Source organism: Chryseobacterium sp. GM_Chr_2 (assembly GCF_026540445.1).
Classification (GTDB): domain Bacteria; phylum Bacteroidota; class Bacteroidia; order Flavobacteriales; family Weeksellaceae; genus Chryseobacterium.
The window spans coordinates 1-57671 of record NZ_JALNUD010000009.1 but is presented as its reverse complement, the minus strand read 5'-3'; the positions used below and the strand labels follow the sequence as shown (position 1 = coordinate 57671).

At 36.7% G+C, this 57671-nt stretch carries 40 protein-coding genes (1 of these 40 running past the window's edge); 19 read left to right on the top strand and 21 right to left on the bottom strand.

Annotated elements, in window-relative coordinates; genetic code table 11:
* The 7 genes from argG to argH form a co-directional block, all read left to right on the top strand.
* Window positions 1-380: the end of an argininosuccinate synthase gene (argG, locus tag OXQ85_RS14220; RefSeq protein WP_267405342.1), read on the top strand. Its footprint begins 814 nt before the window's first position; the window shows 380 of its 1194 coding nt (coding positions 815-1194); its start codon lies off the left edge, out of view; the stop codon is at window positions 378-380.
* Between the two features lie 60 nt (window positions 381-440).
* Window positions 441-1415 carry an N-acetyl-gamma-glutamyl-phosphate reductase gene (argC, locus tag OXQ85_RS14215; protein ID WP_267405341.1) on the top strand — a complete coding sequence of 325 codons (975 nt, stop codon included), beginning with the start codon at window positions 441-443 and terminating at the stop codon, window positions 1413-1415.
* A gap of 310 nt (window positions 1416-1725) precedes the next feature.
* Window positions 1726-2865, top strand: a complete 1140-nt coding sequence (locus OXQ85_RS14210) for an aspartate aminotransferase family protein (RefSeq protein WP_267405340.1) — start codon at window positions 1726-1728, stop codon at window positions 2863-2865.
* Window positions 2866-2877: 12 nt separating this feature from the next.
* Window positions 2878-3834, top strand: coding sequence for an N-acetylornithine carbamoyltransferase (locus OXQ85_RS14205; RefSeq protein ID WP_267405339.1), 957 nt, complete (start codon window positions 2878-2880; stop codon window positions 3832-3834).
* Window positions 3835-3896: 62 nt separating this feature from the next.
* Window positions 3897-4691 carry an acetylglutamate kinase gene (gene argB / locus OXQ85_RS14200; protein ID WP_267405338.1) on the top strand — a complete coding sequence of 265 codons (795 nt, stop codon included), beginning with the start codon at window positions 3897-3899 and terminating at the stop codon, window positions 4689-4691.
* On the top strand, window positions 4666-5748 hold the full coding sequence (locus OXQ85_RS14195) for a M20 family metallo-hydrolase (protein WP_267405337.1): 1083 nt from the start codon (window positions 4666-4668) through the stop codon (window positions 5746-5748). Before argB ends, OXQ85_RS14195 begins: the two co-directional genes overlap by 26 nt.
* Before the next feature lie 638 nt (window positions 5749-6386).
* Window positions 6387-7691 (top strand): argininosuccinate lyase, encoded by a 1305-nt coding sequence (argH, locus tag OXQ85_RS14190; RefSeq protein ID WP_267405336.1) that lies wholly within the window; start codon window positions 6387-6389, stop codon window positions 7689-7691.
* A gap of 169 nt (window positions 7692-7860) precedes the next feature.
* Here the strand turns inward: argH and OXQ85_RS14185 are convergent, their stop codons facing one another.
* A complete protein-coding gene (locus OXQ85_RS14185) occupies window positions 7861-8322 on the bottom strand; it encodes an Lrp/AsnC family transcriptional regulator (RefSeq protein WP_267405335.1) in 462 nt (153 codons plus the stop codon).
* Between the two features lie 244 nt (window positions 8323-8566).
* On the opposite strand from OXQ85_RS14185, the gene OXQ85_RS14180 reads away from it, so the two are divergent.
* The 3 genes from OXQ85_RS14180 to carB all read left to right on the top strand — a co-directional run bounded on the left by OXQ85_RS14180 (window position 8567) and on the right by carB (window position 14235).
* Window positions 8567-9457 carry an aspartate carbamoyltransferase catalytic subunit gene (locus OXQ85_RS14180; RefSeq protein ID WP_267405334.1) on the top strand — a complete coding sequence of 297 codons (891 nt, stop codon included), beginning with the start codon at window positions 8567-8569 and terminating at the stop codon, window positions 9455-9457.
* 164 nt (window positions 9458-9621) lie between these two features.
* Entirely contained in the window at window positions 9622-10695 is a 1074-nt protein-coding gene (locus OXQ85_RS14175) for a carbamoyl phosphate synthase small subunit (RefSeq protein WP_267405333.1), read from the top strand.
* Window positions 10696-11055: 360 nt separating this feature from the next.
* Window positions 11056-14235: a carbamoyl-phosphate synthase large subunit gene (carB, locus tag OXQ85_RS14170; RefSeq protein ID WP_267405332.1), complete on the top strand. Its 3180-nt coding sequence runs from the start codon at window positions 11056-11058 to the stop codon at window positions 14233-14235.
* 252 nt (window positions 14236-14487) lie between these two features.
* Here the strand turns inward: carB and OXQ85_RS14165 are convergent, their stop codons facing one another.
* From OXQ85_RS14165 to OXQ85_RS14120, 10 genes are all read right to left on the bottom strand, one after another.
* The gene (locus OXQ85_RS14165; RefSeq protein WP_267405331.1) at window positions 14488-14781 is read right to left on the bottom strand and encodes a type II toxin-antitoxin system RelE/ParE family toxin; all 294 of its coding nucleotides are present in this window, start codon (window positions 14779-14781) and stop codon (window positions 14488-14490) included.
* Entirely contained in the window at window positions 14771-15001 is a 231-nt protein-coding gene (locus tag OXQ85_RS14160; protein ID WP_267405330.1) for a hypothetical protein, read from the bottom strand. The genes OXQ85_RS14165 and OXQ85_RS14160 overlap by 11 nt, the downstream gene beginning before the upstream one ends.
* Before the next feature lie 60 nt (window positions 15002-15061).
* Window positions 15062-15844: an SDR family oxidoreductase gene (locus OXQ85_RS14155; RefSeq protein ID WP_267405329.1), complete on the bottom strand. Its 783-nt coding sequence runs from the start codon at window positions 15842-15844 to the stop codon at window positions 15062-15064.
* Between the two features lie 203 nt (window positions 15845-16047).
* A complete protein-coding gene (locus OXQ85_RS14150; protein WP_267405328.1) occupies window positions 16048-16872 on the bottom strand; it encodes an amidohydrolase family protein in 825 nt (274 codons plus the stop codon).
* A 27-nt stretch (window positions 16873-16899) separates the two neighbouring features.
* On the bottom strand, window positions 16900-17229 hold the full coding sequence (locus OXQ85_RS14145) for an L-rhamnose mutarotase (RefSeq protein WP_267405327.1): 330 nt from the start codon (window positions 17227-17229) through the stop codon (window positions 16900-16902).
* Window positions 17226-18077, bottom strand: coding sequence for a fumarylacetoacetate hydrolase family protein (locus OXQ85_RS14140; protein ID WP_267405326.1), 852 nt, complete (start codon window positions 18075-18077; stop codon window positions 17226-17228). Before OXQ85_RS14140 ends, OXQ85_RS14145 begins: the two co-directional genes overlap by 4 nt.
* A 269-nt stretch (window positions 18078-18346) precedes the next feature.
* On the bottom strand, window positions 18347-19111 hold the full coding sequence (locus tag OXQ85_RS14135; protein WP_267405325.1) for an SDR family oxidoreductase: 765 nt from the start codon (window positions 19109-19111) through the stop codon (window positions 18347-18349).
* 207 nt (window positions 19112-19318) lie between these two features.
* The gene (locus tag OXQ85_RS14130) at window positions 19319-20959 is read right to left on the bottom strand and encodes an altronate dehydratase family protein (RefSeq protein ID WP_267405324.1); all 1641 of its coding nucleotides are present in this window, start codon (window positions 20957-20959) and stop codon (window positions 19319-19321) included.
* Window positions 20960-21098: 139 nt separating this feature from the next.
* Window positions 21099-22379 (bottom strand): L-fucose:H+ symporter permease, encoded by a 1281-nt coding sequence (fucP, locus tag OXQ85_RS14125; RefSeq protein ID WP_267405323.1) that lies wholly within the window; start codon window positions 22377-22379, stop codon window positions 21099-21101.
* 353 nt (window positions 22380-22732) lie between these two features.
* The gene (locus OXQ85_RS14120; RefSeq protein WP_267405322.1) at window positions 22733-23467 is read right to left on the bottom strand and encodes a hypothetical protein; all 735 of its coding nucleotides are present in this window, start codon (window positions 23465-23467) and stop codon (window positions 22733-22735) included.
* A 243-nt stretch (window positions 23468-23710) separates the two neighbouring features.
* On the opposite strand from OXQ85_RS14120, the gene OXQ85_RS14115 reads away from it, so the two are divergent.
* The 6 genes from OXQ85_RS14115 to OXQ85_RS14090 all read left to right on the top strand — a co-directional run bounded on the left by OXQ85_RS14115 (window position 23711) and on the right by OXQ85_RS14090 (window position 28103).
* Window positions 23711-24487, top strand: coding sequence for an isocitrate lyase/phosphoenolpyruvate mutase family protein (locus OXQ85_RS14115; RefSeq protein WP_267405321.1), 777 nt, complete (start codon window positions 23711-23713; stop codon window positions 24485-24487).
* Entirely contained in the window at window positions 24487-25530 is a 1044-nt protein-coding gene (locus OXQ85_RS14110; RefSeq protein ID WP_267405320.1) for a methylated-DNA--[protein]-cysteine S-methyltransferase, read from the top strand. Before OXQ85_RS14115 ends, OXQ85_RS14110 begins: the two co-directional genes overlap by 1 nt.
* A 28-nt stretch (window positions 25531-25558) precedes the next feature.
* Window positions 25559-26164: a DUF2911 domain-containing protein gene (locus OXQ85_RS14105; protein ID WP_267405319.1), complete on the top strand. Its 606-nt coding sequence runs from the start codon at window positions 25559-25561 to the stop codon at window positions 26162-26164.
* Between the two features lie 3 nt (window positions 26165-26167).
* Entirely contained in the window at window positions 26168-26695 is a 528-nt protein-coding gene (locus OXQ85_RS14100) for a GNAT family N-acetyltransferase (RefSeq protein ID WP_267405318.1), read from the top strand.
* 296 nt (window positions 26696-26991) lie between these two features.
* Window positions 26992-27354 (top strand): cupin domain-containing protein, encoded by a 363-nt coding sequence (locus OXQ85_RS14095; protein WP_267405317.1) that lies wholly within the window; start codon window positions 26992-26994, stop codon window positions 27352-27354.
* A 353-nt stretch (window positions 27355-27707) separates the two neighbouring features.
* On the top strand, window positions 27708-28103 hold the full coding sequence (locus OXQ85_RS14090) for a PEGA domain-containing protein (protein ID WP_267405316.1): 396 nt from the start codon (window positions 27708-27710) through the stop codon (window positions 28101-28103).
* Window positions 28104-28175: 72 nt separating this feature from the next.
* On the opposite strand, the gene OXQ85_RS14085 is transcribed toward OXQ85_RS14090, so the two are convergent.
* The 9 genes from OXQ85_RS14085 to OXQ85_RS14045 form a co-directional block, all read right to left on the bottom strand.
* Window positions 28176-28610 carry a hypothetical protein gene (locus OXQ85_RS14085; RefSeq protein WP_267405315.1) on the bottom strand — a complete coding sequence of 145 codons (435 nt, stop codon included), beginning with the start codon at window positions 28608-28610 and terminating at the stop codon, window positions 28176-28178.
* A gap of 95 nt (window positions 28611-28705) precedes the next feature.
* Window positions 28706-29932 carry a condensation domain-containing protein gene (locus OXQ85_RS14080; RefSeq protein WP_267405314.1) on the bottom strand — a complete coding sequence of 409 codons (1227 nt, stop codon included), beginning with the start codon at window positions 29930-29932 and terminating at the stop codon, window positions 28706-28708.
* Window positions 29933-29946: 14 nt separating this feature from the next.
* A complete protein-coding gene (locus tag OXQ85_RS14075) occupies window positions 29947-31215 on the bottom strand; it encodes a condensation domain-containing protein (protein WP_267405313.1) in 1269 nt (422 codons plus the stop codon).
* A gap of 4 nt (window positions 31216-31219) precedes the next feature.
* A complete protein-coding gene (locus OXQ85_RS14070; protein WP_267405312.1) occupies window positions 31220-33616 on the bottom strand; it encodes a nucleotide disphospho-sugar-binding domain-containing protein in 2397 nt (798 codons plus the stop codon).
* A complete protein-coding gene (locus OXQ85_RS14065; RefSeq protein ID WP_267405311.1) occupies window positions 33609-34400 on the bottom strand; it encodes an alpha/beta hydrolase in 792 nt (263 codons plus the stop codon). The genes OXQ85_RS14070 and OXQ85_RS14065 overlap by 8 nt, the downstream gene beginning before the upstream one ends.
* Window positions 34391-34690 (bottom strand): phosphopantetheine-binding protein, encoded by a 300-nt coding sequence (locus tag OXQ85_RS14060; RefSeq protein ID WP_123984212.1) that lies wholly within the window; start codon window positions 34688-34690, stop codon window positions 34391-34393. Before OXQ85_RS14060 ends, OXQ85_RS14065 begins: the two co-directional genes overlap by 10 nt.
* Window positions 34678-38913 carry a beta-ketoacyl synthase N-terminal-like domain-containing protein gene (locus OXQ85_RS14055; RefSeq protein WP_267405310.1) on the bottom strand — a complete coding sequence of 1412 codons (4236 nt, stop codon included), beginning with the start codon at window positions 38911-38913 and terminating at the stop codon, window positions 34678-34680. The genes OXQ85_RS14060 and OXQ85_RS14055 overlap by 13 nt, the downstream gene beginning before the upstream one ends.
* A gap of 21 nt (window positions 38914-38934) precedes the next feature.
* Entirely contained in the window at window positions 38935-45933 is a 6999-nt protein-coding gene (locus OXQ85_RS14050; RefSeq protein ID WP_267405309.1) for a type I polyketide synthase, read from the bottom strand.
* A 554-nt stretch (window positions 45934-46487) separates the two neighbouring features.
* A complete protein-coding gene (locus tag OXQ85_RS14045; RefSeq protein WP_267405308.1) occupies window positions 46488-47873 on the bottom strand; it encodes a response regulator transcription factor in 1386 nt (461 codons plus the stop codon).
* A gap of 792 nt (window positions 47874-48665) precedes the next feature.
* Here OXQ85_RS14045 and OXQ85_RS14040 point away from each other — a divergent pair.
* The 3 genes from OXQ85_RS14040 (at window position 48666) to OXQ85_RS14030 (ending at window position 56678) form a co-directional block, all read left to right on the top strand.
* Window positions 48666-49253 carry a hypothetical protein gene (locus OXQ85_RS14040; protein ID WP_267405307.1) on the top strand — a complete coding sequence of 196 codons (588 nt, stop codon included), beginning with the start codon at window positions 48666-48668 and terminating at the stop codon, window positions 49251-49253.
* Window positions 49254-49340: 87 nt separating this feature from the next.
* Complete coding sequence (locus OXQ85_RS14035; RefSeq protein WP_267405306.1) at window positions 49341-56090, top strand: hypothetical protein; 6750 nt, start codon at window positions 49341-49343, stop codon at window positions 56088-56090.
* 66 nt (window positions 56091-56156) lie between these two features.
* Window positions 56157-56678: a hypothetical protein gene (locus OXQ85_RS14030; RefSeq protein WP_267405305.1), complete on the top strand. Its 522-nt coding sequence runs from the start codon at window positions 56157-56159 to the stop codon at window positions 56676-56678.
* A gap of 446 nt (window positions 56679-57124) precedes the next feature.
* Here OXQ85_RS14030 and OXQ85_RS14025 read toward each other — a convergent pair.
* A partial coding sequence (locus tag OXQ85_RS14025; RefSeq protein WP_267405304.1) for an alpha/beta hydrolase occupies window positions 57125-57671 on the bottom strand: 547 nt, incomplete at its 5' end.

Below are 57671 nucleotides of genomic sequence, written 5' to 3'. Positions count from 1 at the left end.
CTGCGGCATCTGTGATTATCAAAGCGCACCATTTATTGGAAAAACATACACTTTCAAAATATCAGCAGATGATGAAGTCCCAATTATCCGACTGGTACGGAAACTGGCTTCACGAAGCACTTTTCTTAGATCCTGTGATGAGAAACATCGAGTCTTTCCTGGTTGATTCTCAAAAAACAGTCAGCGGAAAAGTTTTTGTAACGCTTCATCCTTATCGGTTTATTTTGAATGGAATTGAATCTCAACATGATTTGATGTCCGATAAATTCGGAAGCTATGGTGAAGCGAACAGAGCGTGGACAGGTGATGATGTAAAAGGATATACAAAAATTGTCAGCAATTCTTTAAATATCTATCATCAGATTAATTCAGCGTTTTAACCCAGAACCCGAAGGGTTCAACAATAATAGCCGTAGGTAAAACCTATGGTAAAAATAAAAATGATTGAAATTAACAAAACAGCAGGAATTATCGGAGCCAACGGTTACACGGGAAGCGAACTGGTTCGTCTGCTGGCTTTTCATCCTCATGTGTCTTTGAGTTTTTTATATAGTCGTTCGAATTCGGGTGCAAAAATTTCAGATTTGTACCCGGATTTAGCGACAGTTTGTGAGATGGTTTTAACTGATCAGCCTGAAGAAGTTGATATTTTATTTTTATGTCTTCCTCACAAAGAAAGTCAGAATTGGCTGACTCAAAATCCTGTAAAAGATTCAACGTTGGTGATCGATTTAGGAAATGATTTTCGTTTGGATGGTAATTTAGGAGAAAGAAATTTCATCTACGGATTACCTGAAATCAACAAAAAACAACTTTCAGGAGCAAAAAGTATTGCCAATCCGGGATGTTTTGCAACTGCAATTCAGCTGGCTTTGCTTCCTTTGGCTCAAAAAGGTTTGTTGAATGAAGTATATACAACGGGAATTACGGGATCAACAGGTGCGGGACAGTCTTTACAGGCGACGACACATTTTACCTGGAGGAATGATAATATTTCGGCGTATAAAACTTTGACACATCAACATGTTGATGAGATTTTACAGCAATTAACTGCTTTTAATTCAAATGAAATTAATCTGAATTTTGTTCCATGGAGAGGGGATTTTGCGAGAGGAATTTTTACAAGTTCCACGGTGAAAACAGATGTAGAACTTACAGATATTGAACAATTGTTTAAGGATTTTTATGCAGATGAACCTTTTGTAAAGGTAAGCGAAAAAGCAATTGATCTAAAACAGGTTGTCAATACAAATCGCTGTGTGATACAGATTGAAAAATGTGGGAATGTTGCGGTCATTCACTCAGCGATTGACAATTTGTTGAAAGGAGCTTCTGGGCAAGCAGTTCAAAATATGAATATTGCCATGGGTTGGGAAGAAAATTTAGGATTGAACTTAAAGCCGATTGCTTTTTAATGTCAATTGTCAATATGTCAATTGTGAATTTTTAAAGCTCAATCAAAACCGACTTAGGAAACGGAGGCGTTAAGAAATTTTGAAAAATTTCCGTTAAAAAATTTCTCCTGTTTGAGTGGCGGGTCAAAAAAATCTTTAAGAAACGAACTTTTGCTTTCCGCCCGAGTTTAGAAATTTTAGGAAATTATTTAAAATTTTAGCCGCAGTTTCCAGTCTTGAACTTTTGTTTCTTTTGTTTCAAGACAAAAGAAAAATAATAAAGATAGTTATTAGAAAACCAACAACTATCAACCAAAAACAATCAACTAAGATGAATTTATTCAACGTATATCCATTATTCAACATAAATCCGGTAAAAGCTCAGGGATCATTTCTTTGGGATGATAAAGGAGAAAAATATCTTGATTTTTACGGAGGCCATGCTGTGATTTCTATCGGGCACAACCATCCGCATTATCAAACTCAATTAAAAAAACAGTTAGATAAAATATCTTTCTATTCAAATTCGGTTCAGAATGAATTGCAAACTGAATTGGCTGAAAAATTAGGAAAACTTTCAGGTTTGGAAGATTATAATTTATTTCTGTGTAATTCAGGAGCTGAAGCGAATGAAAATGCTTTAAAACTGGCATCTTTCCATAACGGAAAAAGCAAAGTGCTGTATTTTTCAGGTTCATTCCACGGAAGAACTTCGGCAGCGGTTTCGGTGACGGATAATCCCAAAATTGTTGCTCCGGTAAATTATGATGAAAGATTTATAAAATCTGAATGGAATAATATCGAACAACTTGAAGAGGTTTTCGAAAAACAAGGAAGTGAAATATCATCCGTTATTATTGAAGGGATTCAGGGCGTTGGCGGAATTATGATTCCAACGGTTGAATTTTTAACTAAAATCAAAGAATTGTGCGAAAAACATGATGCTGTTTTGATTTTGGATGAAGTTCAGTCAGGATACGGAAGAAGCGGCTATTTCTTTGCACATCAGGAATTCGGAATTGAAGCTGATATTATCACAACCGCAAAAGGAATGGGTAATGGTTTCCCGATTGGTGGCGTTTTGATTCATCCAAAATTTCAGGCAAGCAACGGTTTGCTGGGAACAACTTTCGGAGGAAATCACTTGGCTTGTGTTGCGGCGATTGCGGTGTTGGATGTGATGAGAGATGAAAATCTCATCGAAAATGCTCAGGAAATGGGCGCGTATATTGAAAACGAAATTAAAGATTTTCCACATATTAAAACCATCCGAAGGAAAGGGTTGATGATTGGGATTGAACTCGACAGGGATTGCTCAGAAGTGAGGAACAGCCTGTTGCACAATCATCATATTTTCACGGGAAATTCTAATGATAAGGCTGTGTTGAGGATCCTTCCGGCGCTTAACATTAAAAAAGAAGAAACTGATTTGTTCATCAGTGCTTTAAAAACTGTTTTAGAAAATCTTTAAAATCAATTCAAAATGAAAAAATTCACCTCTGTAAGTGATGTTGAAAACTTACAGGATATTATAAAAAAAGCTTTACAAATTAAAGAAAATCCTCTTTCGGAAACCGAGAAAGGAAAAGGAAAAACCATCGGACTTGTATTTTTAAATTCAAGCTTGAGAACTCGTTTAAGCAGTCAAATTGCGGCGCAAAATTTAGGCTTAAATGTTTTAACATTAAATGCCGCTCAGGAAGCATGGAACTTAGAATTTGCGGACGGGGCGGTGATGAACGGCGACACCGTTGAGCATATCAAAGATGCGATTGAAGTCTTAAATCAATATTGTGACATCATTGCAGTTCGTTGTTTTGCAGGAATGAAAAGCAAGGAAGATGACGTTAACGAAAGTATTTTAAGCCAGTTTGAGCAACACGCAAAAGTTCCGGTTATTTCTTTGGAATCTGCGACTCGTCACCCTTTACAAAGTTTGGCAGATTGCATTACAATTACCGAAAACTGGAAAGAAGAGCGTAAACCTAAAGTGGTTTTAACTTGGGCACCTCACATCAAACCGATTGCTCATGCCGTAGGAAATTCTTTTGCAGAATGGATGCAGGAAATGGATGTTGAGTTGGTAATCGCCAATCCTGAAGGTTATGATTTGGATAAAAACTTCACCAAAGATGTGAAAGTGATTCACAACCAAGACGAAGCATTAAAAGATGCCGATTTTATCTATGTTAAAAACTGGTCGTGTTTTGATGACTATGCGGCAATGCCAGAAGTGAAAGAAAGTTGGATGTTGACAAATGAAAAACTGGAGAATACCAATCAGGCAAAGGTAATGCACTGTCTTCCGGTTCGTCGAAATGTCGAGTTAAGTGATGAGGTGATGGATGGTGAAAATTCTATCATTTATCAGCAGGCAAAAAATCGAATTTTTTCGGCTCAGGCAGTTTTCTCGGAAATCTTGGATGAGTTGAATTCTTAATAATAACTGAACCTCATAGGTTTCAAAAACCTATGAGGTTTGACAATCAAAATGTATAAAAAATGAAAGAAAAATTATACATCATAAAAATTGGCGGGGCATTAATCGATAATGAGGAATTATTGGAACAATTTCTAGAGCAGTTTTCTGAAATTCAGGAAAAGAAAATTTTGGTACACGGCGGTGGAAAATTGGCAACAACTTTAGCTGATAAATTAGGAATTGAGCAGAAGCTGGTGAATGGACGAAGAATCACGGATAAAGATACTTTGGATATTGTGGCGATGGTGTATGCGGGAGGGATCAATAAAAATATTGTCGCAAAACTTCAGCATAAAAAATGCAAAGCCATTGGATTTTCAGGAGCAGATGCGAATCTGATTAAAGCAAAAAAAAGAGAAAACGAAGAAATAGATTTCGGATTTGTAGGCGATATTACCGAAAAAAGTATCAATAAAAAATTAATTTCAAAATTGCTTAAACTGGAATTGGTTCCTGTGTTTTCAGCAATTACTCACGATAAAAAAGGTCATCTTTTCAACACCAATGCAGATACGATTGCTTCGGTTATTGCTCAGTCTTTATCGGTAAAATATGATGTTGAATTGTTGTATTGTTTCGATAAAGAAGGCGTTTTGGAAGATGTAAACAATCCTGAATCCGTTATAAAAAATATTTCTGAAGAAGAATTTTCAACCTTAAAAGAGGAAGGAAAACTTCACAAAGGAATTTTACCCAAGTTGGAAAACGCTTTGGGAGCTGTAAAAAATAATGTAAATAAGGTATTCTTAATTAAAGAAACCGAACTAAAAAACCATATAGAACATCATCATGCAGGAACTGAAATCTGTTTATAGTAAAGAAGAATTACTGAATAATGCAGTAGAATTGTTGAAAAAACTGATTGAAATTCCGTCATTCAGCAAAGACGAATTTAATACGTCTGTGGAAATTGAAAATTTTTTCAAAAAACATCAGATTCCGACAAAACGTTTTAAAAATAACATCTGGGCAGTGAATAAAAATTTTGATGTTTTCAAGCCGTCAATTTTGCTGAATACGCATCACGATACCGTAAAACCGAATAAAGCATACACGCTGGATCCGTTTTTCCCAATTGAAAAAGACGGAAAATTATTCGGATTGGGAAGCAACGATGCAGGCGCTTCTTTGGTTTCGATGGCGCAGGTTTTTTTACATTTTTTTGATAAAGAAGATTTAAAATATAATTTAGTTATTGCTTTGACGGCCGAGGAGGAGATTTCAGGGTTTGATGGGATCGAAGCTTTATTTCCGCAGCTTCCGAATGTGGAGCTCGCCATTGTAGGAGAGCCAACGCAGATGAATCTGGCGATTGCGGAAAAAGGACTTTTGGTTATTGATGGGGAAATGAAAGGTACTCCTTCTCACGCCGCTCATCCGAATAACGATAACTCGATTGTGAAATGTATGGAAGATTTGCAACAAATTCTGAGCTTCAAATTTCCAAAAGTTTCGGATTATTTGGGTGAGGTAAAGGTAACGTTATCAGGAATTCATGCCGGAGTTCAGCATAATGTCGTTCCGGAATCTTGTGCTTTTACTTTAGATGTGAGAGTTACGGATGAATATTCTAATAAAGAAGCATTTGAAATCATCCAATCACAGATGAAATCAACTTTAACGGCAAGATCCTTTAGATTAAATTCTTCAAAAATTGAAATGGAGCATCCGTTTGTTCAAGCCGGTTTGGAAATTGGAAGGACAACTTACGGTTCGCCAACTTCATCCGATCAGGCGATTATTCCTTGTACATCTGTAAAGCTGGGGCCTGGCGACAGTAGGCGCTCTCATACTGCCGATGAATTTATTTTCGTCGAAGAAATTGCAGAGGGAATTGAAATTTATATCAAGATTTTGGAGAAGGTTTTATAAGCTGGAAGCAGAAAACCTGATGATGGAGGTTTATGAACTCTGCAAAAAATGACTTAGGAAGCGGAGGCGTTAAGAAAATTGAAATTTAATCCGTTAAAAAATTCCCACTGTTTGAGCACGGGAGAAATTTTGAACCGAAGAACAAATATTCAATTCGCACGAGTTTTGGGATTTTTAGAGAATAAAAATATTTTTTAGCGGAAGTTTCCAAGTCTTGAAATAACATTCGCCGACTTTACGGAGGCAATTTTTGTTTCTTTTGTTTGACTACGTCGAATCTTCGATTTCAAGACAAAAGAAAAATATAATAAAAAAATAGTTTTTTCATTTAAGTGGATTGAAGAATTTTTTTTGATAATATTAAATGGATTTCTCGTTCGTCGGAATGAGAAGATGAATAAAATAAAGAATGAAGATAAAGCGGTTGGTAGTCAACTTCCAGCATCAGGCTTCTAACTCAAATATGTTTTGACCTTACTCAGCAGGCGATGAAGTTTGAATATTTTTAATAAAGATTTATGCAAAAATTAAAATTAAAAATGAAGGCTTTACCATGTGGAAATGTTTATTGCTTGTACAAAATAATAAGGGCGTCCTGCTGAGTTTTCAAAACAGACTAAATTTTTAAAGAAAAAAATATGAAAAAGATATGGCAGAAGGATGACCTTGCCACCAATATATTAGTTAATAAATTTACAGTCGGGAAGGATCTTGACTTTGATGAGCGTTTGGCAAAATATGATGTTAAAGGTTCGATGGCGCACTGTAAAATGTTGGCAGAAGTTGGAATTATTTCCAACGAAGAATCGAAGCAGATGTTGTCTGTTTTAGCAGAAATTTTAGAAGATATTGAAAACGGAACTTTTGAAATTGATAAAAGTGCGGAAGATATTCACTCTCAGGTCGAATCTATTTTAATTGAAAAACTAGGTGATACCGGAAAGAAAATTCACACGGCGCGTTCAAGAAACGACCAGGTTTTATTAGATATTAAACTGTATTTGGTTGATGAAATCCGTGAAATTACTGCTTTAACGGACGAATTCTTTCAAATATTAATCAAATTGGCAGACCAACATAAAAACGTGTTGCTTCCGGGATATACGCATTTGCAGATTGCTATGCCTTCATCATTTGGATTATGGTTCGGAGCGTATGCAGAAGCGTTGTTGGATGATGTTGAAATGCTTTTTTCGGTAAAAAATATCATCAATAAAAATCCATTGGGCTCGGCGGCGGGTTATGGCTCGTCTTTCCCGATTGATCGTGAGAGTACGACGTATAATTTAGGCTTTCAGTCGATGAACTATAATTCCGTTTACGCTCAAATGACGCGTGGAAAATCTGAAAAAATGTTGTCGATGGCAATGGCAACTTTGGCGGGAACTTTAGGCAAGTTTTCTTACGATGTTTGCCTTTATTTAAGTCAGAATTTTGATTTTATAAGCTTTCCTAAAGAGTTTACAACGGGAAGCAGCATTATGCCTCACAAGAAAAATCCGGATATTTTCGAGTTGGTTCGTGCACGTTGCAACAGAATTCAGTCGTTGCCGAATGAGTTCATTTTGTTGACGAATAATCTTCCTTCAGGTTATCATAGAGATATGCAGTTGACGAAGGAAATTCTTTTCCCGGCAATTGATTCATTAAAAGAATGTCTAGAAATTTTAAATTATACGTTACCAAACATTCAGGTAAAAGACGGAATTCTTGAAGACGAAAAGTATAAATATCTTTTCAGCGTTGAGAAAATAAATGAAGAAGTGAAAAACGGGAGTTCATTTCGCGATGCGTATGTAAAAGTAGGACAGGAGATTGAAAATAATGAGTTTGATTTTGAAATCGGAAATCTTAATCACACCCATCAGGGAAGTATAGGAAATCTTTGTCTGGATAAAATAGAATATCAGTTTAATAAACTGAAAAATAAATTATTGGGTTGATTTTAAACAAAAGAATGTTTAAGATTGATGATGAGATGCTTCGACAAGCTCAGCATGACAACGCTACAAATGAATCGCTAATAAAAAACGTTAGTATTAGAGATGTTATGCTGAGCGAAGTCGAAGCATCTTTAATTTATTAAGAAAAAGATTAGGTTTAAATAAAATTTTAATCCAAATCAATTTTAAACTTAGTCGATTTTTTAACCTCGTGAAGTACGATTGAGCTGTGATACTGTCCGATATTGGGAATATTTGAAATGATATTGACGGCAAATTCATTATAAGAGTTAATATCCTTTGCAATGATTTTTAGCATATAATCATATTCGCCGGACAGGCTAATGATTTCCTGAACTTCATCGTGTTTGCCAATGTTTTTTTCGAATGTTTCCAAAACTTTCTGAGATTGCTCTTTCAGACGAACATTACAGTACACCACGATATTCAAGCCCAGTTTTTCACGATTCAAAAGACCCACATATTTCTCTATAATTCCGTTTTTCTCCAGTTGTTTGATTCTTTCATAGGTTGGAGTAAAGGTAAGACCAATCTTTTCGGAGATTTCTTTCACTGATAAAGTAGAGTCTTCCTGAATTATGCTGAGAATCATTCTGTCTTTTAAATCCATATAATAAGGTTGAGTTGTAACAAAAATAATATATATAAATGAAAATAACGAGAGATTAAGATTTTTTAATCTAAATCAAAATTAGATTTTGTCGGTTTGTAAAATTTTTGTATCTTTGCACCTAATGAATAACACAGTATTTATATCATTAGAATTACCGGGCGCAGACGCCCTTTACGATATTTATTTATATTAAGCGAAGATATTTTCTTCGCTTTTTTTTTTGTAAAAAATTTAAGATATTATGTTTACAATTACAGAACTAAGCACCGAGAGAATCAACAGTATAGTAACAGAAGCGCTGGCTTTTGCGAACGGAAAAACAGCTAAAATAGAAGGCGAAGTTTTTTGTTCCAATCTTTTCTTTGAAGACAGTACGAGAACGAAAACAAGTTTTGATATTGCCGAAAGAAAATTAGGCTTACAGGTGGTTCCCTTTGATGCCTCTCACAGTTCGGTAAATAAAGGCGAAAGTTTATATGATACGGTAAAAACCATTGAAAGTGTCGGGGTAAATCTTGTCGTGATCAGAGATAAAAAAGACAGATATTTTGAAGAATTAAAAAACATAAAAATTCCTGTCATCAATGGAGGTGACGGAACGGGAAACCACCCATCTCAATGTATGCTGGATTTAATGACAATTTATCAGGAATTTGGAAAATTTGAAGGTTTAAAAATAGGAATCGTTGGAGATGTAAAACATAGCCGCGTTGCCAATTCAAACGCTGAGGCATTAAGAAGATTAGGTGCAAAAGTATACTTCTCAGGACCTGAACAATGGTTTGATGAAGGTGCTTTAATCAACGGAACGTATTTAAATGTTGATGAATTAATTGCTGAGGTTGATGTTTTAATGTTATTAAGAATCCAACATGAAAGGCACGATTCACAAATGAGTTTCTCTGCTTCAGATTACCACAGAAAATATGGTTTGACGAAAGAAAGAGAAAAAGCAATGAAAAAGGAAGCCATCATCATGCACCCAGCTCCGATCAACAGAGGAGTAGAAATTGATACAGATTTGGTAGAATGTGAACGTTCAAGAGTTTTCAAACAAATGCAGAACGGCGTTTTCGCAAGAATGGCCATTTTAAAAGAAGCTTTGGAGCAACAAGGGTTTACTTTTAAGTAAGAGCCAAGTAAAAAGATAAAAGTAAAAAGTTGGCGAGCCCTGAAAGGGCGACCTGTTAATAGATACGGGTGAAACCCGTGGTAAAGAATAAAGATAGAAAGAGCTCCGTAGGAGCGATCTATTAATTAAGATAATAAATAAATAATAAGAGATAAAAGTTTAAAATGAAGAAAAAGTTAATACTGGAGTCCGGTGAAGTGTTTCATGGAGAAGGTTTCGGAGCAGAATTGGAAACTGCAGGAGAAGTAGTTTTCAATACCGGAATGACAGGGTATCAGGAACTGATCTCTGACCCGTCTTATTGCGGTCAGATTGTGTGTATGACCTATCCATTAATCGGAAACTATGGGATTAATAGAGATGATTATGAGAGTATAGAGCCGGCTATCAAAGGGCTTATCGTAAAAGAGCTTTGTGATTTGCCGTCGAATTTCCGTACTCAGATTACTTTAGATGAATTATTTAAAAAGAAAAAGCTTTCAGGAATTTCAGGCATCGACACCAGAAGGCTGACAAGAATTCTTCGTAACTACGGAGTGGTGAAAGGAAAAATCGTAAACGCTGATGCAGACGAAAGCACAGTCGTTTCAGAATTGAAATCAACAAATTTCTCAACCAATCAGGTGGAGCAGGTTTCTACAAAAACACCTTACGCAAACCCAGGAAGAGGTTTGAAAGTTGTGTTGGTAGATTTTGGTTCTAAATTAGGAATTATCAGAGAGTTATCTCAAAGGAATTGCGACATTACGGTAGTTTCTCAAGATGTAACAGCAGAAGAAATTTTGTTGATGAATCCTGACGGAGTAATGTTGTCAAACGGTCCTGGAGATCCTGAAGATAACCAACAGGCTCTTGAAATGATTAACGGGATTCTAGGAAAAGTTCCAATTTTTGGAATCTGCTTAGGACACCAATTGATCGGCTTGGCTTGTGGAGCAAAAACTTTCAAATTAAAATTCGGACATAGAGGAGGAAATCACCCTGTGTTAGATTTAGAGAAAAATACAGTTGCGATCACTTCTCAAAACCACGGTTATGCAGTGAATCAGGAAAGTTTGAAAAATACAGACTTAATTGAAACACATATCGCATTGAACGACAGAACAAACGAAGGTTTGAAGCACAAAATTCACCCTTGTTTCTCAGTTCAGTATCATCCGGAAGCAAGTCCAGGTCCAGAAGATGCGAACTATTTATTTGATGAATTTATCCAGTTAATGGAAGATTTTAAAAAGTAGAATATAAATTTGGGCAGCTTAATCCGCCCGTAGTTTATCCTGAGCGAAGTCGAAGGGCTGCCAATCTTTTTGCAGAACTTTTCAGCTAAAATAGAAAAATCAGGATGGCAAAAAAGGATTTCCGCTCAAGTCGGGCTGCGTGCATTCGCCGCTGAAATTAAATATCAGAATTCAACGAATCCGAAGGATTCAATATGAATAGCCGTAGGTGCAACCTATGAAGAACGGTGAAACAACCAAGAACAGAACCATGAAATGGTTCAACAACAGTAGCCGTGGGTGAAACCTATGGAATACGGTTGAAACAAACATCATCAGAACCCGAAAGGGTTCAACATTAACAAAAAGGATAAATTTAAAATGAAAAGAAACGACATAAAAACAATTTTAGTAATCGGTTCAGGTCCAATCATCATCGGTCAGGCGGCGGAATTTGATTACGCAGGAACGCAGGCTTGTCTGTCTTTGAAGGAAGAAGGCTACAAGGTAATTTTGATTAACTCAAACCCTGCAACGATTATGACAGATGTTGAAATCGCAGATAAAGTATACATCGAGCCGATTTCACTTCAGTTTGTAAGTCATATTATCAGAAAAGAGCGTCCAGACGCGCTTTTACCTACTTTGGGAGGACAAACTGGTCTGAACATGGCGGTAGAGTTAGAAAAATCAGGGATTCTTGAAGAATGCAAAGTTGAAGTGTTGGGAACTAAACTATCAGCCATCAACAGAGCGGAAGATAGAGATTTGTTCCGTGAACTGATGAGAGAATTAAACGAACCAGTTCCAGAATCTGACATCGTAAACACGGTAGAAGGAGCTTTGAATTTCGCGGACAATATCGGTTATCCTGTCATTGTTCGTCCTGCCTTTACAATGGGTGGAACAGGAGGAGGTATCGCTTCCAACGAGGTTGAATTAAAAGAAATTGCTGAATTAGGATTAAAACACAGTCCGGTAACGCAGTGTTTGATTGAAAAATCAATCGCAGGTTTCAAAGAAATTGAATACGAAGTAATGCGTGATGCAAACGACAACGCGATTGTGGTTTGTAACATGGAAAATATCGATCCGGTTGGGGTTCACACAGGAGATTCAATCGTTGTGGCGCCTTCTCAGACGCTCTCAGACAGAGAATATCAGTTGTTGAGAAATGCTTCCCTGAAAATCATCAGAGCATTAGGAATCGAAGGGGGATGTAACGTACAGTTGGCGTTAGACCCGCATTCATTTGATTATTATATCATCGAAGTAAACCCGAGAGTTTCACGTTCATCAGCGTTAGCATCAAAAGCAACAGGTTATCCGATTGCTAAAATCGCTGCTAAAATCGCTGTAGGATTAACTTTAGATGAAATCATGAATCCGGTTACAGGAAAGACTTACGCATGTTTCGAACCAGCTTTAGATTATGTTGTAACTAAATTCCCAAGATTCCCGTTCGATAAATTCGAAACGGCGGACAGAAGATTATCAACCCAGATGAAAGCGACAGGTGAAGTAATGGCCATCGGAAGAAATTTCGAAGAGTCTTTACAGAAAGCCATCCGTTCTTTGGAAACCGGAATTAGACATATTGGTTTAAAAACTAAGCAAGCAGCAGCTTTAACGGCTGAAGAAATCGAAAGAAGAATCAGAGTTTGTGATGACGAGAGATTGTTCATCATCGGTGATGCCTTAAGAAGAGGTTATGACTGGGAACAAATCGTAGAATGGAGTAAAATCGATAAATTCTTCATCTGGAAAATTAAGAAATTAATTGATTTCGAAAAGACAATTGCTGAAAATAAATTCAATAAAGAAATTGTATTAGAAGCTAAAAAATTAGGTTTCGCAGATGTAAACATTGCGGTTCTTTGGAACGTAACGGAGCGTGAAGTTTTCAATTTCAGAAAAGAAAACGGAGTAATGCCGGTTTACAAAATGGTAGACACTTGTGCGGCAGAATTCGAATCTGAAACCCCATATTTCTACGGAACTTACGAAGAAGAAAACGAAAGTGTTGCTTCTGATAAAGAAAAAATCGTCGTTCTGGGTTCAGGACCTATCAGAATCGGACAAGGTGTTGAGTTTGATTACGCGACAGTTCACTCAGTTTGGGCAATCAAAGAGATGGGTTACGAAGCGATCATCATCAACAATAACCCTGAAACGGTTTCTACAGACTTCTCGATTTCAGATAAATTATACTTCGAGCCTTTAACGGAAGAAGATGTAATGAACATCATCGATCTTGAAAAACCAAAAGGAGTTGTGGTTCAGTTTGGTGGACAAACGGCGATTAACTTAGCAGATAAACTGGCTTCTCATGGAGTTCAGATTTTAGGAACTTCTCTGGAAGATTTAGACAGAGCTGAAAACAGAGATAAGTTCGAAAAAGCTCTTCAGGAAATGGGAATTCCACAACCTTTAGGAAAAACATCAACATCGAAAGAAGAAGCGATAAAAATTGCCAACGAAATCGGTTATCCGGTTCTGGTTCGTCCGAGCTACGTTTTGGGAGGTAGAGCGATGGAAATTGTGTATACCGAAGCAGAATTGGCTCATTACATGGAGTTTGCGGTAGACGCAAGCCCGGAACACCCTGTTTTGGTCGACCGATACATGGTTGGAAAAGAAATCGAAGTAGATGCCATTTGCGACGGTGAAACAGTGGTAATTCCTGGAATTATGGAGCACATCGAAAGAGCGGGAGTTCACTCCGGAGACTCGATTGCCGTGTATCCACCACAAAATATTTCACAAAGTGAGGTTGATACTTTGGTAGATTATACTAAAAGATTAGCAAAAGGACTAAAAGTAATAGGATTAATGAACATCCAGTACGTTCTTTTTGATGGAAATGTGTATGTGATCGAGGTAAACCCACGTTCATCGAGAACGGTTCCATTTTTATCTAAAATTACAGATGTTCCGATGGCAAACCTGGCTACAAAAGCTATTTTAGGTCAGAAACTGAAAGATTTAGGCTACGAAAGCGGCTTGGTTCCGAACAAAGAAGGTGTTTTTGTAAAAGTTCCTGTGTTCTCTTTCTCAAAACTGACGAAAGTTGACATCTCTTTAGGTCCAGAAATGAAGTCTACAGGAGAGGTTATGGGGAAAGATACAACGCTGGAAAAAGCGCTTTACAAAGGTTTGGTTGCTGCAGGAATGAAACTTCCTACTCACGGTTCGATCTTGTTCACAGTTGCAGATAAGCACAAGCAGGAAGCGGCAGATTTGGCGGCAAGATTTCATGAAGTTGGTTTCAGAATCTGGGCAACGGAAGGAACGGCAAAATTCTTCGAAGAAAAAGGAATTCCTTGCAAAATCGGATATAAAATAGATGAAGATAATGTAAATCTGATCGATCTGATCCAGAAAGGTAAGGTTCAGTACGTAGTAAACACGACTACGAAAGGGAAGCAAGCTGAAAGAGACGGTTTCCAGATCAGAAGAATGAGTGTTGAAAACGGTGTACCTTGTTTAACATCAATGGATACGGTTGAAGCCATCTTAAAAGTTCTTGAAAGTATGAGTTTCAAAATGGAAACGATGTAGTTTTCGGATTAAGATATTTTTAAAACGCATCTCTTTTGAGGTGCGTTTTTTTGTTTTTACGACATAGGAAAATGAAGCGTTAAGAAAATTAAAAATTAAAATTCCCACTGTTCAAAGCGCGAGGCAAATGTTCAATCAAAAGACAAATGTTTGATTCGCGCAAGTTTTAAGAATTTTATGATTGAATTTTAATTTTTAGTGGAAGTTTCCAAGTCTTGAACTTTTGGTTCTTTGTTTCAAAACAAAAGAATTTTAGGGATACTTTTCAGGATTTTGCGAGGTATGAAAAACTCTTGCAACCACAATGATTTTAGCATCTTTATCAATTGTGTAAAATATCAGAAAAGGATATTTTTTCATTAATTTTCCATGAAAATCCTCAAACCAAATTTTAAAATAAGGATTTTTAGAAATAGTATTTAAACTAGATTTAAAATCTCTGAAAAAATTATCGGCTATTTTTTTAGTGGCTTTAGTTTTATAGTAAAGATAGGAGTGTTCAATATCTGCTTTTGCTTCATCAGAAATGATAATCTTAAATGCCATATTTTGAATTCATTTCATTAAGAAAAGTATCAATTTCTGTGTGTTGTTCGTAGGATCTTTTTTTTATTTCACGAAGACTTTCTTTTTGTTCTTCAGACAGTTTAAAATCAGTATTTTCTTCTTCTAAAATTCCTTCAATATACCCTAAGATTCTCTCCAAAATATTTTCTGGAGCATCTTTAAGAATTTTGTTGATGTTTTTTAATGTAGCAGATTCCATCTTTTTTGTTTTAAACAAATTTATAAATTTCTTTTAATTTAAATAAAACTAAAGTCATTTTTATCCCAAACTCCTATCCAAATGCACATATCCACCATCTACATGAATCAATTGTCCCGTTGTATGCGAAGATTTTTCAGATAACAAAAACGCAACCATATTCGCAATTTCTTCTGAAGTTGTCATTCTGTTTTCTAAAGGAATTTTGGAAGTAATCGTTTTCAGTTTTTCTTCCGGATTTTCAAAAGTAGAAATCCAAGATTGGTAAAGCGGAGTCCATGCTTCTGCAACAATCACAGCATTCACACGAATATTGTAAGGTAAAAGTTCTACCGCCCATTCTCTTGTCAACGCATTTCTTGCCCCATTCGCAGCTGCATAACCAGAAGTTCCGCCTTGTCCGGTTTCTGCTGTTTTACTTCCAATATTTACAATCGAACCTTTACTTTCCTTCAAATAGGGAAGAGCATGATGCACCAAAAGATAATAGTGTACCACATTTTTGTGATAGGACGACATAAATCCTTCATACGAACCGTTTTCCAAACCAACACCGTCATTGACTCCAGCGTTATTGACGATTCCATCAATTTTCCCATATTTTTTTACCACTTCATCAATCGCTTTTTTACATTCTTCGGGTTGAGAAAGTTCAGCAGTTACAAAATCTGCTTTTCCTTCATTATTAATAATTTCCTGAACAGCTTTTTTGTTATCTTCTTCATTTCTTCCGATGATGATTGGGAAAGCTTTTTCTTCGGCCAAGATTTTAGCAATTCCGTTTCCGATGCCTTTTGCACCGCCACTTATGATAATTATTTTATTATCTAGATTTAAATTCATGTTTTTGTTTTTAAACGCAAAGTACGCAAAGATTTTTTTTAACTACTACCCATTTTTAAGTTCGCAAAGGCGTTTCACTTAGCAAAGATCTCAAAGGTTTTTAATGCTTTAAATTTTCAAAATAAAAATCTTGATTTTTTAACTTATGTGCTCTAAATATTTTCAAAATTTTAACTTAAATCTAATGTGACTTATGTGGTTAATTATAAATTGTAAAATTTCACAGCATTTCCAAAGAAAAAAAGTTCCTGTTCTTCCTGAGAAAATTGAGTTAGATATTTTGAAATCAATTCCAACCACAATGTATAATTTCCGCCCAATAACATTACAGGCCAATCACTTCCGAAAACCAATCTCCTAATTCCGAACTCAAAAAACACAAAATCTAAAGTTTCAAAAATTAATTTTTCATCAATCAAATTCCAATTTCCTTGCGTTAAAAGTCCTGAAATTTTACAATACATATTCGGGTTTTTCGCTAATTCTGATATATTCGATTTCCAGTCTTTTAGATCATTCGTTTTCAAATCTGGTTTTCCGCAATGATCTAAAATGAAAGGTTGATTAGGTAATTTTTCCGTAAGCTTTACAGCATCCAAAAGTTGATGTTGCCTTAACAAAATATCAAAAGTGTAATTAAATTGATGAAGCATTTTGATTCCATTAAGGACATTTTCTTGCAATAAAAATCCCATTTCTTCACCTTCTGCAATATGCCTGAAACCTTTAATTAATTTTTCAAACTGATACTTTTGAAGCGATTCTTCCAATTTTTCGGAAGTCAAATCAATCCAACCGACAATTCCTTTGATAAAAGGATTTTCTTTCGCTAAATTCAACAAAAAAGAAGTCTCCTCATCACTTTGATCTGCCTGAACTGCAATACAACCTTCAACCTGATTTTCATTTAAACAAAACGAAAAATCCTGTGGCAAAAAATCTCTCCGAATTGCAGTCATTTCATTCGTAATCCAGGGATCTCGAATCGGATCAAACTTCCAAAAATGTACGTGAGAATCGATAATCATAATCTATTATTTTTACTAAAATCAAATTTACAGTGAAAATATTTGAGTCATCACTTTCCATTTCTCTCCAGGCTTAGAATTGGGCAACTGTTGCTGAAATTTCCACATCAGTTCTTCCCATTCCTGAACTTTATAATTATTTTTATCCGCTTCATTTTTAGCTTCAAAAGAAAAATTTTCATCCACCTCAATCATCATCATTAACCGATTCTGAACACGATAAATTTCCATGTTCGTAATCCCCGAATCTAAAATACTTTGCCTGATTTCTGGCCAAACATTTTGATGGTATTTTTCGTATTCTGCGATTAATTCAGAATTATCAATAAGGTCTAAAGCAAGACAATATTTTTTCATTCGTCGTATGCTTTTACTTTTTGAGTGCTGCTTCCCAAACCGTCAATTCCTAATTCAACAACATCCCCAGCTTTTAGATACCAAGGTTCAGGTTTTTGTCCCAAACCAACACCAGCAGGCGTTCCTGTCGTGATCACATCGCCTGGAAGCAATGTCATAAACTGACTGATATAGCTCACCACAAAAGGGATATTGAAAATCAAGTTTGAAGTATTTCCATCCTGCAAAATTTGTCCATTAACTTTTAACCAAAGACGTAAATTATGAACATCTTCAATTTCGTCCGGAGTCGCAATGAAAGGTCCAATCGGTGCAAACGTATCGCAGCTTTTTCCTTTTACCCATTGTCCGTTTCGCTCGATTTGAAAGGCTCTTTCACTATAATCATTGTGCAAAACATATCCTGCAACATGCTCAAGTGCATTTTCTTCGGAAATATAACTTGCTTTTTTTCCAATAACAACTGCCAATTCAACTTCCCAATCAGTTTTTGTACTGTTTTTAGGGATAATCAAATCATCATTCGGACCAACAATCGCTGAAGTCGCCTTAAAAAACAAGATAGGTTCCTGTGGAATCGGAGCATTGGTTTCTGCCGCGTGATCTTTATAGTTCAAGCCCACACAAATAATTTTAGAAGGCCTTGCCAAAGGGGCTCCCAATCTTTCTTCTGAAGAAATTTCGGGTAAATTATGCGTGTGTATTTCAGATTTTAATCTTTCAATGGCATCACCGGAAAAGAAGTTTTCATCGTAATCTTTTATCAGATGAGAAACGTCATATCTTTTTTCACCGATAATGACTCCTGGTTTTTCCTGTCCCTGTTTTCCGAATTTTATTAATTTCATTTTTAAATTTTATTAATTTTATTTTTGCCTAATTTTTTTTAACACAAAGAGCGCTAAGTTTTTTTATATTGTTATATATATATCATTCGCAAAGGCGTTTCACTCAGCAAATGATAACTGATTTTTACAATTACTTGTTGAAAACTTAAAGTAAGAAATATTGCTATCATTTGCTGAACGAAGTGCCCTTGCGAACGAAATTTTTTTATCAGTTTTATTTGTAATCTTTGCGAACATTGCGTTAAAGAAAGTAATTCGTAGGTTATTTTTTAATTATTCAAAGTAGTAAAACCACCATCAATAGGATAATCTATACCTGTAATGAAAGAGGCTTCATCACTGCATAAATACAACGCCAAAGAAGCAACTTCCTCTGGTTGTGCCATTCTTCCGATTGGCTGGGTTTTAGATAATTTCTCAAACATTTCGTCGATATTATCAGAATAATTTTTCTGTAAAAATCCATCCACGAAAGGAGTATGAACTCGTGCCGGAGAAATAGAATTACAACGAATATTTTCATTGATGTAATCTTTGGCAACACTCATTGTCATTGCTTTTACCGCACCTTTTGCCGTACTGTAAGCAAATCGGTCAGGAATTCCGACCAATGCTGCAATAGAAGCCATATTGATAATCACACCGCCGTTAGATTTTCTAATTTGTGAAATTCCGGCAAACAGACAATTATAAACTCCTTTAATATTGACATTATAAATTCTGTCGAAATCTTCTTCCGATGTCGTATCTGCTTTTCCGATGTGTGCAATTCCGGCATTATTAATTAAAATATTAATCGCTCCGATTTGGTCGAAAGCGGATAATACATCCTTCTGTTTTGAAACATCACAAGCGTAAACTTTTGCAATTCCTCCTGCAGATTGTATTTTTTCCAACGTTTCCTGTCCGTTTTGTTCTGTGATTTCGAGAATATGAACTTCGGCGCCATTGGCTGCAAGTTGAACGGCAATGGCTTGTCCGATTCCGCTTCCTCCGCCTGTTATTACTGCTTTTTTATTTTTTAATGAAAACATTTTTATCTTAATTATTTATTTGTTTTTAACGCAAAGTGCGCAAAGATTTTTTTAATATTGTTCTGCATATTTTTCGTTCGCAAAGGCGTTTCACTCAGCTAAGGCTTACTGCTGATTTTGAAAATAATACCATCTTTATTTTACTTTTCATTCTTAATGCGACTTACTCCAACCTTGATTCTTTTTACTTTTAACTTGGCTCTTCCATCAAAGACTCACCCCTCTTTTCCAAGGAATAAAATCATCCTGATTCAATGCAACAGCTTTAGGAATAATATTTCCACTGGCGACTTCAATGCAGAAATCTAAAATATCTTCTCCCATTTCCTGAATCGTTTTTTCACCACGAACAACCGCACCTGTATCAATATCAATTATATCCGACATTTTTGTTGCTAAAGCTGTATTGGTAGCAACCTTAATGACTGGACAAACCGGATTTCCTGTCGGAGTTCCAAGACCTGTTGTGAACAAAATTAAAGTTGCTCCGGAAGCTGCTTTTCCTATGGTTGCTTCTACATCATTTCCCGGTGTACAAACTAAGCTCAATCCCGGTTTGGTGGCGGATTCTGTGTAATCCAAAACATCGACAACCGGCGATGAACCTCCTTTTTTAGCTGCTCCTGCAGATTTTATGGCATCGGTAATCAATCCGTCTTTGATATTTCCCGGAGATGGGTTCATATAAAATCCTGAACCGACTGCATGAGCGAGTTCATCGTATTCCGTCATTAATTTGATGAATTTTTCGGCGGTTTCTTTGTCTACGGAACGGTCGATTAATTCCTGTTCAACACCACATAATTCTGGGAATTCTGCGAGTAAAACTTTTGCCCCCAAAACGGAAAGCATATCTGCCAAATAACCAACCGCAGGATTGGCTGAAATCCCACTGAAACCATCGCTTCCGCCGCATTTTACACCCACACATAGTTTGCTGATGGGTGCATCTTCACGTTCAATTTTATTAATTTCAAGAAGCCCTTTTAATGTTCCGAAAATTGCATTTTTAAGCATGGTTTCTTCGCTTTCGGCTTTTTGTTGTTCAAAAACGAGTAAAGGTTTATCAAAATCAGGATTTCTGTTGTATAAGTCTCTTTTAAAATTATCAATTTGAAGATGTTGACAACCCAAACTTAGTAACGTAACCCCTGCAACATTGGGATGGTCTGCATAAGAAGCCAACAATTTGCTGAGTGTATCTGCATCCTGTCTTGTACCGCCACAACCGCCTGTGTGATTGAGAAATTTGATTCCGTCAACGTTTTTAAAAATCCTTTCTTTTGCGAGAATATTGGATGGCGAAAAATCAAGATCATCCAAATTTTCTCCTTTTGAAATGGCTTCTACCAATTGATGCGTGTAGCTTTTGTATTTTGCATCTACAGCATATCCGAGTTCGTTATATAGGGATTCTTTAATGATATCCAGATTGCGGTTTTCACAAAAAACAGTCGGAATAAAAAGCCAGTAATTTGCTGTTCCGACATCGCCATTTGAACGGTGATATCCTTTAAAAGTTTTATATAAAAATCTACTGACATCAGGTTTTGTCCAGTGATAATCGACTTCACGGTAATAATAAGGTTCGGCTGCGTGTTTGGTATTGTCTGTCGTCATTCGGGTTCCTGCTCCCAAATCGTACTGAACTTTACCAACCAAAACGCCATACATAAAGATTTCGTCGCCCTGTCTCATGTCATTCATGAAGAATTTATGTTTGGCAGGAATGGCTTCTAAAGTCTTATATGTTACACCTTCGAAAATAATTTCGGTTTCTGCAGGAATATCCTGCAATGCGACCAAAACATTGTCTTTTTGATTTATTTTTAAAATTAAATTGCTCATTTTTAATTTAAATTGAATGTCTTTTGTGTTGTTTTTTGAACACAAAGTTCTCTAAGTTTTTTTTGACTACTAATCGTTTTTTTAGTTTCACAAAGGCGTTTCACTTAACTAAGATCACAGAGGTTTTTATTTCTATTAATTATGATGATAAATTTTTATTTCTGAATCTTAATGAAAACAGAAAAACGATGATAAAACAGATGACAGGAACAACATAAGATAAATGAATATTTCCTGAAATATCTGTGATTTTACTTGCTATTGGCGGAATGATCGCGCCTCCGACAATCGACATAATTAATAAACTCGATGCAGATTTAGTTTCCGAAGCTGCTCCTTCAATTCCTAAAGCAAAAATCGTTGGAAACATGATTGACATGAAAAACGTCAGTAAAACAAGTGCATATAAGGTTGAAATTCCCGATCCAATCACAATCCAAATACTTAGGACGATACTGATTACACTGTAAATCCCCAATAATTTTTGTGGCGAAATATATTTCATGAAAAATGTTCCTGCGAAACGTCCGATCATAAATAAAAGTCCGGCAACACCTGCATAATATTTGGCTTCCTGACCTTTCATTTGGATGGCATCTTCCGCAAAAACCAACAGAAAACTAAAGACATAAATTTGTGCTCCGATATAAAAAAACTGAGCTAAAACTCCCCAACCGACATTTTTTACACCTAAAACCTGTAAGAAATTTTTCGTTGATTTTTCTTTATTTTCCGATACTTCCGGAAGTTTTATGAATAGAAATAAAATCATAACTAATAAAAGAATTAGTCCTAAAATCAGGTAAGGCCCTTTTACCAAAGATGTTTCCGCCTGAATGTAGGCTAATTTTGCAGTTTTAGAAAGTGTGGAGAGTTCTTCCTGAGATTTTGGTTCTTCGCCCAAAATAAAAATTCCGCCAATGATAGGAGCTACAGAGGCTGCTAAACCATTGAAAGACTGAGCGAAATTTAATCTTTGTGCAGCTTTTTCAGGTTCGCCTAAAATGGTGATGTAAGGATTTGCCGCAGTTTCCAAAATTGCTAAACCACACGATAGCACAAATAAAGCTCCAAGAAAAAACGGATAACTGATCGTATTCGCGGCGGGAATGAATAAAAAACAACCCGCTGCAAAAAAGAATAATCCGGTTAAAATTCCTGTTTTGTAACCATATTTTTGAATGATGATTCCAGCTGGAATAGCGAGTAAAAAGTACGCTGCGAAAACGGCAGAATCTACTAATGAAGCCTGAAAGTGACTCAACTGAAAAGCACTACGTAAATGTTTAATTAAAATAGGATCCAGATTATGGATGAACCCCCAAAAAAAGAACAGACTTGTGATAAGTATGAGGGGCAGTCCATAATTTTTTTTTCGGGAGATAGAAGAAAGCGAACTTCCGGTTTGGGCATTATTCATCGATCTGGTTTGTTTTATACATTAATATCTGTTTTTATGTGTATGCTGAAAGTGATAATCATCTTTAATAAGAATATTTTGAATCGAACGAGCTTATTGTTTGGATTCAAAATTTCGACACTTTCTGATTTTTTAAATGTATAAAAAAATTATAGAATAAAAACCGATAGGGCAGGATAGTACAAGATAGTTTAATTATAATGTGGTTTTTGTGAGAATTTATTATTATATTTTCTTTTTTAAGTAGTGATTATAAATGAGCTTTGCCAATGTTAGAAAAATAATTCACTTTAGAATCTATTAAAAAAGACTTCCCAATCGGAAAGTCTTCTATTGTATAATATTGTTTTAAATTATATGATCTTGTAATAGGGAGCGTTGAAATATTTACTTTTTTGAATATACACCCTATTTCGGTCGGCATCGAAAATCCAGTTGAATCTTCTCAATAGATCGGCTCCGAAATAATTCACTTTTTGGGTTTTGATATCACCAGCAAAAAATCCTGCTGAAACGTCTTTCAGAACGATATTATCTAATTTTAGAAAAGGTAAAATTCCCTGTTTGGTAATCACACTTTGTCCGGCCGAATTTTTTAATATTTTTTCTCCAGAGACTTTTAATTTTTGGTCTAATTGTTTTCCGTCTGCAAATTCGTTGCTGTAAAGAATTCCGCCAGAATATCCTGATTGTAGTAAAAAATAAACTTCCTGTTGTTGATTATCAATGATATTATCTGCAGGGATAAAAAACTGTCCGTCATTGAAAAATAAAGGGGTTGAGCTATAACCTTCTAAATCCGGCATTATATCATAAACAATAAACTGATGATTGTCGTAATCGATTTTAAAAGCTTTTCCTTTAAAAATTCCTGTTCCGATCTTTCCGTCGGCTTCATGACCTGTGAGTTCATTATCAAAAAAACGAATGTTTTTATATTCTTTACTTCCGATTTTTACCGTATTCCCGTTACTAATTTCATTTTTGAACAAAATATGATCTGCTTTTTTCGTTCGGTCAGGAGAAAGAGAAGCGTCTTCCATCGCAATTTGAAACATCAAATCAAGAGAATCTTTACCGTTAACCAAAGTTTTGACAATGATATTATTGTGTTTAGTAAGACGAAAAGGGATTTTCTCTTGAGATTTAAAAAAGGAAAATGATATAAGTATGGTAATTATTAAGATTGATTTTTTTAACATTATGTAAGAGATTATCAGTTTAAAATTATAAAGGTTAAATTACTTTTTATTTTTGAGAGACAAAAATACTTGTCCATTTTTCGGTTGTCCGTAGATTTCTGAAGCCATAGTTTTGTCAAAAAAAGAAATATGACGAATATTCAGACCTTTAAAGAACTGCATAAAACTGATGAACCCTTATTATTAGGAAATGTTTGGAATCCTCAAAGTGCTAAATTGTATGAAAATTTAGGATATAAAGCGGTGGCAACATCAAGTTCGGCGGTTGCTCACAGTTTAGGATATGAAGACGGTGAAAACATGACTTTTGGCGAATATCTTTACATTGTTGAGAGAATTTTAAAATCAATATCAATTCCGTTAACGGTTGATTTGGAAGGCGGTTATGGAAAAAATGCGGACGAAATCGTTGCAAATATTTCAAAATTAGCTGAGATCGGAGTTGTCGGAATTAATATTGAAGACAGCTATATGATTGATGGCATCAGAAAGATCGAAGAGAAAACAGTTTTTGCTGAAAAATTAAAATCGATTATTTTAAAATTAAAGGAAATTCATATTGACATTTTCATCAATCTGAGAACAGATCCCTTTTTATTAGGACTGGAAAATCCCGTAGAAGAAACTTTAGAAAGAATAAAACTGTTTGAAGAAACCGGAATTGACGGAATTTTTGTCCCTTGCATTACTGATGAAAAAGATATTGAAACCATCGTGAATTCCACAAAACTTCCGGTGAATGTTATGGCGATGCCTGAGCTTCCTGATTTTGATATATTGAAAAAATTAGGGGTAAAAAGAATTTCATCGGGTAATTTTGCTAACGGATATATTTATCAGAAATTATCAGAAAAAGGCGAGGAAATTATCAATGTTAAAAGTTTTTCCCCGATTTTTGTATCCTAATGAAACTGACAGAGGAAAGAATGTATCAGGCGTCTTTGGATAAAGATTCTTCATTTGAAGGCATCTACTGGATGGCGGTAAAAACGACAGGAATATTTTGTCGTCCCGTTTGTACTGCCCGAAAACCGAAGCGGGAAAATGTAGAATTTTTCTTAACGACAGAAAAAGCCATCGAAAAAGGATATCGAGCATGTAAAGTATGTCAGCCTCTGAAAAAATTAAATGAAACACCTCCATATATTCAGGAATTATTAACTGAATTGGCTCAAAATGTATCATTAAAAATAAAAGATGCAGACCTTTTAAAAAGAAATATAGAACCCGTAACGCTTCGCCGCTGGTTTTTAAAAAATCACGGAATGACTTTCCATGCTTTTCAGAGAGAATTTCGGATGAATGCAGCATTTAAGAAGATAAAAAATGGGGAAAGTATTATCGAAACAGCGTTAGATTCAGGATATGAAAGTTTAAGCGGTTTTAATGAAAGCTTTAAAAATATTCTCGGAACTTCGCCTAAAAATAGTAAGAAACAAATGGTTATTGATCTTAAAAGAATTGAAACTCCGCTGGGAACCATGTATGCATGTGCCACCGATGAAGGTATTTGCCTGCTTGAATTCACCGATCGGAAAAATATAGAAAAGCAATTCACGTCATTATCTAAAGCGTTACATGCTGAAATTGTACAGGGAGAAAATAAGCACTTTCCACAACTTGAAACAGAGTTAAAAGAATATTTTGAAGGAAAGAGAATAGGTTTTGAGGTTCCTTTACAAATCATCGGAACCTATTTTCAGCAAAAAGTCTGGCAATTGTTAAGAGAAATCCCAATGGGAGAGGTGAGAACCTATAAACAACAATCGGAATTATTAGGAAATTTAAAAGCAATCCGCGCGGTCGGAACGGCCAACGGAATTAATAAAATAGCGATTGTAATTCCCTGTCATCGCGTGATTGGCTCAAATGGCGACTTAGTTGGCTATGCTGGAGGAATTTGGCGTAAACAAAAATTATTGGAATTGGAGAAGGCTATTTTGTTTTGATTTCGTAATTTTAGACAAAAATTTACACGTGAAAAAGTTACTATTTGCAGTTTGCATATCGGCTTCAGCTTTAAGTTTTGCTCAGGATTATTCGGTGCCGGCAGCGAGCCCGCGTCAGAAGGTTGAGCAGCAGTTTTCAATGTCTAAAATCACGGTTGACTACGGAAGACCTGGGGTAAAAGGGCGTAAGATCTTCGGAGAATTGGTGCCTTACGGACAGGTTTGGAGAGCGGGAGCAAACTCATCTACAAAAATTACTTTCGGACAATCTGTTAATTTCGGCGGAAAAGTAGTTCCTGCAGGTACTTACGGATTATTCATCGTTCCGACTGAAAAAGAATGGAAGGTGATTTTAAATAAAGATTTCCAACAATGGGGTGCTTATACTTACGATCCAAAACAGGATGTAGTAGACGTTATGGTTCCGGTGAATCCTTTGACAGATAAACAGGAATGGTTTGAAATTACGTTGAATCCAACAGGGGAAAACTCTGGGAATTTGGTAATCAAATGGGATATGGCGCAGGCTGAGGTGGCTTTAAAGCCATCAAGCCCGGATGCAGTAACTAAGATTGCCGATAAATTAAAGGAAATCAAAAAAATTGAATCAGACGCTGCAAAATCAAAAGGTTAAGCAATGAATTTTTCTATTCAAACGATTTTAGAAAACGAAAAATATCAATTAATCCCCTTACAGCAAGGGGATTTTGAGTCTTTATACGAAGTGGCTTCTGATCCTAAAGTCTGGGAGCAGCATCCGAATAAAGATCGATATCAAAGAGAGGTTTTTGAAAACTTTTTTAAAGGAGCCATCGAAAGCAAAGGAGCTTTTAAAATTGTTGAAAAATCGACTGGCGACGTTTTGGGAAGCACCCGGTTTTATGATTTTGATGAAGCTAAAAACAGCATTTTCATAGGATATACTTTCTACGGAACAAAGTCTTGGGGAAAAGGGATCAATCCTCAGATTAAAAAACTGATGCTCGACTATATTTTCCAGTTTGTGGAGACTGTTCATTTTCATATCGGAAAAAAAAATTACCGCTCACAAACCGCTTTGGAAAGATTAGGCGGAAAGAAAATTGCGGAAGAAGAGGTTGCCTATTTCGGGGAGCCCTCAAGAACTAATTTTGTGTACGAAATCAAAAAAGAAAATCATTTTTAGGTTAAAATTATTATTTGTAAATACATAATATTTTTGAACCATTAAGAAATGGTTAAGAGGTTTAGAAAATTAAGAAAAGCTTTGCTTTTATCTTAAAAATGTACATAAGTAATATTATCTTAACTTCTTAAATGTCTCTTAATGGTTTTAAAATCAAAATTTTAAATAGAATTTGAATTAAATCTGTTGTTCCCTTTTATAAATGAAATGCCTTTGTGAAACTGAAAAACAATTAGTAGTTAAAAAAACTCTGCGAACTTTGTGTTAAAATCAAATTCAATTGAATAAAAATAAAGATGAAAAAATATAAAATCCAGATATCCCCATTTGTCGTTCCAACGACTGATGGGAAATTAATTGAAGAACATTGGGGAAATTCCACAGGAAATTCTAATGTTTCCATCGCTCACATGGTAGCACCTCCAGATTGGAGTGAACCGCACCAGACTCCCGAATTTGATGAATTTACTTTGATTATTTCAGGTAAAAAGCAGTTCGAAATTGATGGTGAATTGGTTACTTTAGAAAAAGGACAGAGTATTTTGATAGAAAAAGGAGCCAGAGTTCGTTACAGCAATCCGTTTTCAGAGCCTTGTGAATATATCGCGATTTGTCTTCCTGCGTTTTCGATGGAATTGGTGAATAGAGAACAAGAATAATTTTAAATATGGCGTTACAAATATGTCCCAAGTGTAAAGAGCAATCATTCACCTGGTTTATTAATGGAAAAACTTCTTTAACAAGCTGGAGTTGCTTTGAATGTGACTATGAAGCTAAGGAAAATGAAAATGATCAATGTACCTGTGAAAATTGTCAGAAGCATACAAAAACAAAGTTGAAAGATAAAAAAGAAGAATATTGGTGGTGTTCTAATTGTAATGAAATCAGCTGAATAGAAATGTGATTTTGTTTTTTTAGTTAAGTTTTGTTTGTAAAAGCTTTTTCAAAGTTTTTTAATTGAATAATTTTTGTAAGTTCGCGCACTGAAATTATTAGGAATAAACTTTTAACTATGAAAAACAGACTATTGGTTGTGGCATTGCTTGGAATGATGCTTTCTACAACTTCATGTGCTACTATGTTTACAGGAACAAGAGACAAAATCACTTTTAATTCTGTTCCGGAAGGAGCTAAGGTTCTTCACAAAGGCGTTGAAAAATGCACAACACCTTGTACAGTTCCTATCTCTAGAGGATTGGGGAAACAAATGATTACCATCGAAAAAGAAGGTTACAGCAGTGAAGAATTTAAATTAAAGAAAAATTTTAATCCTGTTACTTTACTAAATATCCTTGTAGGTGGCGCTATCGGAGTGGGGATTGATGCTGCTACAGGCTCATTAACAAAGTATTCTCCAAAAGCGTACAGTGTTACTTTAGAGGAAACAAAAACTGAAGAAAATAAATAAGTTATTTTAATTTTCTGAAAAAATATCAACGATCTGCCATATAATAAAGCAGATCGTTTTTTATTTTTAATATTAATTAGCGGGGAGTGTTTTGTATAAATATCTTTTCAGGATCAATATTGGGATATACGTAAACAAAATAGATAGTAAGCCTGCCAAAACTCCCACTAATAAAGCCATTGCAGTGGCATCGAGCTTATAAAATTCTGACAGAATATATTGAGCAGATAATAAACTTAATAAAACCAATGAACCTGTAATTAAACCATGCAAAATGCTCAGCTTGGTCATTAATTTTTTTAAATTAAGCTGATCGTCAACCTTAAATTCAATGGCTTCCTGTCCAGCGGCATCGGTTACCCTTTTCATGATGTCTATCGTGAGAACAACGGGCAAAAAAATTGCCATAGGCAGCGTTAATCTTGCTAAACTTTGGGTACAGGAAAAGAAATGCGTGTAACCCAATTCATTAAAACTCGCATAAGCAATAATGAAATTAAAAAACACATTTGGAAGCACATAAATAATCATCCGCTTTCTGAGAAAGCGATTCAGCGTTGTTTTTTTGAGCGGTTTCGGTTGAGCCTTTTTTATTTTAAATTTCATGAAATCAACAGCTCAATAGCTTTATCTTTTATTTTTTTCGCTTCTTCTTTCGGAAGAAAATTTTCATTAGACATAAACGTAAAATCCATTTGTTGGTTGTAAGTGGTTGTCACCAATGTGTTAGAATTCAACCAAGGAAATGCAACTGTCGGACTGAAAATGGTGTCCAACGTAAAATTTTTATACTCACTCGGAATATCAATTTTGCCCATATTCGACAACGTAATATCGTGTCCGCCTTTGCTGGATTTTAATAATGAAATCATGCGATCAACCACAGGATGCATGTTTTCGCCCATCCATAACAATTCTCTTGCTTCAGTTTTTTCTATTTTTTCAACTAAATCTTTCTTGATTTTTTGTGCATTTTCAATTAAACTTTGTCTTTTTTTGATAGACAATTCAACCGTCGGAGCAAATGCAAAAATATGATCCTGCTTAATTTCCGGGATAAAATGACGAACATCGACCGGACTGATCACTTTTCCTTTGGCATTTTTACCTTGCATTTCCTTGAAAGCCTGCATAAAAGCCGAACATAATAATGCATGAACAGAAATTCCGTTCGCTTTACATTTTTCAAGTATTTTTTTGGAAACAGCAGCATCCAGCTTTCTGTGAAGGGCATAGTTTTTTCCAAGATTTTTGTCTTTACTTTTAGATTGAATTAAAAAAAACAGTTTCGCCATCATTACATAAAATCTAGCTTTTCGTTTCTTCTTTTTTAAATTAAAATCTGCAGGAAGAAAATCATTAACTGAATTAAAATTTTCATACGAACTTAATTCAACATTAGGATCATCTAGTAAAGTTATAAGTTCACGAATCAAAGTGATGCCTGTTGTCCCGTCACAAAGGCAGTGAGGCATTACCCAAAGAATTTCGGAAGTCGTTCCGCCTTTTACCCAAACGAGCTGTGCCATTGGTTTTTTCTTATCTTCAAAAAGCCTGTACCATTCATTTGCGGATTCAAGCAACCAGTCTTCATCGGTTTTTCTTTCAACAATGCGAAGCGGAATCGACGAAATCTCTTTTTCCTCAACAAAGAAAGGATATTTTGCACTTTTATGATCGATAGAAACCCTCAATAAAGGATGTTTTTGCTGAATTTTATCTAAAGCAATTCTAATATGATCCTCATGGATTTCACCATTAATCTTGGTTGTAAATACACAATTTACAGGAGTTTCAGAATCAACATACATGATTCTTTCTACCATCATCAGTTTTCTTTTAATCATGATACTGCCAAAGATTGTGTTTGCTGTTTTACAATTTTCATCATTTCATCCCGAATTGCCAATGCGTCGGAATATGGCAAATAACCTTCACTTCCCATAAACGCAAAATCCATCTCGCCACGGAAAGTAGAAGTGACCATCGTTGTCGTATTTCCCAACGGCCCGATTACAGAAGGACTGAAAATATTTTCTACTGTAAATTCTTTGTATTCATGCGCAATTGGAATACGTCCTAAATTAGAAAACATACAATCGTTCGAAGATTTTCCGTTTTTCAGTAATTTAGTGAAATTCGTCAACGCATCATGAGCAGATTCCATCACCATCATGGTGATATATGGATTAAGCTTTGATGTTTTTTTCTCAACGGCTTCCTGCATCAGTTTCAAATTTTCTTCAAAACCGAATTTTTTGTTTAAAGAAACCACAATCATCAATCCAAAAGCGAAAATATGATCGGCTTTTATTTGATTCGCAAAACGTCTGATATCAACCGGACAAGAAACTTTATTAAATGCTTTTTCCTTTCTGATTTTCTCAAATGCCTTTAAAAGTGTTGCGCAAAGAAAAGTATTGACCGTTACTTTTTGAGATTTACAATAAGCAATCAGTTCCTGACTTGTCTCTTTATCGAATCTCCAATTGATTAAATAATCGCTTTGTCTATCGGTCATTTTTTTATTGACAGGAATGACTTTAATCGCTGTTGCAGCAAGCCTTCCGATCATTTTTGCTTTAAATTTTTGTCCAGTGCTGTTCAGAATTTTGCTCGGAACCACATCCTGAATTCCCAAAATCGGATCTTCAACACCAATATTGTAATTCGGATTGTCTAGCAATTTTAAAAATTCATCCAAAACAGCCATGGCAGAACCGCCATCACATAAGCAATGGTGAAACACAAACATCATATCTGAAATTTCTTCGCCCTTGATCCATACAAATCGCATCAATGGTTGCTCTTTATAATTGAATAGTTTATACCACTCATTTTTTGATTCTTCCAGCCAGTCGTTTTCATCTTTTCGGGCTAAAATTCTAATCGGAATTTTTACTTTTTCTGAAACTTCAAACCACGGAATATTTTTTTCATCATGTTGAATCACAGCCTTTAACCAGGGATGTTTTTCCTGAATCTTTTCAAAAGCATGTTGAATATCTTTCAGCACAAATGTTCCCTTTAATCTGAAAGGAATAACGGTGTTGAAAGGTTCTGTTCCGTCACCAAGCAACATTCGTTCGCCAAATAATAATTTTCTTTTCATAGGCTTACACAGGAACTAAAGTGGATTGTTCTACAAAATTTTCCAGCAATTCTACCGCACGATCGTTTCCTCCGGCGTTAATTAAACTTGCTTGAACTTCCTTCGCTGCATTTCTGTAGGTTGGATTTTCCAAGAGTTCAAAAACAGTTTGGCGAAGCGCATCAACACGTAATCTTTTATATCTAATACTAATTCCGCAACCTGCTTTTTCAATCAGTTTTGCAATATGAAAATGGTCGTAAGCAATTGGTGTGATTAGCATTGGTAATCCGTTGGTAAACGTATCATTAACCGTATTAAAACCGCCATGACAAATCACAGCATCCATGTGAGGCATCAAAGCTGATTGTGGCACAAAACTGCTTACAATAAAGTTCGATGGCCATTCCTCGAAAATTTCCGGTGGAGTAGCAGCGATTACCGTTACAGGTTGATCTGCAAACGCAGCAATTACTTTTTCGAAAAATGCTTTTCGAATATCTACTAAAAGTGTTCCTAATGAAACAAATATTTTCGGAGTTGTTGAAGCATTTAATTTATCCCAGTCAAAAGGTGCTGGATTTGGACGACCTTTTACAGGCCCAACAAATTGCATATGACTTGGAACTTCTTCAAAATCAGCAAATTTTTGGGATGTAAAAATTAAATTTAAATGATGAGAATGAATGAAAATTCCGTCATCATCAATTCCGACTTCTTTTTGAAGAGTTTTAATTAAATTCTGTTGCCATTCGAAAATTTTCGGTGCGCTGTTTTCTGTATCGCCCATCACATCGGGTGGAACAGGCGTTGTCGTCACACAAGGAATATTATTTTTGTGGGCAAAAAGCGCTCCTCCAAAAGTAATACAATCGTTTACAATTACATCAGGTTGCCATTCTTTGGTCAATGTTTCCAAACCGGGCATCATCATTTTTGCGAAAGGAACATAAGTCTCTTCCAAAGCCAGTTTCATCACTTCAGGACCTGAACAAGCGGGACCATCATCTTGTCTTTTTAAAATCTTAGCAATTTCATCCTGATAAGGAATTAAATCCTGTTCAGGATAAAAATAACTTCCGCCTTCCGGAATATGTTTGTTGTCTAAAGGCGTAATTCCGAACCATTTTACTTCATGACCACGAGCAATTAAACTCGCTCCAACGCTCAAAGTCGGACTGATATGTCCAAAAAATGGAGGAACAACAAATAAAAATTTAGACTTCGGTTTTTCCATAATTGAATTTGAAATGGCGTTTTCTAATAAATTGGCTGCTGTTGCGCTTCCTCCGGCTTCGATGAAAGATTCGCGAACGGTTTCGGCAGCTTTTTTATATTCAGGATTGGTTAAAATATTTTGTACAGCTTCGTTTAAATGATGTGCTTTAAATCGGTTGAAATTCAGACGTTCGCCTGCTCTGGTACGCACAACACGCCCTGCAACATGCGACTGGTCATACGCAATCGGAATTACCACCAACGGTAAACCATTCGACAACGTTTCAGAAACCGTATTGTGACCGCCGTGAGAAACTACACCGTCCAAATGACGTAACAAATCCAACTGAGGAACCTGCTGATAGACCATAAAATTCTCGGGCCATTGCTCGAAAAGCTGAGGATCTGAAACCACGACAACCGTTAAGTTTTCATCTTTAAAAGCATCAACAACCTTTTGGAAAAATGCTTTTTTATGTTCGTGATCGAAAGTCGTTCCGATGCTTACTAAAATCTTTTTTCTTGGATTGCTGTTAAATTTATCCCAGTCAAATTCACTGGAAACACGACGTTCCGTAAGAACCGGACCAGTGAACTGGTAATTCGCTTCAAGATCCATTTCACCAAAGAAATATTGGGAAGTTAAAACCAGTGTCAATAAATCCGAACAATCTAATGCATGGTTTTCTTCAACACCTAATTCCTGTTGTAAAGCGATGATTTGTTTTTCTTCCCATTCATGAACTTTTGGAAGCTCACTCATGATTTTAATCGCAGCCGGAGCAGTAACTGTTGTCGCATAAGGCAAGCCTAATTTTTTGGCAGCAATAGAAGCGGCAAATAACTGATGGTCGCCAATTACCAAATCGGGTTGATATTCTTTTAACAAAGGAATAATCCCGTTATAGCAATGTCTGTTTAAAGGAATCAGAACATCTTCGTACAAAAATTTGATGCTGTCGATTCCATAAACCACTTTTTTAGAAATGATATCGAGATAGTTTTCACTTTCTCTTTTTTCTTGGTCGGTTTGGTCATACTGAATCAATAATAATTCTCCGCCTTCCGGAAGTTTATGTTGTAATTGTTGGTCGAGACTTATCCATGCAACTTGGTGTCCTCTTTCCAGAAGAGTTGCACCGATGCTTAATGTGGGATTGACATGACCTGTTAAAGGTGGAACTATAAATACAAATTTAGCCATGGTTTTGTGATAAGGTTTTTAATGATTTTGATAAAAAATGGGCGATGGTTTCCGCGATCAAAACAGGTTCCTGAATCGGGATGTTGTGGTCTCCCTGAATTAATTGTAATTCAGAGTTTCCGATTTGGGAATTGAGCCATTCTCCTGTCGGTCTGCAGTTGGAATCTTCACCATACATCAGCATTGTTGAAGGTTTTAATTCAGAAAAATCAACTTCGCTTAGGAAATGCTTTTCTTTAATCATATCCGCTTTTATGCTGGTCTGATTAAATAGAAACTCATACATACGATGGTTTTTTTCCATCTGTCTTTTGCCCATCTGTACTTTGGTGGTGTCGGTAAAATTGGCTACATAATGCTCCAGAAACTCTTTGCTGTATTCATCAATAATATTTCTCGCTTTTTCGTCTTGCGGATCGGGAGCTTCGATAACTACCAGTTGCTCGATGCGATTCGGAGCTTTTAAAGCGGTTTTTAAAGAAATCAATCCTCCAAAGCTGTAACCGACAAGATGTGCTTTTTCAATTTCTAAAGCATCCATTAAGACCAAAACATCAGAAGCCATATTTTCCAGATCGTAACCGTCTGTAAAACGCTCGCTCATGCCATGACTTTTCAAATCAAACATCACCACATGGAAGTGTTTGGCCAGAATCGGAGCAATATTAAAATAATAAATAGAGAGGTTGCTGAACATACCGTGGATCAGCACCACAGTTTGTTCAGCTCCTTTGTTGAGTTCCTGAATATGAACCTTTTTATCGTTAACAGAGATTATTGGCATTCGTAGATGTAATTGATAATCATACTTAAATCTAGGTTAATCAACTCGTCCAGATCCATGGATGACAACCATCCTGTGAAATCAATCTGCTCACCAAAATGCGCTTTGATTTTTTCTGAAAATGAAACGATTTCGATACTGTCCATTTCCAAATCTTTTGTAAACGAACTTTCCGGGGTAATGTCCATTTCTTCTACAAATTCTTCACCGATAACTTCTGTGATGAAACCTTTTAAAAGGGTAAATAATTCTTCGTGATTTAATTTTACTGTAGTGTTTATAGTGTCCATCCTATGATATAATTTTTATGTTTAATAGTTTTGATTTCTGTTTGATTGATCCATAAAGAATCTTCTGTAATTTTCTCGACTTCGAAGTTTTTCGGGTTTCCTTTCAGCCCTGTTCCGACGAATTTTCCGTAAGCTTCTTTGGCTACCCAGAATTTAGTTGTCCATTCTGCCTGATCTTTGCCTTTTAATAAGGCTAATTCGTTATCGGTAAAGACCAAATCGTAGAATCCCGAGCTTCGTTCTTCCATGACTTCCATATCAATTCCAACCGGTTTTCCGCTTTTTGCAATTCCGACGGCATCTTTTCCTTTATGTGCCAAAGAAATGTGAATGTCTTTCGTAGCATCTCCAATTAAGAAAGGTTTTCCGACCTCATCTTTACCAACTTCAAAAGTGATAGGGAAACAAGGGTGATTTTTTTCTTTTTTAAGAAGATTTCTCACCGCATCTTTTACTGCAACTCGGCTTACCATGTAGCTTTTTCTCTTGTTCGGAAGCAAGGTTTGATGATGCTGTTTTTCAGTCTGATTGAAATATCTTTTCAGAATAAAATCCCAAGAAGCCACCCTTGAATACGCCTGATGGAAGAAAAATACTTCAGGAGCAATTTCTTCAGAAAGACGGTTATGTAAAGGCGACATCGATACATTCCATAAAGCTGAATCGATTTCCAGACGACGGTTTTGCCATCCTGAAATTTTACACCATACTTTTCCGTTTCTGGTTAAAAGAATATCTCCGATGGCAAATTCGTCATTCATTTCCGTCAGGCTGCAGGTACATTCGAAAATACCGTCCTGATCCTGTAAATTTCCGAAAAATTCAATGTCTTTGATTTTTACGGGGAAGGCAATTCTGTCTTTTGTTAAGGTTAATTGCAGCCAAAGCCCAAATAATTGTCCTGCATTATCCAACAACGAACCTTTTCCGCCATTTCCTTTTATCTTTCCGATAATTCCTTTCGTTCCCACCTTTGAAACTTCCGTAATTCCCTGATATTTTTCACCATGAAACATATGCATTTCGTAGATTTCTTCGGGAGTTCTTTCGATAGGTAATATTTCTCCGATGGAAAGATTAAAGGTAGGATTTGGTCTTGCTGTTGAGGTTAATAAAACTTCAGCATTTGCAAAATTTTCAATATCCAAATAAGCATGGTTTACAGATTTCCATTCGCCTTTTACGGTTTTTTCGAAGGGTTTTGCCACATTCATCCATTGAAAAACGCTTATATTCATAATTTTATGAACCTGGCTACCTTCAATTTCGGCTTGTGCAATTTCTGCCAACTGTTCGAAAATCATCGTCATTGGGATCACGGGTTCCATATCGGCAACTTCTGTCCAGCCTTTTGGCTGTCTCAATAAGCTGTGATCGATGAGGTAAGGGTGAGTTTCCAACGTTACGTACAATGTTTTCTCAAAATTCTTGCTTATCGGAGCCTGAACTTTTGGCAACACAACATTTGGAATTGAAACTTTCGGACGGTCCTGAAATAAGGTTAAAACTTCCTCCTGCATTTTGATCATATCCGAGATATTATCCTGGAATGCCTGAACCAATGGATGTCCTGTTTTTACAACAGCTGCAGAAACTTTTGGCTTTGAAGTATCAATCGATTTTGCTAGATGTTGAATTTCTTTAAAATCACGGATAATGGGTGAGCCTAATTCCAGTTTAATACCTTTTCCGGACGTTTTTTTTGTTTGATTTTGAATATCTAAAAAGTCCAGTGCAACTGTTTTTCCTTCCACGAATAACGCCGCAACCACTCTTTGAAACTGTGCCAATGCAGAACGTGTCGCCACGCTTGAAGCAATCGTACTGAATGCTTTTCCTTTTAACGTATCATCAATAAATCCAATCAAACCGCCGGTTCCGACCTGAATGAAAAATCTTGCGCCTTCTTCGTATAATTTGTCCGTCAATTCACGGAAACGAACGGGTTTTACAAGGTGTTCCGCACTCAGTTTTCGGATAGATTCCTGATCAGCCGGATACGGTTCCAAAGTTGTTGCCGACCATAAAGGAATTTTCGTCTGCTGAAATTGTGCTTTTTCCATTCCTGCCAAAATCACATCTAATTTATCAGCGATGAAAGGCGAGTGAAATCCTGACTGGAACGGCAATATCTGATGAAATATCTGTTTTGATTTTAAAACGGGAACCAATTCATCCAAAGCCAAATTACTTCCACAAAGAATCACCTGATTTGGGCAATTGTCATTAGAAATATAAATGTTTTGAATTGCTGAAATGATAGGTTTAATGGTTTCAATTCCAGCTCCGATGGCGATAAATTTAGAATCTTTTAACTCAAAAGTTTCAGGATTTAAAACATCAATGAGAGCTTTTACAGAATTTACTTCCGCCAATTCAGAAGAGTAGCCTGCGAGCCATTCTCCCAAACTATGTCCTGCATTCATATCGGGAATAATTCCTAGTTTTTTTAATGAATTATCGAGAATACTGCAGTTGTTGAAGATATTTAGAGCGTCATTTAACAAACCTTCGCCTTCCGTTTCAATCGGTGCATTGATGTTGAAATAACGACTTACACTTTCCACTTCACCTTTCGCCAATCCATCTAATCCTGGAAAAACAAAGGCAACTTTTTCTCCGTTTTGCAATAGAGGAGTGTTGGTGTACCAAATATCCTGTTTATTTCTCCACGGATTATTTTTAGCAACAATTTTAGTCGCTTTTTCAATTCTTGCTGGAGTTGGTTCGAAAATCGCCACTCTGAAATTTCCTTCCCCAACGGTTGTTTCATTATTTTGTAAAGCGGTTAATAATGCTTCATGTGTTGGTCTTGCCAAGATTAAAACCTTATCTTTTTTAGGCATATCATATCCTTCCAAAACCACATGTGCATTGATTCCCCCGAATCCGAAAGCGTTTACCGCGGCTACTTTTGGTAATCCTGTTTTAGACCAGTTTTTTGCTTCCTGAACAGGCTCGAATCTTGTGTTCTGCATTTCTGAAGTCGGATTTTCGCAGTATAAAGTCGGTGGCAATGTATCGTGATACAGAGCCAGACAGGTTTTAATTAAACCTGCAATTCCCGCAGCGGGCATCGCGTGACCGATATTTGATTTTACAGAACCTATTCCGGCAATTTTAGCGCCTTCTTCTTTTCCGAAAAACTGAGCTAAGGTTTGTAATTCCGTCTTGTCACCAAGCGGAGTTCCGGTTCCATGAGCTTCGATATAACCGATTTGATTTTCATCTAAATCTGCATTTTTCCAAGCCTGTTGCAAAGCCTTTAATTGTCCTTTTACAGAAGGGCTCATCACACTGGTTCCGTTTCCGTCGCTGCTGATTCCGACACCTTTAATGACTGCATAAATTTTATCTTGATCCCGAACGGCATCTTCCAATCTTTTCAAGACTACAAATCCGCAACCTTCGCCAATCAATAAACCATCTGCATCACTGCTGAAAGGCTTGATTTGCTGTTGACGTGACATTGCGCCTAACTGGGCGAAAATACTCCAGAACGCTGCGTTTTGTCCGGTGTGAACACCACCTGCAATCATAATGTCAGAACAGCCTCTCTGAAGTTCCTGTACCGCGTGATCGACTGCTAGTAAAGCACTTGCACAGGCTGCATCGACAGTAAAAGCTGCACCACCAAGATTGAATCGATTTGCCACTAATGAAGCCACTAAATTCGGAATTAATCCCATCGCGGTATCTGCTGCAAAACGTCCTTTCTTTTCCTGAAAAGCATGTTTCACTTTTTCGATATCAGCGGAAGAAACTTCGGGTAACAATTCCTTTAACAAAGAAGAAATCTGCTCACCTGTTCTTACAATTTCGATGGCACGGGTTGCTCCCGGTCCGGTGTAATTTCCTTTCCCTATGATGATTCCTGTTTTTTCAAGCGAAATATTTTTCTGAAAAATACCTGCATCATCTAAGGCTTTCTGAACCAAATCCAAGGTTAATAAATGGTCGGGTTCAGTTCCTTCAACCGCCAATGGTAAAATTCCGAAAGCTGTTGGATCGAATTCATAATCAGGTATAAATCCACCGCGTTGACAATAAAAACGGTCAACCGGATTCGTGCTGTCACTGAAATGAACAGGATCGATTCGGTCGGCCGGAGCCAATTGGGTAGAATCTACTTTATTGACAATATTCTGCCAAAAAGTGTTGACATCCTGTGCCCCCGGAAAGACACAAGATAAACCAATTATTGCAACATCTGTTTTTTTCATACATTCAATTTAAAACAGAGATTACCAGTTACTTCCAGACATGATTAATACCTGACTTTCAGTTCCGTATTTTATTTCATTAAGGAAAATTTCCTTCCCTTGATCCAATGGAATTAGAGAAATTCCTCTTCTTTCGTATTCTGTTTCAAGGGTTGGAGAAACCATTCCGGCCCCTTTCCAAGGCCCCCAGTTGATGGAGATTACTTTCCCTTTTAATTTTTTATTTAAAGCATTTGCATAGTCATCCAAAACAGAGTTTGCGGCTGCGTAGTCGGTTTGACCTTTGTTTCCATACACCGAAGCGATGCTTGAAAACAATACGACAAACTGACAATCAGTACGAAGCTGTTCCGCCAATACACGAAGCGGTTTCACTTTCGTATCAAAAACACGCCCGAAAGAGCTTGTTGTTTTTTGTTTGAACAATTTATCTTCCAACAATCCGGCACCGTGAATAACACCATCTAAACGGTTGTATTTTTCGTAAATGCTATTGATTAATTCAGACAAACCATTTTCATCACAAAGGTCTAATGACTGGTAAACAATTGTATTTCCCAATTGCTCCATATCACGGATGGTGCGTAGAATCTGGTTATTTTTGAAAACTTTTATTGTTTCTTTTTCGATTTCAGAGGGCGAAGTGAATGTTCCGGATTTGATAAGATAGGCTCTTATTTCTTCCTTGGTTTTCATGACTTCTAATTCTCTATTTGTTGCCTGATTTCTCGGATCAGCAGATCTTCCTACTAAAATATACGTACAAGGATAAGCCTGTGACATATGTTTTGCGAGTTCGGAAGTAATTCCCTGTGCGCCTCCAAGAACCAAAACAACAGAATCTTTATCGAGTTGAATTTGTGCTTCGCTTAGACCAGTTGACAACGGTGATGGAATAATATCCACTTTATGCCTTTGATCATTTTTGTAAATCACTTCTGAAGGTTTATCGGTTGATAAAATTTCTTTTAACGCAATTTCTGCGATCTGATTGATTTGTTGAGGTGAAGTCAGGCTAATCAATCTGCAATTGGTCTGTTCAAATTCACGGGCAAGGCTTTTAAAAAGTCCGGGATGTCCTTTGTAATGGCGCAAAAGGGTAGTGTCCGTCAATTCCTGAACGTGAGCCGGAATATCTGAAATCAGATAAATCCATTTTGCTTTGTCAAGATCCATTTTTTTGATTAAATCAACATGATCGATGATGTTGTGATTTGCGGAAGATGAGAATAAATCAAGGATAATTAATCCGTCAAAATCTGTTAAATCTTGAACAGAATCAATTAATTCTGCAATAGCGCCATGTTTTTCAAGCTCATTTTTAATTGCTAACGTCTGATTGCTGTCATTTTGAGTGATGGCAAAACGTTTTCCTTGAAGGATTTCTGTGTTTTCACTTAAAGAAATATCAGTCGGAGTCAAATCAAAACGAAGACGTGATAATGCACTTTGTTCTGGTTCAGAAGGAGCGTTTCCGCTCATTTCATGAATCCAAGAAGCCAATCCGTTCAATGTTTTGATCGCGGCTAATTTTTCCATTAAATCATCCGCTTGTTCCATATCTCCACCGAAGCCGATTTTAGTTTTCAGATCACCGATAATTTCCATACGTTTGATGGAATCGATGCTTAAATCTGCCTCTAAATCAAGGTCTAAGCCTAACATTTCTTTAGGATAGCCCGTTTTGTCGCTTACAATATTTAAAATAGCCGTCTGAAGTTCTTCAAGAGAAAATCCAGTCTGAACTTGAGAGGTTAAAGCCTGAGTTTCTTTAACTCCAACTTTTTCTGTTGTATTTGAAGCGCCTGAATATTCTGTTAACCAAGAAACTAAGCCATTTAAGGTTTTAATTCCTGCTAATTGTTCCATAATAGTATCTTCATTCGCTGTGTTTGAAGAGAAAGAACCCAGTTCAGCTTTCAGCGTACCAATAATTTCAACTCTTTTAATGGAATCGATGCTTAAATCTGCTTCCAAATCCATTTCCATACCCAACATTTCGTGAGGATAACCCGTTTTATCGCTTACAACTTGCAGCAATAATGTTTTAATATCCTTTATTGGAGCATGTTTTACAGGAACAACAGTTGTTGCTTGAGTACCGTTATTCGTTGATGTAGAAACCACTTGCACAGGAATATTCTGAACCGGAACATTTTGAATAGGAGATTGATAAACAGGAGCTTGGTGAACCTGTGGATTCTGTCCTAAGAAGGAAAGCATCACGTCACGTTGCGCCTGAATCATCATTTTCATGCTGTTTAAATATTCCTGCAACATACGTTCTGCATTCGTCTGATTTTCAGCGACAGGAGTTTGAGTATTTTGAGTAAAATTGTTCATTTGAAGTGGATTTATGATTGGTAATGCACCATTAGCAGGAAGTGAACCTGTCGTTGGATGAGCTGCTTGTCCGTTCACGCGCCAGATGGCTGGACTTTTCTTGTACAATTCGGGCTGATCGATTTGAATGGATTTCGCATTTCGGCCGTCAAAAAGTTTAGCAATGTTAAAGCTTCGACCTGTTCCCAAATATTGAGCAAGTGTTGAAAGTAGATGCGTTAATTTGTTGGTATTATTATCTTCCACAAACAACGTTAATTGGTCTTTTTCAAGGCAAGATTTCGTTAATCCGGTTAATACTTTTCCGGGACCAACCTCGATGAAAATTCTTGCACCGTCATTGTACATCGCCTGAAGTTCTTCCACGAATCTTACAGGCTGCACCAAATGGTCTGTTAATCTTTCTTTGATTTCTGAAGCATTTGTCGGATAGATTTCTGCTGTTGTGTTCGACCAAACCGGAATCTGCATCTCGTTGAAAGGAACGTTTTCTAAAACGGTTTGATATAAACCTTTAGATTTTGCCAACAACGGACTGTGGAATGCGCAGGCAACTTCCAGCTTTTTCGCTGAAATTCTTTCTTGTTTTAATACTTCCATTAATTTGTTGATCGCTTCTGTACTTCCCGCCACCACACATTGAGTTGGAGCGTTATAATTTACCGGATAACAACCTTCAACCTGTGCTAAAATTGGCTGTAAGTTTTCTTTCGTTGCGCTTACCGCAATCATAGAGCCTGGATCGCCGCCTTCAACAGAATTTAAAATAGACTGTGCTCTTTTGATACTTAAATCAACCAATTTTTCTTCCTCAAAGACGCCTGCGAAGCACAATGCCGGTAATTCTCCGTAGCTGTGTCCAGCCAACATGTCGGGAACGATTCCGATGGATTGTAAGAATTTAGCCAAAGCCAAATCAACGATTCCTAAAAGCGGTTGCGCTAAACGGGTATCTTTTATCGTTTCTTTTTGCTGTTTTAAATCAACTTCATTAAATGTTTTTGAGGGGAAAATTACTTTTTGCAATTCAGGATAAGAGTCGATTAATTTTCGCATTTCAGGGAAGGCAACGAATAAATCACGAGCCATATTAATGCGCTGACTGCCTTGTCCAGGGAATAAAAATGCTACTTTTCCTTCTTTTTTATTAACGGTGAATGTGTCTTTGCTTTCAATTCCTGATAAAGCCAGTTCAATATTCATCATCAAATGTTCGGCTGTATCAGCAACGATGCTTAATTGCACTTGTTTTTCTGAACCAGTGGCCAAACTATAAGCAATATCTTTTAAAGCAATACTGTCATTAACTTCAAGTAAAGATTTAATTTGATTTAATTGAATTTTAGCCTCATCATACGTGTCTCCACGGAACACAAATAATTCCGAAGGCCAAGACTGCAATACCGCAGAATTGTCTTCTTTAGGGTGATTGGCGATAACCGTGTGGAAATTCGTTCCACCAAAACCAAACGCACTGATTCCCGCATAACGGTTTTTATCAGCCCAAATTCCAGTTTCTGCATTGAAAGCGAACGGACTTGTTATTGAGTTGTAATACGCATTCGGTTGTTGAAGATGAATGGTCGGAGGTTTTACTCCATGATAAACTGCCAATGAAGCCTTAATTAAACCAGCCAAACCAGCTGCACATTTTGTATGTCCGATCTGCGTTTTAACCGAACCTAAATGCGTCTGTCCAGGCAAAGCTCCCGAACGGCTGAATAAATTAGTCAAAGCGCTCAATTCCGTTTTATCACCAACCACAGTTCCTGTTCCGTGTGCTTCAACCAATCCAACTGATGCAGAACTGATTCCGGCTTGAGTGTAGGCTCTTTCCAACGCACGAACCTGTCCGATTTTTCTCGGAGCGGTCAATCCAAGAGCTTTTCCATCACTTGAACCGCCAACACCTTTTATTACTGAATAAATTCTGTCGCAGTCTTTTACAGCGTCTTCATATCTTTTTAAAACTAAAATGGCCACACCTTCACCCAAAGCAATTCCGTCTGCTTCGCTGTCGAAAGTTGCACATCTTCCTTTTCTGGAAAGGGCGTGTGTGCTGGAAAACATCAGATAATCGTTGATTCCGTTGTGTAAATCTGCACCACCTGCTAAAACCATATCTGATTTGCCTAAAACCAATTCCTGACAAGCTAAATCAATTGCTGCCAAAGAAGAAGCACAAGCTGCATCTACGGTATAATTTCTTCCGCCTAAATCTAAACGGTTGGTAATTCTTCCGGCAATTACATTCGCTAAAATTCCAGGGAAAGAATCTTCTGTCGTGTGAGGGAAGGCTTCCTTGACTTCTTCATGAAGTTCACCGAAAACTTGCTTGTAAAATCCTCTGAAACTGTAGCTGTTGGCTAAATCATTACCGCCTTCAGCACCGATGATGACAGAAATATTTTCTCTGTTGGTATGTTTTTCACCATAACCGGCATCGTCCATCGCACGTTTTGCAACCAATAAAGTCAATAATTGAGTTGGTTCGATGGCTGCCAAAGATTGTGGCGGAATTCCGAAGGCTAATGGATCGAAATCGATTTTAGGAATAAATCCGCCCCATTTTGAATGGGAAACATCGGCTTCGTTGGAATCAGGATGATAGTATAATTCTTTGTTCCATCTTTCGTCGGGAACTTCGGTTACGCTGTCTTTTCCAAGAACGATATTTCTCCAGTATTCCTCTAAATTTTTAGCATCAGGGAAAATACATTCCATTCCGATAATAGCAATGTCTAAAGGTTTTTCTACGGAAATCGGTTCTTCTGAAAGTTCAGCTTCCTGAATATATTTTTGATTATTAATACTTACATTTTCGTGTAATTCGTCCAAAGAAATTACTTTGTTTTGCATTGTCGCCACCTGACCAATCATGTACATTCCCAAATCCAGTTGATCTTCTTTAGGAATATTGACTAATTGATCTCCTTGACGTTCGACACCTTTTGCTGCAATTCTTAATCGCCCAACATTTAATTTTTCAAGCTGTTCCCAAACTTCTTTTTTGTCGGTTCCGGCAGCAATTAATTTAGATTTTTCTTCATTAAAATATTTAGCAAAAGACGTATCTAAACAACGTGTTTCGTGTCCCGGAGCGGTTTCCAATAAAACCGTTTCTTTAGCCTGTAACGCCTGTAATTGGAATTCCTCTTGAATCGCACCACAAGAAACGGCTTCCTGAGTATAAAGATAAGCAGTACCGATTAACACTCCGACTTTCACACCTCTTGCAGCCAACGGAGCCGCCATAATAGAAACAAAAGCGGTTGAGAAATCATTGTGAATTCCACCTGCAAAAAATACGCTGATGTTTTCGGGATGATCTTCTTTTAAAATTCTTTCAATTTGTTTTTCCCAAAGAACCGTGCTTGAAAGCGGACCAACGTGACCGCCACATTCACGACCTTCGAAGATGAAATTCGTAGCATCTTCTTTTAAGAAAATATCTAAAAGGGCAGGAGAGGGAACGTGTAAAAAGGTTTTAATTCCTGCTTTTTCAAAAACTTTTGCCTGAGCCGGTCTTCCTCCCGCGATTAACACAACAGGCGGTTTTGCTTCTAAAATATAAGACGTTTGCTCGTCTCTCAATTCCTGTGGAGCAAATCCTAAAATTCCGACACCCCAGGTTTTTTCTCCAGCTAAATTTTTAGTGTCAAATACTAAAGATTTTGCGGCACTACCTTTTAATAAAGATAAAGCTATGAATGGTAAAGCTCCCGCTTCCGCAACCGCATTGGCAAATGCCGGAACGTCACTCACACGAGTCATCGGACCTTGTGCAATGGGATATTTTAGGTTTAAATCTTTCGCTAAAATATTTTCTTTATCGATAATTTGAAGTGTTTTTGCCTGTTTCAAATGACCGTACATGGCTTCTTTAAATCCGAAAACTAATTTTTTCAAATTTTTAAAGTCTTCATATAGATCGATGGCTAAAGAAATGTCCTGTCCCATAGGAATATAACTTTTGCTTACATCAAGATCTGTGAAATATGCTGTCAATTCTTCGGCAGTTACATTTTCAGGGAGAGAAGGAGAGTTGGGTCTTACCAATACACGATGATTGGCGATGATTTTTGTTTCTGTACCGTTTAATTTAGAAGATAAATCTTTAATCTCTTTCGGAACAGAAGTTTCTGGGAGTAAAGCTAATTGGCTATCCAAAACAATACCCGCAGCTCCAAGAGATTTAGCAGCAGCAGCAGTGTGAAGCCCGATTCCTCCCTGCACCCAAACAGGGATGGATTTTATTTCTTTAATCACGCGCTGGAAAAGTACAAACGTAGATTCGTATCCTACCAATCCTCCGGCTTCATTTCCTTTGATGATGATTCCTTTGGCGCCGGATTGCTCGGCTTTTTTGGCATCATCCAAATTATTTACCTGATAAATTATGGCAAGGTTTTTGTTGCTCTTCAGGAAAATTCCAAAAGGAAGAATCGCAATTTCTGCCTTTTCAGGAATTTGAATTGAACATAGTTTTTCGTTACTCAAATATATCCCGTACGCAGGGATGTCTTTTTGTTCTAATTGATTGATTGCTTCTTGGGCAGTTTCTTCATCATGTCCTAAGCTTAAGACAGGAAAAGCGCCTGCCTTGTGTAATTGAAGCGTAAGATTAACATCCGGTTTTTCAAAAGGTGTTAATCCAAAAATGGTCAAGTTTTTCATTACATTTGATATTGAAATGTTAGTAATCAGATTAAACAACAAATCATGGAACTTCGCTATGAAGACCAGTCGTTCGTTTGATAGAATAAAATTAATTATTTAACATTGTTTAAAACCATAAATGAAATTTCATAATAATTATTTAATAAATATCATTTATTGTTAAAATAATGTTAAAGCGGTTTGCTTGTATTTTATTCTTTTAAAAAAGCGGGTACAATCTTGTAATTACAATTATAATGGTTTATAATTGAGTAATGTTGAGCAAATATATAAATAAAAATAAAATACTTCAATAATAAGAGATTTATTTTTCAATATTACAAAAATATAATATTTCAATAACAAAGGATAAATTTTATAAATCAAACATTATCAGGGTGATAAAAAATATTAACAGATTTTAAGACTTAAAATAAAATTTTTAATTTTAAATCAATGTGAAGTGAGGTATGATTTTTGCTTTTATATTTCACCGTATCGTTGAGATAAAAATGCCCGTAAATCTAAGAATTTACGGGCATTTTTTAATATAATTTTAATCTAAAAAATCCTTAATTGTTGTTTTTTAGATTTTCGATGAAATAAGAAGGGGTAATCTCTGTTTCTTTTTTGAATGCCAAAGCAAAAACCTGAGGAGAAGCGTATCCACATTCTTCGGCAAGATAACTCACTTTGTATTCTCTGTACACCGGATTTTCATATAATTTTCTAATGATATAATCTATTCGTAATTTATTGATATAACCATTGAAGTTATTGTTTTTATGGGCTTTGATGATAGGGGAAAGGTATTTGGGATTTACATTCAGATAATTGGCAAACCAAGTGAGGGTAATATCTTTTTTCAGGAATTTTTCAGAAGCTTCAAATTTTTCCATTTTTGCAAGAACCGATTTTATAGTTTCTTCTGAAATCTTGAGGGAAGTTTTGGGTTCTGTTTCATTGCTGATTTCCTCTACAACAATTTGTTGCAGATGGGTTTTATCATTAAGTTTTTCAATAAGATGGTGATAACTGTTTTTTAATTTTTTATTTTTATCTTTCCAATAAAGCCATATTCCCAAAGTGATGATTAAGATAAAACTGCCGATCCAAAAAAAAATGTTTTTGAGGTTAGAATTATGCTCATTATCTTTTTCTTTTTTTGCTTTTGTAATCAGCTGGTCTACTTCTTTTCCTACTTCCTTTTTAGCAACCTGATTAAGACTGTCGAGCAATTTCGCGTACATCAGGGTATATTTTGCCTGCTCTTTCGAGTTTTTTAATTCTTCATTAGAATCCGCTAAAAGTTGAAAGCCGTATAATCTGTGAACGGGATTTTTATTGATTTTTTCTCTTGCAATCACCTCATTAGCCATTTCTATACACTTCTGAAATTCTTTTTTTTCAAGATAAAAACGCCCTACACCTTTTAAAATTTCCATGGCAGATTTTTCAAAAATTTCAGGATGTGTCGTTCTGTAGGCGTATGCTCCCATATAATAGGGCTCAGCAAGATCTAAACGCATTGGCTGCACAACACCTACATAATAATTGCCAATATTTATATTATTTTGAACAATTAAACTATGCTTTTTTATTTTTGTTTTAGGATTAACTTCGCTTAACTGATCGATTTCTTTACGCTGCTTTTTCAGATTGCTGATCAAAGAATCGGGTGATTTGTAATCGTAATATAGGGCTATTCTACTGTAACAATTTGCTAGTTTCAGATGTCTTTGATCGGGATCTTTTATCAGTTTTGAATATTCTATAGCATCATGAAGGTTTTGCAAGGCTTCTTTTTCTAATCCCATCTCTTTGTTTACAATCGATTTATCGATATTAAGAACTGCTAAATGCACATTATCTGTAGGATCTAAGGCTTCAATTTCCTTTATCGTTTCGAGTATTTTTTTGTAATCAGCATTGGTAGCATAAGCGAAAAGTAATTTCATCTTCCCATCGATGATTCCTTTTTTATAATTGATTTCTGTTGAAGCTTTAATAATTTGTTCCAGCTTTTTTATATCATCCTCGGATGTGCTTTTGTCGCCGAATTGAGCAAGTTGCTGATCTATATTTTTTGGAGAAATGGATTGTTTTGAGCATAAAAAAAATGAAGTGAAAAGAAAAGAAAAAACAGGTAAAGATTTTGCTTCATAAGAGTTAAAGTTTTTTTAAGAATTTTTAAGTTTTTAAGAAATTTTGTTCAATGTTAAAATTATTACTAATTCTTCTTGAAAGAAGCTATTGATCATATCTCCAACCGAAGAATTATAATACCACAAAAATACATTTCTTTATAATTTGTTTACCATTTTTATAATAATTATTTCTTACAATTATTCATTTCTAATATTAATTAATGGATTGATAATCAGTTGTGCTTTTTTGTAAAACTTTAAACTTGAAATTTTCTTCAAAAGCATAAAAATATAAAGAATAATTACCCTAAATCATTCACTGAAATCTTTGTAAGTATCACTGATTGTTGATATTATTGCGGGACTTTTAGTGTAATTTGAAATCAAACAAAGTGAAAAATTGTTATTGATTTAATATTTATCAGTTTAAAATTTAAAGTTGGATTTTGCTGTTGATATCTTTCTAAAGCCGACAAGTTTTTTTATTTAAATAAAGACAATATCCTTGAAATTCATCTTTAATTAGTTGTGTTTTTGTGAGTTTTTCAAGCCAGATATTGTCGTATCATCAAGTTGTACGATTCTAAGACACACAGAAAAAAAATGGAAGCACATTTGTATGAGGAGTGGAAAGAAAAATCTTCCCTGGCCCTGAAGGGAAGGTTTTTTCTTATTCTTTTGTTGCTGTTTTCCTGCTTTCAGTCTTTGCACGGAGCTAATGGCAATCCTCCCTCGGAAAGCAATCCAGAAAGAATATCAGATGAAAAGCCTGAACAAAAATCTGTTAAAATCTATGTAACAGGCGGTGCTGAAATTTCCTTTGCTGAGAATGCAATTGTTTCTCCGATTGTTATCATCAAAGATCATCCTCAAAAACAAATTCTTCGGGTAAAACAAAAAAGACTTAAGAAGAAAATTAAGAGAAAACAAGAGAAAGTAGTTCAGACTGTTGCTAAACCTTCAAAAATATTTTTATACGAAAATCAAAACAGAAGCCAGCTAGATACTGTAAATGAAAGTTTAGGAAAAGGAATTATTACTTCTCATCAAACAATTGTATTTGCTATTATCAGATTTTTCCTGTTACATTTTATTCTCTTTTCAACTTTATATTTAATTTTTTACGATAACGAAAATATTCTTTTCAGAAGAATTTTAGGACGAAATTTCCAACGTCCTCCGCCATTTTAGCTTTAGTTTAAATCTTTTGGATTTTGATAAATCAGACACAGCTTTTAGAAGCAAAAAAGTAAAATAAATAATAAACTAATAACTAAAATGAGAAAATTATTACCTCTCTTACTCGCTTTTACCACGCCTCTGATGGTATTTGGGCAGTCTCCGGGTGGAGTTGTCCCTGCGGCTTGGTACAAGGCAGATACTTCGGGCTCATTGTTTTCAGATGCAGGAGTTACCAATTCTGCGAATAATACTACGGTATATCAATGGAATGATGTTCAAGGGAAAGGTTTTAACCTTTTGCAAACCAATGCCGGGTTGCGCCCTACTTTTTCTAACAGTACAACACTCGCTAATTTTAATCCAACAGTTACATTTCAAAGTAAATGGATGGAGTTTCAGCCAGGAACAGGTATCAATATTATAGATCGTGTAAACGGAACTTTGTTTACAGCAGGATATATTAATACATTAACGGGATGTGGTATTTTCGGATTTGATTCTACGATGGATTATCCGGGACTACATACCTCTAATAATGGTTTGTATAATTTGCTTTTCTTCACGGGAGGGCCTGGCTATGTGGGATTAAGCAGTAATACTTTTCAGGATAATCATTACTTTACCGCAGGAAGCAGCTGGCAAAACGGAGCCGGAACAAATGCTTCCTATGCTGCGGCTACCGTATCTCTTAATGGAAACCGGACAGATTATTCTGGAAGTCAGCTTCAAAATGCAATTCAGGACGTGAATGCAAGAGATATTCGGGTAGGAGGAGATACCAATTGGGGATCTATAAACGGGCAAATAAACGAAATGCTTATTTTCGAAGATCGACTTACGGTTGATGAAATGGATAGGGTAGAGTCTTGTTTATCAATTAAATACGGAACCACCTATGCTCAGGGAACCAGAGATTATAAAAATTCTGCCAGTGCTGTCGTTTGGGCTTCTGCTACGAATGCCACATACAATAAAAATATTGCAGGTATTGCCAGAGATGCTACAGGTTTGAACCAAAAACAATCATGGAGCGTAAATCCGGGTAGACAATTACTAATCGGAACCACGGGTTTAGCCAATACAAATGCAGCGAACTCAACAGCTCTTACAGCAGGGCAATATCTTATCTGGGGAGATAATGGTTTGGCTAAAACCTCCACTGTTCCTATTTCGGGGATTTCTGGAGTTAACTACCGTTTTGCATCAATTTGGAAAGCTCAGAATACAGGAAGTGTAGGCACGGTGCGTATTGCATGGCCAGCCACTCTGAAAAATCTTAAGCTTGTTCAAAGTTCTGATGCTACATTTGACGGTACCGATACAGTAACCGACATGAGTGCCAATACTCAAACCATAAACGGAGTGACTTATAATTATGCTGATGTAACTATTGCTAATGGACAATATTTCACTTTAGCATCTTATGTTCAGGCTCCGGGAGGGGTTGTGAACGGATTGACGCAATGGTATAAAGCAGATGCAGCAGCTGTAAATACAGGAGACGGAACAGATGTTACAGCATGGACGGATCAGATATCGGCTACCGTTTCTTCACAGATTTCAACTGCACCGCTGCCTAAGTATAAAACCGGAGCTATTAATTATTTTAATTTCAATCCGGGGGTTAATTTTACGGCTATTCAGCAGATGATAGGAAATATTTCCGATCCTACATTGAATAGTATTAATTATGACATCATTACCCTTACCAAAGAAGGGATGACGGGAACCCGCTTCTTTAATATCGGGATGAATAATACGACATTTAACGGTGCTAATTGGGATCAGCCGGGGCTTTATGCAGACGGAACCATCGGTTTCAGAAATAATGCCGGCAGCGGAACTGTGTATGCGGCTAATCCGGGGTCTATTGCTTTTGATGCCAATATTCCGAGTATTATGTATCAAACATTTACAGATACTACTTTAAGCAAAGGGGTAAATGGTAATGCCAACGGTACTACGGCTACTCACAGTGCGATCGGTTTAGTGACAGGAGGACATATTTTCGGAGCAAATGGCGGAGTGAACCCTCCAGGAGGAGACGATTGGGGATTTGTAGGAAATATCGGTGAAGTAGCAGTGTACGGCAGCGGAAATGTAACACCAGCTGAAAGACGAAGAATTGATTCTTATTTAGCCATAAAATATGGAATTACATTAGGAAGAACTTCCACGGACAATTATGTTTCGGCAGGAAGCGCAGTGATTTGGGATGGAGCAACTAACAGTGCTTACAATAATAATATTGCAGGGATTGCAAAAGATGATGCATCGGCGCTTGATCAAAAACAATCTATAAGCGTAAATGCAGGAAAGCAGCTTATTATTTCGACGACAGGTTTTGCGGTAAATAATGCCGCGAATACAAGTTCTCTTTCAGACGGCCAATATCTGATCTGGGGAGATAATGGTCTGCAAAAAACTCCTACCGTTGCAATTGCCGGAATTTCCGGAATTAATTATCGGTTTGCCTCAATTTGGAAAGCTCAAAACACAGGAAATGTAGGAACAGTAAGAGTTACATGGCCTGCCGGATTGACCAATTTAAGGCTAATCCAAAGTAGTGATGCTGTATTTGATAGCGGAGATACGGTAACAAATATGGCGAATAATACCCAAACTGTAAATGGAGTAACCTACAATTATGCAGATGTAACATTGGCGAATGGTCAATACTTTACTTTTGCAGCTTTTGTGCAAGCTCCAGGTGGGGTAGTTGGTGATTTGAGAGTATGGCTGAAACCTGATAACGGATTTTCACCCTCCGTTTGGCAGGATAAATCAATCAATGCCAATGATTATACACAAACCAATGCTGCCAGACAACCTTTCGTAGCTACTGCGATGTATAATTTTAATCCGGTTGTAGATTTTGGGGGTTCGGCATCTGCGGATGGTCGATTTATGGCATTTCCTTCCGGCGGACCTTTTACAGCGAACGGACTGAGTGCTACATTTTTCTCAACTACTTTAACGAGAACAGGGGGAACAAGCGGCTACAGAGATATTTGGGGCTTTGGCGGAACGACGGCTACAGCAAGCTTAACCAATGCAAATTCACCTACAGTAACCAAACTTAACAATGATATTGTATTGTATGATTCTACAACATCTGCATTTTCAGGACAATATCCCGATAATCAGTTCTTGTTAACAGATGCATCTTATACAGTAGGAGTAGCTGGAATAAAATATGGACTTAATGGTGCAACCGCAAATACAACTCAGACAAGAACAGCAGGGAATTCCCTTCAGGCCAACGGAAGTATTCTGGGTTCTCAGCCGGAAGTAATGAACGGAATGATGGGAGATATGATTGCTTATGAAAGAGATCTTACTGTTGCAGAGAAGATTAAAGTAAGAACATACAGCAGCGTAAAGTACGGAATTACCTTGCCGCATGATTATGTATCGTCTTCTAATCAAACAGTTTGGGATAATACGGCAAATTCCGCATATAATAAAAATATTTTTGGTATTGCTAATGATTTTACTTCATCGCTATATCAGAAGCAGTCAGTAAGTATTAATGATGGGCAAAAGTTGGTGATAGGAGCCGGGGGAGCTTTAGCTAATACAAATACCGCTAATACGAATACGCTGACAGATGGCCAGTTCCTGATCGTTGGAGACAATGGTTTAAAACAAAAACCAATGGTGGCAATCAGTGGGGTAAACGGAGTTAATTACCGTTTCGAATCTGTTTGGAAAGCTCAGAATACAGGAAGTGTTGGGACTGTGCGTATTGCGTGGCCGGTTGGTTTATCAGCATTAAGGTTGATTCAAAGTTCGGATACTACTTTTGATGGTACCGACACCGTGACGAATATGAGTACAAATACTCAAATAATCAATGGAGTAACTTACAATTATGCAGATGTAACATTGGCTAATGGTCAGTATTTCACTTTTGCAGCGTTTGTTCATGCGCCTGGTGGGGTGTTCTCTTCTCTTTGGTACAGAGCAGACAAAGGATTGGCTCCGTTGGCTGGTGCGGTTACAACTTGGACAGATTACTCTTCTGGTCAGGTTCCGGTTTCGCCTGTATTGTCAGGTGCTACATCGGCTCCTTCTTCAGTTGATGGAATTGGGCTCAACTTTAACTTTAATCCTGCGATAACATTTGCTGCGGCCAATGCGTTAGGAAATACTAGTGTATTGAATCCTACAACAGGAGGAAATTATACGGTTTATACCAGTACAACAGCGGCTACAGGAGACAGAATTGTGGGATTAGGATATTCTAATTTAACAGGAGGATCAAACTACGACAGCCCGGGAATAGGAGCAGATGTCGTAGGTTTGAGAAATGCTGCAGGAAACATTATGATGTCTTATTCCGCAGCAACAGGTTATAAATACACCCAATTTACAAACACCACAATTGCAAGAAATATATTTACCACCACCAATTTTTCAAGAGCATTAAATGGAGATGTTGCCGGAGCGGGTTCTACCTACACAAGCACAACTACGGGGCCTGATGGAGGCATTATTTTTGGTAGAAATGCCAATAACGGTGGCGACGATGGCGGTTCTGGCGTTACAATGTCTGAAACCATTGTTTTTGATGGAGTACTTTCCGCCAATGATGTGAATAGAATTGATTCTTATTTGGCGATAAAAGGAGGTATTACTTTAAATACAATCAACACGCCGAATTATCTGAGCAGCAGCTCAGCAAATGTTTGGAACGGTTCTGCGAATACAGGTTACAACAATAATATCTTCGGTATTGCGAATGATTTCCTGTCTGCTTTAGATCAAAAACAATCCAAAAGTATAAATGTTGGTCAGAGATTAATTATCGGGGCAGGCGGAGCATTGGCAAATACAAATGCTTTAAACACAAATACTCTAACAGACGGGCAGTTCCTGATGGTTGGAGATAATGGTTTAAGACAAAATCTATCCGTTCCTTTAAGTGGAATTACAGGCGTTAATTATCGTTTTGAATCTATCTGGAAAGCGCAAAACACAGGCACTGTCGGAACAGTACGTATTGCGTGGCCGGTTGGTTTAACAGCGATGAAATTAATTCAAAGTAGCGATGCAACATTCGATGGAAACGATACGGCAACAGATATGTCTGTCAATACACAAACGATAAATGGTGTTACCTATCATTATGCAGATGTAACGATAGCGAATGGACAGTATTTTACATTTGCAGCTTTTGCACATGCGCCGGGAGGTGTTGTGAATGGTTTGAGCCAATGGTACAGAGCAGATATTGATGCTTCGAATACAGGAAACGGTACTGATGTTACTTCCTGGAAAGATTATTTTGGAGGTACAATTTCCGGGCAGATTGCAGGAAAAGTTTTACCTAAATATAAAATAGGAGATGCTACATCATTCAACTTTAATCCGGGGATTAGTTTTACAACTATTACTCAGACTTTAGGTAATAATACCATACAGACTATATCAAATACCAATGTAGATGTTTTCACATTTACAAAAGAAGGTATGACTTCTTCCGGAAGCCCAAATCCGCATTTCTTCAGTATTACAGAAGATAATTCTGTAACGAATATTGACGCTTGGGATTATTTGGGATTATATCCGAATGCCAATATTGAAAGAAGGGTCGTGGGTGGCGGAACTCAGATTTTAGGTTCGGGAGTCAATTTTTCCACAACGATTCCTAGTATTATGTATAACACCTTTACCAATACCTCTTTTGCAAGAGGATTGAATGGTGCAGCCAACGGAACCACGGTTTCTACAGGCGCTGTAGGATTAGCGTTAGGAGGTCATGTCTTCGGAGACACCCGTTGGACAGGAAATACCAGCGACAACGGAGGTATCGTAGGAGATATTGGTGAAACCATTATTTATGGTGGCGGAAATATTACCGTTGCAGAAAGAAGAAAAGTAGATACTTATTTGGCTGTAAAATACGGTATTACCTTAGGTCGTGTTGCAACAGATAATTATGTTTCATCAGCAGATGCTACGATTTGGAATGGAGCTTTCAATACAACTTATAATAACAACGTATTCGGTTTGGCTAAAGACGATATTTCAGCTTTACACCAAAAAGTTTCTAAGAGTGCGAATTCGGGAACCATTCTTACGATGGCAACCAATAATGATTTTGTATCTCAGAATATTGATGTATCAAGAACGGCTTTATCGGGCGATCAGAAATATTTCTTAACAGGAGATAACAATATCACCGCAACTCCAATGAATGCAGCTAGCTTTATTACGGGCAATAATGCAAAGGTGATTCAAAGAAGTTGGCTTCTTCAAAGAACAGGAACGATCAACAGAGTGTATTTTCAGGCAGATCTATCCGCTTACGAAAGTCAGTTTTATCCCTCAAATCTGGTGTATATGGTAGTGGCAGATGATGCGAGCTTTGCTACAAATAGAGTTCTGGTTCAGGGAACCAAGGTTTCCGGGAAGTGGGAATTCAATTATAATTTCGATTCTGAAAACACAAAACGTTACATTACTTTTTCAACATTTGAAAATCCTTTAACTACAGCTTGCTATAAACCTGGAGCCATTGCCAGTGCAGGAAACCCTGCGCTTCCGGGTAAAATAGGAATTACTTCTTTAACCAGAACATCAGCGATGAGTGCTACAGATAATTTCCCTGCAATTCGCACCGGAGCATGGATGGTTTTGGAAGCTAAAACTAAAGGTTTTGTGGTGAATAGATTGGCATTCAATGCTTCCGGAAATCCTGTGGGAATCCCGCCTGCCAATTTTGTGGAAGGAATGGTACTGTATGACACCACCAACAAATGTCTGAAAATGTATACCTCACAAGATGGAGGAACTACTTTCGGATGGTATTGTATAACGACACAAACCTGCCCAGATTAAAAAATAATTCAGAGGTTGAGTTTTATTTCTGCTCAACCTCTTTTATCAAAATTTAAATGAATTATCATGAAAAAAATAATTATATCATTCATTGTTCCTGTTGCGATTTGCATACAAGCACAAATTGGAGTCAGCAGACCGGATGTGGCGAATGGTTCGGTATCTGTTCAGTTTAGTGATGCTGAAAACAGAGGTCTCGTACTTCCGTATGTTGTTGATAAAAGTGGAATTACACAAAACGGAACCCTCATTTACGATACCACAGATCATAAGGTGAAATATTTAAAAGACACCAATACGTGGTTTGATCTGAGTGTAGATGCAACAGGAACCGCCAATCTTGGCATTCAGGGAAATGATAAAACCGAGCAGCCGGGAGCAAAAATTGCCATCGGAACCACTGCAGGAACAGACACAACTCCCGGGATTCTTGTGTTGTCTGATGCCGACAAAGCAATGATTCTTCCCAAAGTCGCCAGTCCGCATCTGAATATCATTAATCCAAGTGCCGGAATGATGGTTTATGATACGACAAAACGCCAATTAGCCGTCTACAACGGAACAGTTTGGAGTTTTTGGAAACCTTAATCGGATTAATTATTAAAAGTAAAATCAACTGTATCTGGTTGATGTTTATTTAGTTTTCAACCTTGATGAAATTTTCATCAAGGTTTTTTTTGATTTACCATTAGCTTTATTTTTAAACTAGAAGATATTGCTGAATCTCTTTAAACTGTTTTTCTCCATATTGTCATCCAGTGGGGATCTAAGCGTAGTATTAGATATTCTAATCGAAAGATTCGAGCCGGGATGACAAATGTGGTGGAAATTATATATAGCGATAGCCCAAAACGAAGTTTGAAAATACAGCTTCATAGAATCAACTTGTTGATTTCTCTTTGCTCACTTGAATGTTTTACATTTAAATTAAAACTTTGCGTCAAAAAAATAAATTTAAGTGAATTAATAAAAACAAAAAGAGTGAATCCAAACAGATTCACTCTCTTTCCTCTTCATTAAAATCCAACGGTTTTTTAAGACTGGATAAACTCCAGAATATCTTTATTAATTGTTTCTGCTTCCGTAGTCGGCATTCCGTGAGGGAAACCAGGGTAGGTAATTAGCTTACCGTTTTTCAATAATTTAGCAGATTTTACCCCTGCATTTTCGTAAGGAACGATCTGGTCGTCTTCACCGTGAAGTACCAAAACAGGAATATCAACCGCTTTCAAATCTTCTCTGAAATCTGTTTCAGAAAATGCTTTAATTCCTTCATAATGAGCAACGATGCCACCCATCATTCCCTGTCTCCACCAGTTTCTCTGGATGCCTTCTTTTACATCAGCGCCTTCTCTGTTATATCCATAGAAAGGAACTGTAAGGTCAATATAAAACTGCTGTCTGTTGTTCAACGTCTGATCTCTGATATTGTCGAAAACTTCGATCGGAACTCCATCCGGATTGCTTTCGTTTTTCACCATAATTGGCGGAACTGCGCTTATTAAAACCGCCTTTTTAGCTCTTCCGTTAGCATATTTGTTTACATAACGAATAACTTCGCCACCACCTGTTGAATGACCT

Excerpts from the sequence above, each read along its gene's own strand:
- OXQ85_RS14080 (WP_267405314.1), bottom strand. The coding sequence starts at position 29,932 with ATGATGGTAGAAAGAATCATGTATGTTGATTCTGAAACTCCTGTAAAT.
- OXQ85_RS14185 (WP_267405335.1), bottom strand. The coding sequence starts at position 8,322 with ATGGATTTAAAAGACAGAATGATTCTCAGCATAATTCAGGAAGACTCT.
- OXQ85_RS14115 (WP_267405321.1), top strand. The coding sequence starts at position 23,711 with ATGACGAATATTCAGACCTTTAAAGAACTGCATAAAACTGATGAACCC.
- argB (WP_267405338.1), top strand. The coding sequence starts at position 3,897 with ATGAAAGAAAAATTATACATCATAAAAATTGGCGGGGCATTAATCGAT.
- OXQ85_RS14150 (WP_267405328.1), bottom strand. The coding sequence starts at position 16,872 with ATGATTATCGATTCTCACGTACATTTTTGGAAGTTTGATCCGATTCGA.
- OXQ85_RS14205 (WP_267405339.1), top strand. The coding sequence starts at position 2,878 with ATGAAAAAATTCACCTCTGTAAGTGATGTTGAAAACTTACAGGATATT.
- OXQ85_RS14075 (WP_267405313.1), bottom strand. The coding sequence starts at position 31,215 with ATGAAAAGAAAATTATTATTTGGCGAACGAATGTTGCTTGGTGACGGA.
- OXQ85_RS14135 (WP_267405325.1), bottom strand. The coding sequence starts at position 19,111 with ATGTTTTCATTAAAAAATAAAAAAGCAGTAATAACAGGCGGAGGAAGC.
- OXQ85_RS14055 (WP_267405310.1), bottom strand. The coding sequence starts at position 38,913 with ATGAAAAAAACAGATGTTGCAATAATTGGTTTATCTTGTGTCTTTCCG.
- OXQ85_RS14155 (WP_267405329.1), bottom strand. The coding sequence starts at position 15,844 with ATGAATTTAAATCTAGATAATAAAATAATTATCATAAGTGGCGGTGCA.
- fucP (WP_267405323.1), bottom strand. The coding sequence starts at position 22,379 with ATGAATAATGCCCAAACCGGAAGTTCGCTTTCTTCTATCTCCCGAAAA.
- OXQ85_RS14050 (WP_267405309.1), bottom strand. The coding sequence starts at position 45,933 with ATGAAAAACTTGACCATTTTTGGATTAACACCTTTTGAAAAACCGGAT.
- OXQ85_RS14145 (WP_267405327.1), bottom strand. The coding sequence starts at position 17,229 with ATGAAAAAATATTGTCTTGCTTTAGACCTTATTGATAATTCTGAATTA.
- OXQ85_RS14090 (WP_267405316.1), top strand. The coding sequence starts at position 27,708 with ATGAAAAACAGACTATTGGTTGTGGCATTGCTTGGAATGATGCTTTCT.
- OXQ85_RS14060 (WP_123984212.1), bottom strand. The coding sequence starts at position 34,690 with ATGGACACTATAAACACTACAGTAAAATTAAATCACGAAGAATTATTT.
- OXQ85_RS14165 (WP_267405331.1), bottom strand. The coding sequence starts at position 14,781 with ATGGCATTTAAGATTATCATTTCTGATGAAGCAAAAGCAGATATTGAA.
- OXQ85_RS14130 (WP_267405324.1), bottom strand. The coding sequence starts at position 20,959 with ATGAGCAATTTAATTTTAAAAATAAATCAAAAAGACAATGTTTTGGTC.
- OXQ85_RS14160 (WP_267405330.1), bottom strand. The coding sequence starts at position 15,001 with ATGGAATCTGCTACATTAAAAAACATCAACAAAATTCTTAAAGATGCT.
- OXQ85_RS14180 (WP_267405334.1), top strand. The coding sequence starts at position 8,567 with ATGTTTACAATTACAGAACTAAGCACCGAGAGAATCAACAGTATAGTA.
- OXQ85_RS14175 (WP_267405333.1), top strand. The coding sequence starts at position 9,622 with ATGAAGAAAAAGTTAATACTGGAGTCCGGTGAAGTGTTTCATGGAGAA.
- OXQ85_RS14045 (WP_267405308.1), bottom strand. The coding sequence starts at position 47,873 with ATGAAATTACTTTTCGCTTATGCTACCAATGCTGATTACAAAAAAATA.
- OXQ85_RS14030 (WP_267405305.1), top strand. The coding sequence starts at position 56,157 with ATGAAAAAAATAATTATATCATTCATTGTTCCTGTTGCGATTTGCATA.
- OXQ85_RS14035 (WP_267405306.1), top strand. The coding sequence starts at position 49,341 with ATGAGAAAATTATTACCTCTCTTACTCGCTTTTACCACGCCTCTGATG.
- argH (WP_267405336.1), top strand. The coding sequence starts at position 6,387 with ATGAAAAAGATATGGCAGAAGGATGACCTTGCCACCAATATATTAGTT.
- carB (WP_267405332.1), top strand. The coding sequence starts at position 11,056 with ATGAAAAGAAACGACATAAAAACAATTTTAGTAATCGGTTCAGGTCCA.
- OXQ85_RS14040 (WP_267405307.1), top strand. The coding sequence starts at position 48,666 with ATGGAAGCACATTTGTATGAGGAGTGGAAAGAAAAATCTTCCCTGGCC.
- OXQ85_RS14210 (WP_267405340.1), top strand. The coding sequence starts at position 1,726 with ATGAATTTATTCAACGTATATCCATTATTCAACATAAATCCGGTAAAA.
- OXQ85_RS14140 (WP_267405326.1), bottom strand. The coding sequence starts at position 18,077 with ATGAAATTAATAAAATTCGGAAAACAGGGACAGGAAAAACCAGGAGTC.
- OXQ85_RS14100 (WP_267405318.1), top strand. The coding sequence starts at position 26,168 with ATGAATTTTTCTATTCAAACGATTTTAGAAAACGAAAAATATCAATTA.
- OXQ85_RS14070 (WP_267405312.1), bottom strand. The coding sequence starts at position 33,616 with ATGGCTAAATTTGTATTTATAGTTCCACCTTTAACAGGTCATGTCAAT.
- OXQ85_RS14195 (WP_267405337.1), top strand. The coding sequence starts at position 4,666 with ATGCAGGAACTGAAATCTGTTTATAGTAAAGAAGAATTACTGAATAAT.
- OXQ85_RS14110 (WP_267405320.1), top strand. The coding sequence starts at position 24,487 with ATGAAACTGACAGAGGAAAGAATGTATCAGGCGTCTTTGGATAAAGAT.
- argC (WP_267405341.1), top strand. The coding sequence starts at position 441 with ATGATTGAAATTAACAAAACAGCAGGAATTATCGGAGCCAACGGTTAC.
- OXQ85_RS14065 (WP_267405311.1), bottom strand. The coding sequence starts at position 34,400 with ATGCCAATAATCTCTGTTAACGATAAAAAGGTTCATATTCAGGAACTC.
- OXQ85_RS14095 (WP_267405317.1), top strand. The coding sequence starts at position 26,992 with ATGAAAAAATATAAAATCCAGATATCCCCATTTGTCGTTCCAACGACT.